The sequence below is a fragment of the Nocardia anaemiae NBRC 100462 genome, assembly GCF_001612725.1.
GTDB classification, from domain to species: domain Bacteria; phylum Actinomycetota; class Actinomycetes; order Mycobacteriales; family Mycobacteriaceae; genus Nocardia; species Nocardia anaemiae.
In genome coordinates, this window is the sequence record NZ_BDAZ01000001.1 from 173,015 (window position 1) to 230,685 (window position 57,671).

49 protein-coding genes, 1 tRNA gene and 1 other RNA gene (2 of these 51 running past the window's edge) are annotated in these 57,671 nt (G+C 65.5%); 25 read left to right on the forward strand and 26 right to left on the reverse strand.

Annotated elements, in window-relative coordinates:
• Positions 1–575: the 5' portion of a LysR family transcriptional regulator gene (locus NA5_RS00770; RefSeq protein WP_062981246.1), read on the reverse strand. The gene continues 322 nt to the left of window position 1, outside the view; the window shows 575 of its 897 coding nt (coding positions 1–575); its start codon is at positions 573–575; the stop codon falls past the left edge of the window.
• 210 nt (positions 576–785) lie between these two features.
• Between NA5_RS00770 and NA5_RS00775 the strand changes: the two genes are divergently transcribed.
• From NA5_RS00775 to NA5_RS00805, 7 genes are all read left to right on the forward strand, one after another.
• Positions 786–1,754 carry an EamA family transporter gene (locus tag NA5_RS00775; protein WP_062980752.1) on the forward strand — a complete coding sequence of 323 codons (969 nt, stop codon included), beginning with the start codon at positions 786–788 and terminating at the stop codon, positions 1,752–1,754.
• A 702-nt stretch (positions 1,755–2,456) separates the two neighbouring features.
• Entirely contained in the window at positions 2,457–4,232 is a 1,776-nt protein-coding gene (locus NA5_RS00780) for a hydroxysqualene dehydroxylase (RefSeq protein WP_245672019.1), read from the forward strand.
• 66 nt (positions 4,233–4,298) lie between these two features.
• Positions 4,299–4,940, forward strand: a complete 642-nt coding sequence (locus NA5_RS00785) for a pyridoxamine 5'-phosphate oxidase family protein (protein ID WP_062980754.1) — start codon at positions 4,299–4,301, stop codon at positions 4,938–4,940.
• Between the two features lie 71 nt (positions 4,941–5,011).
• Positions 5,012–6,247 (forward strand): Mur ligase family protein, encoded by a 1,236-nt coding sequence (locus NA5_RS00790; RefSeq protein ID WP_062980756.1) that lies wholly within the window; start codon positions 5,012–5,014, stop codon positions 6,245–6,247.
• Positions 6,247–6,990 (forward strand): type 1 glutamine amidotransferase, encoded by a 744-nt coding sequence (locus NA5_RS00795; protein WP_245672020.1) that lies wholly within the window; start codon positions 6,247–6,249, stop codon positions 6,988–6,990. Before NA5_RS00790 ends, NA5_RS00795 begins: the two co-directional genes overlap by 1 nt.
• Positions 6,991–7,101: 111 nt before the next feature.
• Positions 7,102–7,932, forward strand: a complete 831-nt coding sequence (locus NA5_RS00800) for a DUF2637 domain-containing protein (protein WP_062980758.1) — start codon at positions 7,102–7,104, stop codon at positions 7,930–7,932.
• A gap of 46 nt (positions 7,933–7,978) precedes the next feature.
• Positions 7,979–8,404 carry a hypothetical protein gene (locus tag NA5_RS00805; protein ID WP_062980760.1) on the forward strand — a complete coding sequence of 142 codons (426 nt, stop codon included), beginning with the start codon at positions 7,979–7,981 and terminating at the stop codon, positions 8,402–8,404.
• 321 nt (positions 8,405–8,725) lie between these two features.
• Here NA5_RS00805 and NA5_RS00810 read toward each other — a convergent pair whose 3' ends face one another.
• Entirely contained in the window at positions 8,726–9,640 is a 915-nt protein-coding gene (locus tag NA5_RS00810; protein ID WP_062980762.1) for a transglutaminase family protein, read from the reverse strand.
• Positions 9,637–12,546, reverse strand: coding sequence for a circularly permuted type 2 ATP-grasp protein (locus NA5_RS00815; protein ID WP_062981252.1), 2,910 nt, complete (start codon positions 12,544–12,546; stop codon positions 9,637–9,639). Before NA5_RS00815 ends, NA5_RS00810 begins: the two co-directional genes overlap by 4 nt.
• Positions 12,547–12,951: 405 nt before the next feature.
• Between NA5_RS00815 and NA5_RS38980 the strand changes: the two genes are divergently transcribed.
• Entirely contained in the window at positions 12,952–13,170 is a 219-nt protein-coding gene (locus NA5_RS38980; RefSeq protein ID WP_084483781.1) for a hypothetical protein, read from the forward strand.
• Here the strand turns inward: NA5_RS38980 and NA5_RS00825 are convergent.
• Positions 13,148–13,753, reverse strand: coding sequence for a hypothetical protein (locus tag NA5_RS00825; RefSeq protein WP_062980766.1), 606 nt, complete (start codon positions 13,751–13,753; stop codon positions 13,148–13,150). The genes NA5_RS38980 and NA5_RS00825 overlap by 23 nt on opposite strands.
• A gap of 175 nt (positions 13,754–13,928) precedes the next feature.
• Here NA5_RS00825 and NA5_RS00830 point away from each other — a divergent pair, with 175 nt between their 5' ends.
• Genes NA5_RS00830 through NA5_RS00840 form a run of 3 tightly spaced genes read left to right on the forward strand, consistent with a single transcriptional unit; the run spans position 13,929 to position 15,534 of the window.
• On the forward strand, positions 13,929–14,261 hold the full coding sequence (locus tag NA5_RS00830; protein ID WP_062980768.1) for a YbaB/EbfC family nucleoid-associated protein: 333 nt from the start codon (positions 13,929–13,931) through the stop codon (positions 14,259–14,261).
• Between the two features lie 13 nt (positions 14,262–14,274).
• Complete coding sequence (recR, locus tag NA5_RS00835; protein WP_062980770.1) at positions 14,275–14,883, forward strand: recombination mediator RecR; 609 nt, start codon at positions 14,275–14,277, stop codon at positions 14,881–14,883.
• Positions 14,884–14,919: 36 nt separating this feature from the next.
• Positions 14,920–15,534 (forward strand): LysE family translocator, encoded by a 615-nt coding sequence (locus tag NA5_RS00840; RefSeq protein ID WP_062980772.1) that lies wholly within the window; start codon positions 14,920–14,922, stop codon positions 15,532–15,534.
• A 3-nt stretch (positions 15,535–15,537) separates the two neighbouring features.
• On the opposite strand, the gene NA5_RS00845 is transcribed toward NA5_RS00840, so the two are convergent.
• Positions 15,538–16,143: a hypothetical protein gene (locus tag NA5_RS00845; RefSeq protein ID WP_245672021.1), complete on the reverse strand. Its 606-nt coding sequence runs from the start codon at positions 16,141–16,143 to the stop codon at positions 15,538–15,540.
• Positions 16,144–16,327: 184 nt separating this feature from the next.
• On the opposite strand from NA5_RS00845, the gene NA5_RS00850 reads away from it, so the two are divergent.
• Both NA5_RS00850 and NA5_RS00855 read left to right on the forward strand, forming a co-directional pair.
• The gene (locus NA5_RS00850) at positions 16,328–17,143 is read left to right on the forward strand and encodes a MerR family transcriptional regulator (protein WP_062980776.1); all 816 of its coding nucleotides are present in this window, start codon (positions 16,328–16,330) and stop codon (positions 17,141–17,143) included.
• A gap of 17 nt (positions 17,144–17,160) precedes the next feature.
• The gene (locus NA5_RS00855) at positions 17,161–17,517 is read left to right on the forward strand and encodes a VOC family protein (protein ID WP_062980780.1); all 357 of its coding nucleotides are present in this window, start codon (positions 17,161–17,163) and stop codon (positions 17,515–17,517) included.
• A 7-nt stretch (positions 17,518–17,524) separates the two neighbouring features.
• Here NA5_RS00855 and NA5_RS00860 read toward each other — a convergent pair whose 3' ends face one another.
• Positions 17,525–19,129, reverse strand: coding sequence for a GMC oxidoreductase (locus NA5_RS00860; RefSeq protein WP_503826370.1), 1,605 nt, complete (start codon positions 19,127–19,129; stop codon positions 17,525–17,527).
• 260 nt (positions 19,130–19,389) lie between these two features.
• On the opposite strand from NA5_RS00860, the gene NA5_RS00865 reads away from it, so the two are divergent.
• A complete protein-coding gene (locus NA5_RS00865) occupies positions 19,390–20,643 on the forward strand; it encodes a cytochrome P450 (RefSeq protein WP_062980784.1) in 1,254 nt (417 codons plus the stop codon).
• 58 nt (positions 20,644–20,701) lie between these two features.
• On the opposite strand, the gene NA5_RS00870 is transcribed toward NA5_RS00865, so the two are convergent.
• The gene (locus tag NA5_RS00870) at positions 20,702–21,136 is read right to left on the reverse strand and encodes an SRPBCC family protein (RefSeq protein WP_062981254.1); all 435 of its coding nucleotides are present in this window, start codon (positions 21,134–21,136) and stop codon (positions 20,702–20,704) included.
• 358 nt (positions 21,137–21,494) lie between these two features.
• Between NA5_RS00870 and NA5_RS00875 the strand changes: the two genes are divergently transcribed.
• Together NA5_RS00875 and NA5_RS00880 are read left to right on the forward strand one after the other, a co-directional pair.
• Positions 21,495–22,931, forward strand: coding sequence for an FAD-binding oxidoreductase (locus NA5_RS00875; RefSeq protein WP_062980786.1), 1,437 nt, complete (start codon positions 21,495–21,497; stop codon positions 22,929–22,931).
• Positions 22,928–24,244, forward strand: a complete 1,317-nt coding sequence (locus NA5_RS00880) for a class I SAM-dependent methyltransferase (RefSeq protein WP_062980788.1) — start codon at positions 22,928–22,930, stop codon at positions 24,242–24,244. The genes NA5_RS00875 and NA5_RS00880 overlap by 4 nt, the downstream gene beginning before the upstream one ends.
• A 22-nt stretch (positions 24,245–24,266) precedes the next feature.
• On the opposite strand, the gene NA5_RS00885 is transcribed toward NA5_RS00880, so the two are convergent.
• Both NA5_RS00885 and NA5_RS00890 read right to left on the reverse strand, forming a co-directional pair.
• Positions 24,267–27,848, reverse strand: a complete 3,582-nt coding sequence (locus tag NA5_RS00885) for a serine/threonine-protein kinase (protein WP_062980790.1) — start codon at positions 27,846–27,848, stop codon at positions 24,267–24,269.
• 168 nt (positions 27,849–28,016) lie between these two features.
• Entirely contained in the window at positions 28,017–28,457 is a 441-nt protein-coding gene (locus NA5_RS00890; protein WP_062981256.1) for an SgcJ/EcaC family oxidoreductase, read from the reverse strand.
• 91 nt (positions 28,458–28,548) lie between these two features.
• Here NA5_RS00890 and NA5_RS00895 point away from each other — a divergent pair, with 91 nt between their 5' ends.
• Positions 28,549–29,001 (forward strand): MarR family winged helix-turn-helix transcriptional regulator, encoded by a 453-nt coding sequence (locus tag NA5_RS00895; RefSeq protein ID WP_218020028.1) that lies wholly within the window; start codon positions 28,549–28,551, stop codon positions 28,999–29,001.
• A 111-nt stretch (positions 29,002–29,112) separates the two neighbouring features.
• Here NA5_RS00895 and NA5_RS00900 read toward each other — a convergent pair whose 3' ends face one another.
• The 3 genes from NA5_RS00900 to NA5_RS00910 all read right to left on the reverse strand — a co-directional run bounded on the left by NA5_RS00900 (position 29,113) and on the right by NA5_RS00910 (position 35,539).
• Complete coding sequence (locus NA5_RS00900; protein ID WP_062980794.1) at positions 29,113–31,263, reverse strand: 3-hydroxyacyl-CoA dehydrogenase NAD-binding domain-containing protein; 2,151 nt, start codon at positions 31,261–31,263, stop codon at positions 29,113–29,115.
• A gap of 38 nt (positions 31,264–31,301) precedes the next feature.
• Complete coding sequence (locus NA5_RS00905; protein ID WP_062980795.1) at positions 31,302–32,516, reverse strand: acetyl-CoA C-acetyltransferase; 1,215 nt, start codon at positions 32,514–32,516, stop codon at positions 31,302–31,304.
• 254 nt (positions 32,517–32,770) lie between these two features.
• A complete protein-coding gene (locus tag NA5_RS00910) occupies positions 32,771–35,539 on the reverse strand; it encodes a DNA polymerase III subunit gamma and tau (protein ID WP_063813113.1) in 2,769 nt (922 codons plus the stop codon).
• A 467-nt stretch (positions 35,540–36,006) separates the two neighbouring features.
• On the opposite strand from NA5_RS00910, the gene NA5_RS00915 reads away from it, so the two are divergent.
• Positions 36,007–36,831: a hypothetical protein gene (locus NA5_RS00915; RefSeq protein WP_062980797.1), complete on the forward strand. Its 825-nt coding sequence runs from the start codon at positions 36,007–36,009 to the stop codon at positions 36,829–36,831.
• Positions 36,832–36,913: 82 nt separating this feature from the next.
• Positions 36,914–38,209, forward strand: coding sequence for an ammonium transporter (locus NA5_RS00920; RefSeq protein ID WP_062980799.1), 1,296 nt, complete (start codon positions 36,914–36,916; stop codon positions 38,207–38,209).
• A 5-nt stretch (positions 38,210–38,214) separates the two neighbouring features.
• On the opposite strand, the gene NA5_RS00925 is transcribed toward NA5_RS00920, so the two are convergent.
• Positions 38,215–39,246, reverse strand: coding sequence for a neutral zinc metallopeptidase (locus NA5_RS00925; protein WP_084483819.1), 1,032 nt, complete (start codon positions 39,244–39,246; stop codon positions 38,215–38,217).
• A gap of 301 nt (positions 39,247–39,547) precedes the next feature.
• A complete protein-coding gene (locus tag NA5_RS00930) occupies positions 39,548–40,456 on the reverse strand; it encodes a neutral zinc metallopeptidase (RefSeq protein ID WP_062980803.1) in 909 nt (302 codons plus the stop codon).
• A gap of 397 nt (positions 40,457–40,853) precedes the next feature.
• Between NA5_RS00930 and NA5_RS00935 the strand changes: the two genes are divergently transcribed.
• Positions 40,854–42,464, forward strand: a complete 1,611-nt coding sequence (locus NA5_RS00935) for a DUF2207 family protein (protein WP_084483783.1) — start codon at positions 40,854–40,856, stop codon at positions 42,462–42,464.
• Between the two features lie 107 nt (positions 42,465–42,571).
• Here NA5_RS00935 and NA5_RS00940 read toward each other — a convergent pair whose 3' ends face one another.
• The 3 genes from NA5_RS00940 to NA5_RS00950 form a co-directional block, all read right to left on the reverse strand.
• The gene (locus NA5_RS00940; RefSeq protein ID WP_062980805.1) at positions 42,572–43,840 is read right to left on the reverse strand and encodes an ROK family transcriptional regulator; all 1,269 of its coding nucleotides are present in this window, start codon (positions 43,838–43,840) and stop codon (positions 42,572–42,574) included.
• A 403-nt stretch (positions 43,841–44,243) separates the two neighbouring features.
• Positions 44,244–45,677: an MFS transporter gene (locus tag NA5_RS00945; RefSeq protein ID WP_062980807.1), complete on the reverse strand. Its 1,434-nt coding sequence runs from the start codon at positions 45,675–45,677 to the stop codon at positions 44,244–44,246.
• Positions 45,678–45,829: 152 nt separating this feature from the next.
• Positions 45,830–46,219, reverse strand: a complete 390-nt coding sequence (locus NA5_RS00950) for a hypothetical protein (RefSeq protein WP_062980809.1) — start codon at positions 46,217–46,219, stop codon at positions 45,830–45,832.
• Positions 46,220–46,310: 91 nt separating this feature from the next.
• Between NA5_RS00950 and NA5_RS00955 the strand changes: the two genes are divergently transcribed.
• Positions 46,311–46,721: a hypothetical protein gene (locus tag NA5_RS00955; protein WP_062980811.1), complete on the forward strand. Its 411-nt coding sequence runs from the start codon at positions 46,311–46,313 to the stop codon at positions 46,719–46,721.
• On the opposite strand, the gene NA5_RS43440 is transcribed toward NA5_RS00955, so the two are convergent.
• From NA5_RS43440 to NA5_RS00980, 6 genes are all read right to left on the reverse strand, one after another.
• Positions 46,657–47,037 carry a DUF7873 family protein gene (locus NA5_RS43440; RefSeq protein WP_084483784.1) on the reverse strand — a complete coding sequence of 127 codons (381 nt, stop codon included), beginning with the start codon at positions 47,035–47,037 and terminating at the stop codon, positions 46,657–46,659. The two genes, NA5_RS00955 and NA5_RS43440, sit on opposite strands and share 65 nt — an antisense overlap.
• Positions 47,007–47,204, reverse strand: coding sequence for a hypothetical protein (locus NA5_RS40060; RefSeq protein ID WP_062980813.1), 198 nt, complete (start codon positions 47,202–47,204; stop codon positions 47,007–47,009). The genes NA5_RS43440 and NA5_RS40060 overlap by 31 nt, the downstream gene beginning before the upstream one ends.
• Positions 47,201–48,112, reverse strand: coding sequence for a hypothetical protein (locus tag NA5_RS40065; protein WP_157110166.1), 912 nt, complete (start codon positions 48,110–48,112; stop codon positions 47,201–47,203). The genes NA5_RS40060 and NA5_RS40065 overlap by 4 nt, the downstream gene beginning before the upstream one ends.
• Positions 48,113–48,243: 131 nt before the next feature.
• Positions 48,244–49,920 carry a WXG100-like domain-containing protein gene (locus NA5_RS00970; RefSeq protein WP_062980817.1) on the reverse strand — a complete coding sequence of 559 codons (1,677 nt, stop codon included), beginning with the start codon at positions 49,918–49,920 and terminating at the stop codon, positions 48,244–48,246.
• A gap of 544 nt (positions 49,921–50,464) precedes the next feature.
• Positions 50,465–51,178: a DUF8020 domain-containing protein gene (locus tag NA5_RS00975; RefSeq protein WP_062981264.1), complete on the reverse strand. Its 714-nt coding sequence runs from the start codon at positions 51,176–51,178 to the stop codon at positions 50,465–50,467.
• A 113-nt stretch (positions 51,179–51,291) separates the two neighbouring features.
• Positions 51,292–51,885, reverse strand: a complete 594-nt coding sequence (locus NA5_RS00980; RefSeq protein ID WP_062980818.1) for an HhH-GPD-type base excision DNA repair protein — start codon at positions 51,883–51,885, stop codon at positions 51,292–51,294.
• Positions 51,886–52,080: 195 nt separating this feature from the next.
• Here NA5_RS00980 and NA5_RS00985 point away from each other — a divergent pair, with 195 nt between their 5' ends.
• Positions 52,081–52,887, forward strand: coding sequence for a methyltransferase domain-containing protein (locus NA5_RS00985; RefSeq protein ID WP_063813115.1), 807 nt, complete (start codon positions 52,081–52,083; stop codon positions 52,885–52,887).
• Between the two features lie 2 nt (positions 52,888–52,889).
• Entirely contained in the window at positions 52,890–53,096 is a 207-nt protein-coding gene (locus NA5_RS00990) for an SRPBCC family protein (RefSeq protein WP_062980820.1), read from the forward strand.
• Positions 53,097–53,146: 50 nt separating this feature from the next.
• Here NA5_RS00990 and NA5_RS00995 read toward each other — a convergent pair whose 3' ends face one another.
• Together NA5_RS00995 and ffs are read right to left on the reverse strand one after the other, a co-directional pair.
• A complete protein-coding gene (locus tag NA5_RS00995) occupies positions 53,147–54,436 on the reverse strand; it encodes an aspartate aminotransferase type Ic (protein WP_062981266.1) in 1,290 nt (429 codons plus the stop codon).
• Positions 54,437–54,579: 143 nt separating this feature from the next.
• An RNA gene (gene ffs / locus NA5_RS01000) (signal recognition particle sRNA small type) lies at positions 54,580–54,674 on the reverse strand.
• Between the two features lie 162 nt (positions 54,675–54,836).
• Here ffs and NA5_RS01005 point away from each other — a divergent pair.
• Positions 54,837–54,924, forward strand: a tRNA-Ser gene (locus NA5_RS01005).
• A 455-nt stretch (positions 54,925–55,379) separates the two neighbouring features.
• On the forward strand, positions 55,380–56,189 hold the full coding sequence (locus NA5_RS01010; RefSeq protein WP_084483785.1) for an SDR family NAD(P)-dependent oxidoreductase: 810 nt from the start codon (positions 55,380–55,382) through the stop codon (positions 56,187–56,189).
• Between the two features lie 190 nt (positions 56,190–56,379).
• Here NA5_RS01010 and NA5_RS01015 read toward each other — a convergent pair whose 3' ends face one another.
• Positions 56,380–57,671 carry the 3' portion of a wax ester/triacylglycerol synthase domain-containing protein gene (locus NA5_RS01015; protein ID WP_169811243.1) on the reverse strand. 271 nt of this gene lie beyond the right edge of the window, so 1,292 of the gene's 1,563 nt are visible here — the last part of the coding sequence; the start codon falls outside the window, past its right edge; the stop codon is at positions 56,380–56,382.

Sequence of the window (57,671 nt, forward strand, 5' to 3'; positions counted from 1 at the left end):
TCCTCGGCGAGCTCGGCCGGGGTTACCTCGGTGCGAGTCGCGAGCGGATGGGTCGGTGCGACAACGACATCGGTGGGTTCACGCATGATGACGGTGGTGCTGACGCGAGGGCCCGCGATACCCGGCGAGCGCTCGTCGCGGTGGGTGAGGACGATGTCATAGTCGGCGAGCAGGCGCGGCACTTCACTCGGCGGCAGATCCTCGTCACGGGCGACGACCTCGACACCACTGTCGGCCAGCGCGAGCAGCACCCGCGGCAGCAGCAGCGCCGCGCCGGACGGGAACAGCGCGACCCGGACGCGACCCCGCGCGGACCCGCGGTAGTGCGCCATCTCCGCCACCGCCCGGTCCATCGCGGCAAGCACCTCATCGGCACGCACAACAAGCGCCTGCCCCGCGTCGGTCAGCCGGACTCGGCGGCCGTCCGGTTCCAGCAGCGGTACGCCCGCCTCCTTGGCAAGCACCTTGAGCTGCTGCGATACCGCGGACGGAGTCATCGAAAGAGCGTCGGCGACAGCAGCGATCGTCCCGCGATCGGCGAATTCACGCAGTACACGCAGCCGCTCGACCGCCATCGGCGGCCCAACCCGCACGTTCTCCGGCGCCGCTACCTGGGCGGTCGGAGGTACTGATGTCGACGCCGGGACGACATCACGGTTGCCGGTGTTGCGCACCGATCGCGGGGTGGGTGGGTACGGACCGCCGAAAACCATTAAGCGATGCTACATCGATAGTGCATATTTATTCGATTGTTCTTATTGGTTTTATTACCCAAGATAAGGAACGTGACCAATCGTGACCGCATGCTCGGGCTTACCGTTGTGCTGCTCTGGGGGCTGAACTTCATCGCTATTCGGGTCGGGCTGGATCACTTTCCGGCGTTCTTTTTCGCTGCGCTGCGGTTCGCGGTGATCGCGGTGCCGGTATTGATGTTCGTACCGCGTCCGCAGGTGCCGCTGCGGTGGTTGCTGCTGTATGGGATCGGCTTCGGGATTCTGCAATTCGCGTTCCTGTTCACCGCGATGCGCACGGGCATGCCGACCGGGTTGTCCTCGCTGGTGCTGCAATCCTCCGCGCCGTTCACAGTCGTACTGGGTGCGCTGTTCCTGCGCGAGCGGCTGCGCTGGACGCAGCTGTTCGGCATCGGCGTCGCGGTGGCGGGCATTGTGGTGATCGGGCTCGATCGCGCACAGCATGCAGCGCTGCTGCCGGTGGTGCTGACGCTGGCGGGCGGTCTCGGTTGGGCATTCGGCAATATCGGCTCGCGCTTGGCCACGGCGTCCGGCGATGTCAATCCACTGCACCTGACGCTGTGGATGACAGTCGTGCCGCCCATCCCGATGTTCGCGCTGTCGGCATTCATCGAAGGACCGACGACCGGCCTGCAGGCGTTGACCGACGTCACGTCCCCCGGTGGCTGGCACGCCTTGCTCGGCCTCGCCTACATCGTCGCGCTCGGCACCATCGCGGGCTCTGGCCTGTGGACCTACCTGATGAGCCGATACCCGGCCAGCACGGTCGCGCCCATGTCCCTGCTGGTCCCGGTGGTCGGCATCCTCGCCGCCTGGGCTGCGTTCGGCGAGGACCCGACACCGCTGTCGCTGCTCGGCGGGGCCATCGTGATCGCAGGTGCGTTCGCGGCAACGAAGTCGGGTCGCCGCGATGCGAATACCGAAGCAGCAGCGCAGATTTCGCCCTCGCCACCGGTGTCGGAGTCGCCCCTCGGCAAGCAATACCGATTGGTGGAGGCCTGAGCCAACCACCATGCGGTCAGTGATGGAACCGACTTCGACCCACCCGGAGCCGGAACCGCCCTCGGCAGACACCCCCGCTTGATGGAAGCCCGAGCCAACCACCATGCGGTCAGCGATGGAACCGACTTCGACCGCGCCCTGGAACCGGACCCCTCGCCAGACAACCCCACTCGATCGAAGCCCGAGCCAACCACCATGCCGTCAGCGATGGAACCGACTTCGACCGCGCCCTGGAACCGGACCCCTCGCCAGACAACCCCACTCGATCGAAGCCCGAGCCAACCACCATGCCGTCAGCGATGGAACCGACTTCGTCCCCGGGAGCCGCAGCCGCCCCTCGGCAGGACCCCTGTCAGTACCGGCCACAGTCATCGCGCGGCCATTTCCGCCTCGCCAACACAGCCTGCGATAGACAGCTCATCCCAGCCGCACGCGATTTACCTGCCACCTTCCGCCGACACCGCCACAACTACGCCCTGACCTGCGAAGTTTGCGTACAACCCCCGGTTCCAGAAACCAACTCGGCCTGGTCGCACCGCCCGGTAATGTCTGCCCCGCCGTAATCGTGACCTGGTCGAATGCGAGGCCGACCAGGTCCAAGCGGCGGCGGCAGGGGTGGGTCGGACCACCCATAAGCAGTCGCTTTACAGTGTTTGGCGGCGGTAGAGATCGGTCCAAAGGCTTAGGGCAGCAAAGAAGCGCATGGCACATCAACAGTGGACCGTTTCGCGAAGAACGATGCTTCGCGGCACGGTCGCAGCGGGGGTAGCGACGGCTGGGGCGCTGACGGTTGGCGGGCTCAGACCGGCGCATGCCGCGGGCAGTCCCGGCGGCGGGCGGGTCGCGGTGCTCGGCGGTGGGGTCGCGGGGTTGACCGCGGCGCACGAGTTGGCCGAGCGTGGATTCCAGGTCACCGTATTCGAAAGACGTGCACTCGGCGGCAAAGCGCGCAGCATTCCGGTGCCGGGCAGCGGGTCGGGCGGACGGCCGGATCTGCCCGGTGAGCACGGCTTCCGCTTCTTTCCCGGCTTCTACCAACACATTCCGGACACCATGCGGCGAATTCCGTTCGCGGGCAATCCGGATGGCGTCTGGAATAATCTGATCGGCGTGCCGGAGGCACGTTTCGCCCGCCGCGGCGGCGATGATTTCCGACTTCCCTTGGGCCCCAAGGCCCGCACCAATTTCAGCCCGGACGCATTCCGCGAAACCATGGGCGCGGCAATCGCGACGGCCCTGAGAATGCCCGCCGACGAGGGCGCCTACTTCGCCGATCGGCTGCTGGTCTTCAACTCCAGTTGCGACGCCCGGCGGCTGGGGCAGTGGGAATTCACCTCATGGCGTGATTTCGTCGGCGGCCACCAGCGCTCGCACGAATTCCGTGCCCTGCTCTCGCGCACGCTGACCAGCATCATGGTCGCCGCGAAGGAGGATGTGGCCAGCGTCCGCACCATCGGCACCATGGGCGAACAGTTCCTTGGCAACCCTTTCGAAATCGGCAATGACGGCGCACTGGATCGGGTGCTGAACGGTCCGACCAATTCGGTGTGGATCGACCCATGGGTGCAGCGACTGCGCGACCTCGGTGTGGAATTCGCACTCGGGGCCGAGGTGCGCGGGCTGCAGGTGCGCGATCGGCGGATCGCCGCGGCCCGCATCGTCGATGAAAACGGCGCTCAGCGCAGCATCGACGCCGACTATTTCGTGGTCGCGCTGCCCGCCGAACAGGCCCGCATGCTGTGGTCGCCCGATGTGCTCGAGGTGCGCCCGGAATTGGCGGCGATGGATCGGCTCTTCGTCGACTGGATGAACGGAATCCAGTTCTATCTGCGTAGGCCGATGGATATTTCACACGGTCACACGGCCTATATCGATGCCCCGTGGTCACTCACCTCGATCACCCAGAATCAGCTGTGGACGCGCAAACTCACCGAATTCGGTGACGGCACGGTGCAGGACTGCCTTTCGGTCGATATCTCCGATTGGAACTCCCCCGGCATGCTCTACGGCAAGCCCGCCAAGGAGTGCACCCGCGAGGAAATCGCGCGCGAGGTGTGGGCGCAGCTGCGGGCGCATCTGAACGATCGCGACGACCTGTTGCGCGATGCCGATCTGCATTCCTGGTTCCTCGATCCGGGTATCAGCTGGCAGGAGTCCCAGCGGCGCAATGCCAATGCCGATCCGCTGCTGATCAATACCGCCGGGTCATGGGAGTGCCGACCGGAAACCCACGGCGCGCTCGAAAACCTGTTCCTGGCAGGCGATTACGTGCGCACCAATGTCGATCTGGCAACCATGGAGGGCGCCAACGAATCCGCGCGCGACGCGGTCAACGCCATTCTCGACGTTTCGGGTTCGAATGCCGAACGCTGCCGCAAATTCACCCTCTACCGGGCCACCGAATTGGAGCCACTGCGCCGCATCGATGCCGACCGCTATGCCGCGGGCCAGCCCAACCTGTTCGATGTCCGACTGTGATCGATCTCCCCTCGTAGGAACGTAATTCGATCGTCGCCGACACCGTGCCGGTGCTTTGATCGAACTATGGGCGAGCGCACCGACACCAATCAGATCACCGACCCGGCCGAGCTGCGGCAGTTGCTCGGGGAGGTCATGCCGCGAGCCGCGACGAAGGAGCGCGTCGCACTGCATCCCCGCGATCGCGACTGGATCGCGGCGACCCCGTTCATTGTCCTGAGTACCAGCGATGCCGACGGCAATTGCGATACCTCACCGAAGGGCGATCCGCCCGGCTTCGTCAAGGTGCTCGACGACACCACCGTCGCCATTCCGGAGCGGCCGGGTAACCGCAGGGCCGACGGCTATCTGAATATCCTCAGCAATCCGCACGTCGGGCTGCTGTTCATGATTCCGGGCCGCCGCGAGACGCTGCGCGTCAACGGCCGGGCCCGGCTGGTTCGCGACGCACCGTATTTCGACGACATGGTGGTCAAGGGCCATCGGCCGATCCTGGCGATCGAGGTCGATATCGAGCAGATCTTCTTCCACTGCGCCAAGGCGTTCATCCGCAGTCACCTGTGGGAACCGGAGCAGTGGCCGGTCGACAATCTGCCCAGTGCGGCCCGGCTCGTCAAGGAGGTCCAGACCAATGTGACGGAGTCGGTGGAGGAGCTGGAGCGCTACTACTCGCCGGAAAACTATAACGCCAAGCTGTACCACGAGTGAGTACGGTCACTGCGGCCGAGCGGGCGGGCCGCAGCGAATGCGCCGCCGAGCAGAACACATAGACTCGCGGCGTGGCAGACATAACGGTACGCGGGCGTCTCGCGCTGCGAGCGGCGGCGGCAGCGTCGTGGGCCTCGCAGAAGGCGGGCCGCGGCAAGGGCTCGATGATCGGCGGGCTGATCGCCCTGCAGATCGATAAGACGATCATGGATCAGCTTGGCCGTGGACGGCGCACCGTCCTGGTGACCGGCACCAACGGAAAGTCGACCACCACAAGGATGACCACCGCCGCACTGAGCACCCTCGGCAAGGTCGCCACGCAGGCCGACGGCGCGAATATGGACGCGGGCATCGTGGCCGCGCTGAGCGCGCATCGCGGAACGCCGCTGGCCGCGATCGAGGTGGATGAACTGCATCTGCCGCACGTCACCGATTCGCTGAATCCGTCCGTGGTTGTGCTGCTCAATCTCAGCCGCGATCAGCTGGATCGGGTCGGCGAGATCAATATGATCGAGCGCAAGCTGCGCGCCGGACTGGCCAGGCATCCGCAGACCGTGGTGATCGCCAACTGCGACGACGTGCTGGTGACCTCCATCGCCTACGACCATCCGAATGTGGTGTGGGTCGCGGCGGGCAGCGGGTGGTCGATGGATGCGACGAGTTGCCCGCGCAGCGGTGAGCCGATCGTCTGGGAGGGCGCGCACTGGCGCAGCACCGGCACGGATTTCGAACGGCCCGAACCGAATTGGTGGATCGACGGCGCGGAATTGGTGGGGCCAGACGGTATTCGGCTGCCACTGAAGTTGGCGCTGCCCGGACGGGCCAATAAGGGCAATGCCGCGCAGGCGGTCGCCGCGGCGGTCGCACTCGGTGCGGATCCGGCGGCGGCGGCGACCGCGGCGGGTACGGTGCGCGAGATCGCCGGTCGCTACCGGACGGTGCAGGTCGGCGAGCACGCCGCCCGGCTGCTGCTGGCGAAGAATCCGGCGGGCTGGCAGGAGGCGCTGTCGATGATCGAGCCCGATTCGGCCGGGCTGGTGATCGCGGTGAACGGGCAGGTGCCCGACGGCGAGGATCTGTCCTGGCTGTGGGACGTGCGGTTCGAGCATTTCGAGGGCGTGCAGGTGGTGGCCGCCGGTGAGCGCGCGACCGATCTCGCGGTGCGGCTGACCTATGCCGGAGTCGAGCACACCACGGTTCCGGATCCATTGCGCGCCATCGCATCCTGCCCGGCGGGACGGGTCGAGGTGCTGGCGAACTACACCGCGTTCCGCGATCTCAACCGCGATCTGGAGGAGCAGAGATAATGGCAGCATCGCGTAGCGATTCGATGAGCGGCGGGCGCGAATCGACCGTGCGAATCGGGCTGGTGCTGCCCGATGTGATGGGCACCTATGGCGACGGCGGCAATGCGTTGGTGCTGCGGCAGCGACTGCGCATGCGCGGACACGACGCGGAGATCGTCGAAATCACCCTGTCCGACCCCGTTCCCGAGTCGCTCGATATCTACACCCTAGGCGGAGCCGAGGATTCGGCACAGCGCCTGGCCACCCGGCACCTACAGCGCTACCCGGGGCTGCAGCGGGCCGCCGCGAAAGGCGCTCCGGTACTTGCCATCTGCGCGGCCATCCAGGTGCTCGGCCACTGGTACGAGACGTCCACCGGCGAGCGCGTCGACGGCGTCGGCCTCATCGATGTCACCACCTCCCCGCAGGCCAAGCGCGCCATCGGCGAGGTGACGACCACGCCGCTGCTCCCCGGTCTCACCGCCGCCCTCACCGGCTTCGAAAACCACCGTGGCGGAACCAAACTCGGCGGCGATGCCACCGGTCTGGCGCACGTCACCCGCGGCGTGGGCAACGGTGTCGGCGACGGGTTGGAGGGCGTTGTCCAGGGCTCGACCATCGGAACCTACATGCACGGCCCCGCCCTCGCGCGCAATCCGGAACTCGCCGACTTGCTGCTCGCGCGCGTGCTCGGCGTGGATGAACTGCCCCCACTGCACCTGCCCGAAGTAGACCAACTCCGCCGAGAACGTTTGCGCGCCTGAGCACTGAATCGGCTGATCCCGTAGCGGGCGCGATGTCCGGTATGCACAACGCGCCGCGCTTTCGCCGGGTGCTTCGGCGGATTACGCGGTGATGCACGATACGCTCCCGCTATGGCGACGATCACATCAGCGGAATCGGAACTGCTCGAGGAACAATCGACACCGGCCGATGGTCGGCCGTCGCTGATCAGTCGACTACGGGCATGGCGGCCGCGCCCGCTACATGCTTCGGCGATCGTCACCGGTGTCGTCGCACTCACGTCATTCGAAATGTCGTTTGCCGCACTGCACGACCTGTCCGTGCGAAACCTGGTGGCCCCGGCACTGGCCGCGAATGTGCCGATCGCCATCGACGGACTGGTCATCGGTTCGATCATTGCCACCGCCACCTTCAAGCGGCATAGTTCGGCCTGGTGGTACGCCACGGCGCTGTTCGTCTTCTGGACCCTGGTGTCGGTGGCCGGAAATATCGAGTACGCGCGCGAAATCGGGGGTAGCCCCGTGTCTTTGTCGCTGTACGCCGGTATGCCGTTGACCATGCTGTTCGCGGTGCATCTCACCCTGATGCTGTTCGGGCGCGGACGCGACCGTGCACGTGCGGCGGAGTCCGCCGCAGCGCCGCAGGAGAATCACGCACCGGCAACACAAGAGAACCGCGCACCGGAGACGCAGGAGGCCCGCGACCAAGCGGCAGAGCGGGATTGGGCCACCGCGGTGGAAGAGGATTGGGACGACGCGGCAGGGGATTGGGATTCGGCACCGCACGAAGAGCGTGTCGTAACGCCGCGCGGTGCCGCGATCCTGGAGAATACCGACCCGCTGCCCGTCGCTCCGAAGAAGCTGCTGACCAGCACCCTGCCTGGAACAGCGGCATTGCCACGGATCACACCGACATACGCGACCACCGGCGTGGGCGGCAAGACGAAGATCAACCCCCTCTGACTCGAAACTGCTTCAGCCACAATCGGACACGTCGATGGAGTAAGCGATGGCTTTTACCGTTTGGCAAGACCAGGGCGTAGAACAATTCCGGGAGGTCGCGGGGCGGCTCGCGTCGGTGATCCAGAGCGGCATCGATCGCTCGGGCGCGCTGAACCAATTCGCCGAATCGATCAGCAGCGGTGAGACATTCACCGATCTGATGATCGAATACTCGTCCCGATGGTTCACCGAAACCGGTGGACGCTCGACCTTGATCGGCCCGGAGTTGTTCTGGTTACTGTCCGAGCCGAGCCCGCGCCGGGTATCCGGCACCGGCATGCGAGTCCAAGAGTCTTATCTGGATACCGAATTGACGGCCGGACAGCGTGCCCGGATTTTACTGCTGATCTGCGTATACGAGGCGCTGGCACAGAATCAGTGGGGACCGGAGGGGATAGCGGACCACGTGATCGCGACCAACGGCGTGGGCTAGGTCAGCGGTCGAAACCGGCGCGGCCGAGTTGGTAACGGTCGAGGGTCGCGCCGGGGGCCGGGCCGAAGCGGCGGTATCGAGGGTGTCGCGGATGTGCAGGTAGTGCGCGGCACCAGCCAATTGCATTGCGCTACATGCAAGTTGTCGCAGAGCCGGAACGGTTGGCGATCGACGACCCCACTCGACGGATCCACCGACCGCATCCCCCGGTGGATCACCGATCTCCACCAGTGCGCGATTCAGCGAGGCTGAAACCCGGTGGGCTGAAATATGACAGGCACACCGAATTCTCGCTCGCCGCAGCCGAAATCGCGCATATCGCTACGTCTGCACCGGCACAACGTCGACGGATACGGTGATCGAGCTCTCCCTGGCGTCGGTGTAGATGATGCCACGCAGCGGCGGCACGTCGGCGTAGTCGCGGCCCCACGCGACGGTTATGTACCGCTCGTCGGCGAATTGGTCGTTGGTCGGGTCGAAGCCGATCCAGTGGCCGGTTCGGTCGTGTGCGGTGTCACCGGGGACCCACACCGCGGACCAGGCGTGGGTGGCGTCCGCGCCGACCATGCGTTCCTTGCCCGGCGGCGGATCGGTTGCCAGGTAACCGGATACATAACGCGAGGCCAGCCCGTGTGAGCGCAGGCAGGCGGCGCCGATTCTGGCGAAGTCCTGGCAGACGCCCGCGCGCGCTGCGAAGACGTCGGCGACCTTGGTGGATACCGTCGTCGAGCCGGATTTGTAGGTGAAGTCGTCGTGGATGCGGGTGTTGAGTTCGGTCACGGCTTCCAGCAGTGCCCGGTCTGGCCGCAAAGATTCGGCGGCGTATGCGGTGATCTCGGGGGTGATCTCCGGGGGATGCAGGTCGAGGGTGAATTCCACCGCGAGCGGACCATTGGCGGTGCTCGGCCGGGACTGCTCCCACGGCTTGCTGGTCGCGCTCACCGCCTCGGCGTCGGGTACCTCGACCTCGACCACGGATTCACCGGTTACCACGAGTTTCGTATGTTCGGCCGTGACATGGAAATACGAGGTGGTGTTGCCGTATACATCGGTGCCGATCGAATGGTCCGATGGCGTCGGATCGATATAGATCTCGTGTGCGAGCAGACGCTGTCCGGGAAACTCGCGCGGCGTGAGATAGGCGCGCCCATAGGAACTGGTGACCTCGTCGGAATAGTTGTAGATGGTGCGGTGCTCGACCCGATAGCGTCGGGCGGCGGCGGTGCGCGCGCTCATCCAACGACCCTCGTGCTACCCCACAGCGGCTGGATACCGACCGGCAGGGCCAGTTTCGTGGTTTCGAACGATTCGGAGATCTTGCGCAACCGCAAATGCACGCCCTCCGACAACTCGGCCAGTTCGGTACGCCGCCCGTCCGCGTCGGTGACATCGAGCTCGTCCGGGTCCACCCGGCGCAGCATGCGTTGGGCATCGGCCAGCAGCCGTTGCGGGCGGGAGGATCCCGAATTGCCCGGCAGCGCCTGGAAGTCGGCGTCGAGCTGATCCAGCTGATAGGCCAGCGAGCGTGGGTTCCCGGCATCGAAGAGCAGCAGTCCGGCCACCGCCGATACCCGCACCGAATCCCGATGTCGCCGACGGTAACTCACCGACGACTCGGTCGCCTTCAGCACCGTTTCGATGATCACCCGCTCGGTTTCCGGCGGATAGGCATTAGTCAGCGCGGCCCCGAGCAACGCGGTCAACGACAGCCCCCGTTCGATGCGTTTGCCGATATCCATGACATACCAACCGGTATCGCGCACCAGCGATTCGGCACCGATTCCGGACAGCGAAAGCAGCGCAGCCAACGACAGCGAATGCAGCGCCGACAATGCCGTTTCCTGATCGTCACCGGTGAACCGGTACTCCGCCAGCGCCCGATCCACCGCGCCCAGAATCATCCAGGTATCCGCCGACAACTGATCGCGCACCGCCCGCGCCGCCGAACCGTACCGATTGATCGCGAACGCCATCGACCCCGGCATATCCGGATCAACCGTCAACGCCACCAAATAGTCATGGCCCTCCCGCCCGGTCCCGGGCACCACCGTCCGCGCGGTAATCGCCGCCACCGCCTTCGATGCCGTATCCCCCTCGGCAGCATCAACTTTCGGTGCACCGGTGCTGGACTCGGCACTGTGCGACTCCGGCCCACCCGAGGCCGAGTCCGGCTCAGCCGAAGGTAGCTTCTGTGCGGAGGTCGCTCCCGCCGCCTGCGGTCCTTGCCCGACCGACTGCGACTGCGTTTGTGATCCGGGCGGTTCCGCTCCGGCCGAACCCGATGCCGCCGCATGCGAACCGGGGCCTGCCGAAGGTGGCGGCACGACACCAGCACCATCGGGAAGCACACTCAGCGGAGCCATGGTCCCGGTGGTGCTGGACAACGCGGCCATGAGTGCGGGTAGTGCGTCGGCGCCTTCCAGCCAGGGGCGGTAGCGGTAGTCCTGGTAGCAGTCGTGGGTTGCGATCAGCTGTCGCACAACGGCTTCCGCGCGTTCGCTGTAGCGGCCCATCCAGAACAGGTCGTTGAGTACGCGCGGGGAGCTGACCGGTTCGAGGGTGGGGGCTCGGCGTTCGCGTTCTTCGTAGGCTGGCTCGGTGCCGACGGCGGCGACGGTGGCCGGGGCGGCGCGGACCCAAATGTCTTTGGCGGCAAACTTTATGGCTGTGCGCTCGGGCTGCAGGCGCTGGCGCAATTGCCCGAGCCCGCCTTCCATCGCCGTATAGCCGCCGCGTCGGGCGAGCGAGAAAAGCCGCATACCGACAGGTGCCGAGGCGAGCCCGCCGTAACCCTGGACGGCGGGTGCGACCGAGAACTGCGCGGGCTCCTGCCCGACCCACTGCCAGCCGCAGTCCTCGATCCGTGCGGCGAGTTCCGCGCGTTGCGCATCGGCCAGTTCCGGACCGAACAGGGTCGCACCGTCGACCGTCGAACGAATGATCAGCCGATCCAGATTGGCGATCAGATGCGAGCGCTCGCTGTCATTGCCACCCCAGTACGTCGGCGCGCTCTCCAGCGCCAACTCCTCGCCGAGCAGCGCCCGCGAGATCCGCGGCAGGAACGCGGCCAGTGCCGGATTCTCCAGCAGCCCACTGCCGATCGTATTCACCACGGTCACCGCACCGCGACGCAACACCTCGACCAGCCCGACCACGCCGAGCCGCGAATCCGGCCGCAGGTCGAGCGGATCGGAGAATTCGGCGTCCACTCGCCGCAGCACCACATCGACCCGCTTCAACGTGCCGAGCGAACGCATCCACAGCGCACCTTCGCGCACCACCAGATCCGCGCTCTCCACCAGCGGAAACCCCAGCGTCGAGGCGAGATAGGCCTGGTCGAAAGCGGTTTCGGAATGCACACCCGGACTCAGCACCACGACAACCGGATCATCGTCATCGGCCATCGGCGCGGATTCGATCAACATCAACCGCATGGCCCGCGCGAATGGCGAGAGCGGCCGCGGATTGGAATGTTCGAAGGCCTCGGGAATCGCCGTCGCCACCACCCGCCGGTCCGCCAGCGCGTATCCGGCACCCGACGGCGCCTGCGCCCAGTCGGCGATCACCCGGAACTGTCCATCGCTCCACCGGCTGAGATCGCAGGCGTGCAGGAACAACTGGTGTCGGCCGGGAATCGTGATGCCGTGCGCGGCCCGCACATATCCGCTATTGCCGAACACCACCTCCGGCGGCAGCAGACCCGTGGTGATCGTGCGACGCGGGCCGTAGATATCGGTGAGCACCTCGTCGAGCACCCGCGAGCGCTGCACCAGCCCGGCCTCCAGCCGAGTCCAGTCGTCGGCGGAGACCAGCAGTGGAATGGGATCCAGCCGCCAAGCAGTCGGCGTCGGCGGTTCACCTACCGCACCCAGTTCGGTGTAGTAGATGCCGTCGTCATCGATGAGCCTGCGCACCCGGCTGTCCAGCCGCCCGAGTCCGGTCGTGCCCAGTTCCACGAAATCGGCGGACAGCTCCGACCACATGCGCCGAACACCACCCGTGGGATCGACCAACTCATCGTAATACCCACCCATCGGCCGACCGCATTCGTCGTAGGCGGCGGTGTCGGCCCCCTCGGCGCGATATCTGGCGAACTGTTCCGCGACCTGCTCGCGGATACTCAGCGGTCCGGCATTCAGCAGCGTCGTCTCGGATTCCCGAGCACCCGAGCCGCCGCGCGCTTCGTCGTGCACAGTCACCGCGCCGACCTCGCTTCCCCTGCCAGACGTTGCCTGGAGCGTGAATATATGTCCGCCCCACGCTTACCGATCGCTGACCAGTCTCCACACCGTGCGTGCCCGGCGCAGATCGAGGATGCCCGGCGCGCCGATGTCGACGGACTGTACTGCCATCTTCGCACGTAGTTCCCGGGATCGAGCCGGACCGTGGTGTGCCCCGCCGCCGCGAACCGCCGGTTGCTGCGCGATTGCGCGGCCACCGCATTCACCAGGCACGTCGAGATTGCGCGACACGCGAAGCGATCTCCCACCACCTGTCGGGGGCTGATGCTATGACCGATTCACGAACCGATCTCGTCTGGAGGCCATATGCGCGCGCCGACGTGTCCGTCCTGCGAATCCGCCATCGACCACTGTCACGGCACCCTCATCGTCCACCTCGGCCGTACCGTCGAATGCACCGACACCGACTGCATCGATCTCGACCACGCCCGGCACGCCTTCGTCGTCGACTGCGGTGACATTGCCGGTGGCTGCGCCTGCGCGGCAAGGGATGTCACGCGCACTAGTAGGTCAGCGCGAAAGTGAGCAGCAAGGTGGTCTGGAAGTAGCCGCGCCACCAGGAGTACCCGAACCAGACATTGGGCGTGACCTCGCGGATCTCGTCGTAGACCTGCGGCGTCGGTGACGGGGCGTAGTTCAACGCCCAGGTCGGCGCGCCATCCACCAGCGCGGGTGCGCTGTAGACATCGGCCTTCCAACCCTCGATGCCCGCGCCGGTGATCCGGTTCATCAGATAGCCGCCGTCGGGTCCGGTGTAGAAGGTCTTACCGATCCACAATGGCGGGGCCAACGTCTCCATGATCGGCGGCCTGGTCACCCAACCGTTCGTGACGCCCCTTGGCACCTCGCCGCGCGGGGCATCGCGGAAGATCGCGTCCTGCTGTTCGGCCGAGCAGCGTAGGCGCAGCGAATCGATGGTCGCGGCCGGATTGTCGGGATAGAGCACACATCCGCCGCCATAGTCGGCCGCCGCGTCGACGACCTCGGATTCGACGATCTCGGGGTCGACGATGCCGGAATCGGCGGCAGCGGGCCCGGCGGCCCCGAGGAACAGACTGCCCAGTGTGAGCACCACAGTGCCCATGAAAAGAACGCGGTTTGCGCGCATTGCTGTCTCCAGAACTCACCACACCCGGTCCCGACCCTGCGTCGATCGTATGACGGTGGCAGCGCGAACATCTGGTTAAAAATCGAACTGTTATCTGGCGGCTCGGGGCTGCGGACGCGGCTGTTGCCGCGCCCAGTAGGCTGAACGATGACACTTTCCGCAGAGAGGACAAGCCGTGCAGCCCGGTGGTCAGTTCGATATGCAGCAGTTACTCGCCCAGGCGCAGCAGATGCAGCAGGCGGTGATGCAGGCCCAGGCCGAGATCGCGGCGACCGAGGTGCAGGGTCAGGCCGGTGGCGGGCTGGTCCGGGTCACCATCAAGGCGACCGGTGAGGTCGTCGCGCTGAGCATCGATCCGAAGATCGTCGACCCAGATGATGTCGAGGGACTGCAGGATCTGGTGATCGGCGCGGTCAACGACGCCATGTCCAACGCACAGCAGCTGGCTGCCGAACGGCTCGGCCCGCTGGCCGGTGGCGGGTCGCTGCCGGGTCTGCCCGACTTCTGATCCGGGGACGTCTTTGTACGAGGGCCCGGTCCAGGATCTGATCGACGAGTTGGGCAAACTGCCCGGCGTCGGTCCGAAAAGCGCGCAGCGCATCGCATTTCATCTACTCCAGGTCGAGCCGCCCGAAATCGACCGGCTGCAGGCGGCTTTGCAGAAGGTGCGCGACGGCGTGCAGTTCTGCATTGTCTGCGGCACGGTCTCGGATAACGAAAAGTGCCGCATCTGTTCGGATCCGCGCCGCGACCGCACCATGATCTGTGTGGTCGAGGAGCCGAAGGATGTGCAGGCCATCGAACGCACCCGCGAATTCCGCGGGCGCTATCACGTGCTCGGCGGTGCGCTCGATCCACTCAGCGGCATCGGACCGGATCAGCTGCGCATTCGAGAACTGTTGGCGCGCATCGGCAATCAGGAGGACGGCGTCGATGTCAGCGAGGTGATCATCGCGACCGACCCGAATACCGAGGGCGAGGCGACGGCCACCTATCTCGTGCGGATGCTTCGCGATTTCCCCGGACTATCGGTGACGCGATTGGCATCCGGTCTGCCGATGGGCGGCGATCTGGAATTCGCCGACGAGCTCACCCTCGGCCGCGCGCTGTCGGGTCGGCGAGCACTGTAGCTTGCGTTCGGCCGGGCACGGGTTACTGTGTCGGGGATGAGCATCGAGTTCCTGCTGACCACGCTCGTCATCGTCGCCACACCCGGAACCGGCGTGCTGTTCACGCTCGCGGCCGGACTCTCCCGAGGGACCAGGGCCAGCGTGATCGCGGCCTTCGGCTGCACGCTCGGCATCATTCCGCACATGATCGCGGCCGTCACCGGACTGGCCGCACTGCTCAATGCGAGCGCCGTCGCCTTCCAGACGCTGAAGTATCTCGGTGTCGCCTACCTGCTGTACATGGCGTGGAATACCTTCCGGGACAAGGGCGCACTGGCCGTACCGAAGGCCGAGACCGGAACGCCGTCGGCCCGACAGGTGATCACCTCGGCGGTACTGCTCAATATCCTCAACCCGAAGCTGACGATCTTCTTCTTCGCCTTCCTGCCCCAGTTCGTGCCGACCGGCGCGCCGAACGCGTTGGCGCGCATGCTCGAACTGAGCGGACTGTTCATGCTCGCCACATTCGTGGTGTTCGCGATCTACGGCGCGTGCGCGGCCGCCGTGCGCATCCAGGTGATTTCCCGGCCCGCCGTGGTCACCTGGATGCGCCGGGTATTCGGTGCCTCGTTCATCGCCTTGGCAGGTCGGCTCGCGGTGCAGAACCAGTAAGCGTCAGACGGTGATTCGACTCCAGGGCAGGGCCTGGAGTCGGGTGCGGTCGTCGATCGCCCAGTCCCAGATCAGGTCCGCGACGGTCTGCGGGTCGGTGACGGTGATGCCGAAGTGCTGCTCCGGGGCGCCATCTCGATATTCGAGGGTGAAGGTCCCGGACTTGTCCCGGTAGGTCTGAATGTAGATCTGCTCGTCACGCTCGACGACCAGATACGGATTCGGCGGGGCGAGTTCGGTTACCCACTGGTCGGCAAGGGCTTTCGTCAGATAAGGGAATTCGCCCGCGCCGCCGTGGGTGACCAGCGCGGGCACGTGTCCGGCCGGATCGATGAGCCAGGCCAGCTGCGGATCGTAGACCGCGTAGTCCAGCGGTGTCGCGATCTCGAACAGCAGCTGCCGGACGAACCCGATCGCGTCGTACGGGCACGGCACGTGCAGCACCGCACCGGTCGCCGCGCCGCCGATCGGCACGGTACTGAGGAACCCGTCCTGCTCGGGTAGTTCGGCATTGCGCTTGTTCAACTCCGCCGCCATCGCCGCGACCAGTTCCGTCTCCGCGAGCCCCTGCTGACTCCCCAGATACGCGTCGACCTGCGCGGTCGTCACAGCAACACCAGACGGCAACAAAATGTGCTCGTAGCTCACCAGAACAGCGTACGGGGGAGTAAGAACTGGACAGATGATCACCATGCGCTGGGGTTATTGCCCTCTCGACCGATGCCGCCATCAGCGCCTGGTGATCAACCGACCAGGTTGACTCTCCGGTGGGGGGAGGGTGTTCGCTGGCGGTATGGGAGCGGTGGTTTCGATTGGGGAGTTCGCCAGGTTGACTTATCTCAGCGTGAAGACGCTGCGGTATTACCACGAGGTGGGGTTGTTGGAGCCGGTGGCGGTCGATGTGGGGTCGGGGTATCGGCGATATTCGGTCGATCAGGTGGCGCGGGCACATCTGATCCGTCGGCTGCGTGGGCTGGATATGCCGCTGCCGGAGATCAAGGCGGTGTTGGCGGCCCCGGATACCGACTCCAGGAATGCCGCGTTGCGCGCGCACCTGGAACGCATGGAGGCGGAGTTGCGGCGCACGCAGTCGGTGGTTGCTTCGCTGCGCTCGCTGCTCTCCCCGGCCGCACCGCTCACCGTCGAATACCGGTCGATCCCGGCCTTCCCGGCACTCGCGTACGTCGATTCGGTGCACAGGGAGGCGCTCGGCGATTGGTGCGCGGCCGCGTATCCGCTGCTGCACGAGACGCTGGGCGCGATGAATATCGCGCCCGCCGGTGTCGACGGCGCCACCTATTCGATGGAATTCTTCGAGGACGAAGGTGGCGAGGTCGCCGCTTTCATCCCGATTCCGAACGTCGCGCGGATCGCGCTGCCGAGCGAGCTCTCGATCATCGAACTGCCGGCGCGCCGCTTCGCGATCGCCGTGCACTGCGGCCCGTTCGACGATTTCGACCGCACCTATGGCGCACTCGGCAGCCACGTCGCCGAACACGACACCTCGCTCGCCGAACCGGTGCGGGAGCTGTACGTCCTCGGTCCCGGCGAAATCGACGACCCTAACGCCTACCGCACCGAAGTCTGCTGGCCCATCGGTCGGCTCTGAAAACAGGGAGAACCGCAATGACACTCACGATCGGGCATATCACCTTCGACTGTGCCGATGCCGCGAAACTGGCCGGTTTCTGGTCCGAGCTGTTGAATCGCCCGCTGGATGAGAACGCGAGCCCGGAGTTCGCCACAGTCGGAATGGCCGAAGGTATCGCGCCGGTGCTGATGTTCATCCAGGTGCCGGACAAGAACCCCGGCAAGAATGTGATCCACCTCGACCTGGAGGCCGCGGACTGGCGCGAACAGATCGATCGCGCGATCGGCCTCGGCGCCGAGCACATCGGCGATTTCGACGAGTACGGCACACAATGGGCGACACTGGCCGATCCGGAGGGCAATCTCTTCGATATCGCGGCCGGATCACAATGACAGTCAACTACTCCCCAGATCGAATGATCTCTTCGATATTGCGCTCAGCCAGCGCGCAGATCGTCAACGACGGATTCACTGTTCCGGTGCTGCCGGGCACGGCCGCCCCGTCCATCACATACAAGCCTCGATAACCACGCACCCGGCCATACGGGTCGGTCGCGCGTCCGATCACTGTCCCGCCCAACGGATGTGGGGTGAATGAGGCGTCCGCGGCCCAGGGGGGTCGGTTGCTGGGTATGGGCGTGGCGGTCACCTGGTCGTTGACTTCGCGCGCTCGCGCCAGGTAGTCGGCAGCGCCGTTGTCCGGCCACTGCAGGTCGACGCGCCCGTCGGTCGGGTTGTAGACGAACCGACCGCGGGTGTCGTCGAGCACCATGCCCAGTGATCCGAGAATGCCGATATCGAGGGGTGTCACGCCGGGGACGTACCAGTTGTCCAGCGATACGGGTGCGCCCGACTCGTCCAGAATCCGGCTCGCGGACACCGTGCCCTGCGTGCCCGCCTGGAGCGAGCCTGCCGGCCGCGCCAAGGCGACATCGCCGTTGCTGCCCCAGCCTTCGCCGATGTGCTCGTTCAGATTCGGCAGCGCGCCGGTCGCCCGCGCGCGCACCAGCAGCTCGGAGGTACCGATGGAGCCCGCGGCGAGGAATAGCATGTCGCAGGTCAGCGTCCGGGTACGGAGCACCTCGCCGGTAGGTGCGAGTTTGGTGACGTAGACGGTATAGCGACCCGACGCTCCCGGTTCCTCGGCGATGGCGTCCACGCGATGGCCGGGATAAATCTGGGCACAGCCGGTGTCCTCGGCATAGCGCAGGTAGTTCTGGTTCAGATCGAATTTCGCGCCGTTGGAATTGCCGAGGTTCGAACGGCCGATTGTCGCCGACGGCAGTGATCGTCCGGCCAGCTCGTCGCGGATGACGTTCCAGTTCCAACTGCTGTCGATGCGCTGCGGCGTATACCCGGCGGCGCGGACCTGCTCGTCCCAGGTCCGCGAATGCGCGAACGCCAAAGATTCGTAGATGTCGTCCGGTATCGGGCTCAGCCGCAATATCTTTCGGACCTTGGGATAGTAGACCTCACGCATCTCGTGGTAGTCGACAACACCGCGGAACACATGGTCGAAGAACCGCTGCTCCGGCTCGATCATCACCCCGGTGAACACCACCGAGCCACCGCCCACACACGCACCGCGCCACACATCGATGCCCGGGTAACCGGAAACGTCGAGGACCCCGCCGAACGAATCGATTTGCACCGGGATCCTGGTCGCGCCGGTGAAGGTGGTGCGATGCCAGAAGCCGCGGCCGTCCGGAATCGTTTCGTCGGAGAAGATGTCGCGCCACGGATCATTCGGCCAGCGCGACCCACGCTCGAGCACCGCGACCTGGGTCCCGGACTCCGACAGGCGCAGCGCGGTGATCGCCCCACCGAACCCTGATCCGATGACGATCGCGGGCACATGATCGGCCGGATCCGGCAGCGGCGCGAAGATCTCCGGCACCAGCGTCCGGTACACCGCCGCTCTCGGGCTCGGGCTGTAATCTTGGGCCCTTGCCGCAGACGCCGCAAGCGTGCTGCCACCCGCAAGACCCAGCATCGTGGCGGTCAAGCCAGCGCCCTTAACGAAACCGCGCCTGTCCATGGTGCCCCTCACCTGATCTGAACGTCGCTGCCTCACCTCCGGCTCCCAAATCTATCCCTCATGACGAGTGTCCGGAAGGCACAGTTACCTGCGGGCAAATCGTCGAGATATCGCAACCGTGCTCATGCCGACAGAGGCGCGCTGGCATAGCGCCTATCTATCATTGGGGATAGATAGGCGTGGGAGGTGGCAACGTATTGATCCGCGTGTGGATTCGGTGGCTGATAATGCATGGCCTGCCACGGTTCTTTCTCCGATTGGCGGCGCGGCGGGGCAATCCCCTCGGGCTGATCGCGGTCGGCCCGGATCGTTTGCTCGGCTCGTCGCGGTACATCGAACAAATCCGGCAGCGGGGCCGGATCCCCACGATGTCGGCGGGGTTGCACGTGACCGCTGACTACGAACTGTGCCGACTCATCCTGCGGGACCGTCGCTTCGGCGTGCTCACACCCAACCATCGAGCCTTGCCGAAGCCGATCCGCTGGGTGATGACCAAAACGGATCCGGGGCTTCCCAACCTCGCGGAACCGCCCTCGATGCTGGTGACCGATCCGCCGGAACACACCCAGTACCGACGCCTGGTCGGGCGGGCATTCAGCTCGAAGGCGATCGCCAAACTGCGGGAGCGGGTAGTCGAAGTGACCGATGACCTGCTCGAACGCATGCAACCGAAGCCGCGACCGGATCTGATCGCCGACTTCTGCGCACAGTTGCCTGTCGCGATCATCGCCGAGATCCTCGGGTTGCCCGCCGAGATGCATTCGACCCTGCTGAAGTGGGGAGATACCGGTGCGCCACTGATCGAACGCGGCCTGAGCTGGACCACTTACCGCCACGCCATCGAAGACCTGGCCGAGGTCCGGCGATACTTCGACCAACACCTCGACAAGCTCACCGCCGAGCCGGGCGACGACGTGCTCAGCATGCTGGTAACAGGTGGCGAACTCACCCGCCGCGAACAGATGGCCAACGCGGCTCTGCTGCTGGACGCGGGATTCTTGACGACGGTGAATATGCTCGGCAACGGAATCGTCCTGCTGACCAGCCATCCTGATCAGCTGGAAATACTGGCGGCGCAGCCGGAGCTGTGGCCGCGCGCGGTCGAGGAAATCCTGCGCTACGACGGGCCGGTGCGGATGACCGGCCGCGTCTCGAGCTGTGACGTCGACATCGCCGATCAGCGCATCAAATCCGGTTCTCTGGTCCTGCTCTCGCTGGCGGGCGCCAACTACGACCCCGCCGTCTTCCCCGATCCCGAACGATTCGATGTGACCAGGGCCAACGCCGCGGATCATCTCTCGTTCGGCAGCGGGCTGCACGGCTGCCTCGGAGCCACACTCGGCCGACTGGAAGGCGCCATCGCGCTGCGCGCCCTGTTCGAGCGGTTCCCGGAGCTGTGCCTGGACGGCCCGCCGATTCCGCATCCGCTGCGGAATCTGCACGCCTACCGCTCCATGCCCGCCAAACTACATGCCGACTAGCAATGTCGAGTAGATCGAAAAGCCCGGCACGCGTGGCGTGCCGGGCTTTTCGGCTATCTCAGGCGAGTTCGCGCTGCAGGTTCGCGAGCACCTCGGCCTGAATCTTCTTCAGCCCCAATGGCGCGAAGATCCCCTCGAAGATTCCCGCGATACCGCCCGCACCCTTCCACGACGTGCGCAGCGTGACCTGCGAACCCGTGCCGTCCGGCGTCACGGTCCAGGTGTTCACCAGCGTCGAATTCGAATCACGTTCGGTCACAATGGAATCCGATACCGACACGACCGCGTGCACGTTGCGGGAACGCTTCTCGGTGGCCTGCAGGGTCCATTCCGCGACGGTACCCGCGCCCTGACCACCCTCGACCACCTTGTAGTCGCGGTAGTGCGCGGAGAGGATGCGCGGACGCACCTTCTCGTAATCGGCGATGGCCTCGAGTGCGCGCTGCGGATCCGCCGCGACGGCGATCGAACTGCTGGCGCTGACCTGTCCCACGATGAGCTCCTTGTCCGGCTGCTGACCTTTTCGAGCGACCTGCGAACAATCGCTACGGTTGCTTCCTATCCTGCCCTGTCCCCGCAGTCTCGTGGCGCCCAGGTCGGGTCCGCGCGCCGCGATGTTGATCACCGCACGCCGACCGGTCCACACTGTTAGGCTTCCGGATCAGATTGCGCCGGAGGGGATCCATGCAATACATCGTGCGAAACGGGTGTTCGAAACCGCCCGGACCACCGCCGGACTGACACGGCGAGTCCTGGGTATTCCCGATGCAACAGATGCGTGACATTTATCCCTCGTCGGTGACCTCGCAGTGGCTTGTGTTACCGGTGCGTACTAGCGTCGAGGAGTGGCAGTGAGTCTGTTGGGGAAGGCCGGACACGCATCGGCCGCACACGAATCAGGGTTCGCCGCGCACCGAGCGGGTGTGGACCGACTGTTGGCCAGTTACCGCGCAATACCCGCGAACGCCAACGTGCGACTGGCCAAGAAGACCTCGAATCTGTTCCGGGCCAGGGCCAAGAACACCGCCCCCGGACTGGATGTTTCCGGACTCGCGAAGGTCATCGCGGTGGACGCCGATGCCAAGACCGCCGACGTCGCCGGGATGACCACCTACGAGGATCTGGTAGCCGCGACCCTGCCCTACGGCCTGGCTCCGCTGGTGGTGCCGCAGCTCAAGACGATCACCCTCGGCGGCGCGGTCACCGGCCTCGGCATCGAATCGAGCTCGTTCCGCAACGGCCTGCCGCACGAGTCGGTGCTGGAGATGGATGTGCTGACCGGGGCGGGCGAGATCATCACCGCGACCCCGGACGGCGAGCACGCGGACCTGTTCCGCGGCTTCCCGAACTCCTACGGCACCCTTGGCTATTCGGTCCGCCTGAAGATCGAACTGGAGACCGTCCAGCCCTATGTGGCGCTGCGGCATATCCGCTTCCACGATCTGCGCGAATTGGAGTCCACGCTCGCCCGGATCGTCACGGACAAGAGCTATGACGGTGAGCGCGTCGACTACCTCGACGGCGTGGTCTTCACCGCCGACGAAAGCTATCTGACGCTTGGCCGTCAGACCGACGAACCGGGCCCGGTCAGCGACTACACCGGCATGGACATCTACTACCGGTCCATCCAGCATGATTCCGACCGGCCCAAACGCGACCGGCTGACCATTCACGACTATCTCTGGCGCTGGGACACCGACTGGTTCTGGTGCTCGCGCGCGTTCGGCGCCCAGAACCCCACGATCCGCCGGTTCTGGCCGAAGCGCTACCGGCGCAGCAGCTTCTATTGGAAGCTCATCGCACTCGATCACAAGTACGACATCGGCGACAAACTGGAAGCCCGCCAGGGCAATCCGCCGCGCGAGCGTGTGGTGCAGGACATCGAAGTTCCGGTCGAGCGGACCGCGGATTTCGTCGAATGGTTCCTGCGCGAAATTCCGATCGAACCGATCTGGCTGTGCCCGCTGCGACTGCGCGAAAACGGCGCATCGAACGCGGGACGGCCATGGCCGCTGTATCCGCTGCAACCGAACCGTACCTACGTCAATGTCGGATTCTGGTCCGCGGTGCCGACCGTCGCAGGTCAGCAGGAGGGTAAGGCCAACCGCGCGATCGAACAGACCGTCACCGAGTTCGACGGGCACAAATCCCTGTACTCGGATTCGTATTACGGCAAGGATGAATTCGCGGCCCTGTACGGCGGCGAGATCTACACCGATTTGAAGAAGCGCTACGACCCGGACCAGCGACTGCTGGATTTGTATTCGAAGGCGGTGCAACGCAAATGACTACATTCAAGGACCGTTCCGATGTCTTCGCGGACCTCGGGACAAAACTCAGCATTGCCGAGATCTTCGAGACGCTGATCGACGGCGAGATTCCGATTCGGCTCACCGCCTACGACGGCAGCACGACCGGGCCACAGGATTCGGAATACAGCCTGGAGATCAAGACCCCGCGCGGCATCAACTACCTCGCCACCGCACCGGGTGATCTCGGCATGGCCCGCGCCTACATCTCCGGCGATATGACCGCCACCGGCGTGCACCCCGGCGACCCGTACGACATCCTGAAGGCGATGGACGGCCTGAAGTTCCGTCGACCGTCGGCGCTGGCACTGGTCACCATCGCCCGCTCGCTCGGGTGGGAGCGGCTCAAGCCGATCGCACCGCCGCCGCAGGAGACGCTGCCGCGCTGGCGCCGGATCGCGCTGGAGGGCCTGCGGCACTCCAAGACTCGCGATGCCGAGGCCATCCACCACCACTACGACGTCTCCAACACCTTCTACGAATACGTCCTCGGCCCCTCGATGACCTACACCTGCGCGACCTACGGGGACGAGAACTGGACCCTTGAGCAGGCCCAGGAGAACAAGTACCGCTTGGTCTTCGACAAGCTGCGGCTGAAGGAAGGCGACCGACTGCTCGATATCGGCTGCGGCTGGGGCGGTATGGTGCGCTACGCGGCCAAGCGCGGCGTCAAGGTCATCGGCGCGACCCTATCCGCGGAGCAGGCGGAATGGGCCCAGCAGAAGATCGCCGAACAGGGGCTGTCCGATCTCGCCGAGGTGCGCCATTCCGATTACCGCGATATCCCGGAGGTCGGCTTCGACGCCGTCTCCTCGATCGGTCTGACCGAGCACATCGGCGTGCACAACTATCCGTTCTACTTCGAATACATCAAGAGCAAGCTGCGCGATGGCGGCCTGTTCCTGAACCACTGCATCACCAGGCCGGACAACACCCGGACCACCAAGGCCGGTGACTTCATCGACCGCTACGTCTTCCCGGACGGTGAGCTGATCGGCTCCGGCCGGATCATCTCCGAGATCCAGAATGTCGGCCTCGAGGTGATGCACGAGGAGAACCTGCGCGAGCACTACGCGCTCACCCTGCACGAATGGTGTAAGAATCTGGTCGCCAACTGGGATGCCTGCGTCGAAGAGGTCGGCGAGGGCACCGCGAAGGTGTGGGGCCTGTACATGGCCGGTTGCCGACTCGGCTTCCAGCGCAATGTGGTTCAGCTGCACCAGGTGCTCGGCGTCAAGCTCGGTCCGAACGGCGAATCGGGTCTGCCGCTGCGCCCGTGGTGGCAGCCGTAATCAGCGACCGATACTGCCCGTCCTAGCCCAGGAGTTCATCCAGGAACAGGGCGGGCAGCGTCGGCTCGCCGGGTTGTCCCGGCGTCGTACGCATTTCGGTGCGCAGCACGCGCAGGATGCCGAGCACGCCGGGTCCCGCATCCAGAAGCGGCATGGTCCAACCGTGTTCGGCGCAGGTGGCCGCCGCGGGCAGCAGCAGTCCGGTGGCCTCGCCGACCCAGCCGGAGGCGGCCAGACATTCCGCGAGCAGCAGCACAGTATCCAATTCCGCACGGGGACGGTGCTTTTCGACCATGCGAGCGTGTAGCGCGCGGGCCCGGCGCACCGCGCGATCATCGGCGTGCAGCTGACGTTCGGCCAGCAGCGCGCGGATCGCGGCGAGCTCCTCCGCCTCGGCGGCCAGCGCCGCCGCGCCCGTCATCCGATGGGCGTGGTGGATGGTTCCGGAGATATCCGATTCGTATCCGGTCGCGGCGTCGGCGACCCGCCGGGCCGCGGTATCGGTCAGCAATCCCAGGCGCAGCCGTTCGGCGCGGATATGCGCGGCGAGCCGGATCAGCCTGTTATCGGCGGCGATACGGTCACCCTCGTCGAGCCGGGCTGTGGCGGTGTACAGATCGCCGAGCGCGGCCTTGACCCTGGCACCGACCACGAAGGTGGAAATCAGAAAGTCCACCGGCCCTACCCGGGTGACCAGCTGATGGCTGTCGTCGAGCAGTCGATCGGCGGTATCCAGATCGCCGCGGCGGTAACTCAATTCGCCGAGTAGCGCCGCGGCGACCCGGACCGCATCGGAGCGCGGTCCCGACTTCTCCCGCGCGGTCTGCCACGCCTGCTGGAAACAACTTGTGGCAGTGGCGATATCGAGCTGTTCATAGGCCGCGGCACCCGTGCCGCACAATCCGAATACCTCGCCGAGCGGATCCTTGGACCGGGCGTGATACGGCTGCGCCCATTCCTGGATTTCGCGCGCACCGTCGAAATCGAATTCGCAAAGGCGCACGAACGACGTCAGATTCGCGGCGGTCGATACGGTCCAGGCGGGTAGTTCATCGGGTTTCTCCATGCATTCGGCCACCCGATCGAGCACGCCCTCAGTATGGTCACGCGCGATCTGATCCGCCGCCGCGAGCACCACGGCCTGGCAGCGCTGCCGATCCGCATCGTCATCGGTGGACGAGCCGCGCGCCAGCACATTGGACAGTCGGCCCAAGGCCGCGCGCGCCGCGGCGGGCTGCTGCAGATTCACATTCGCCCTGGCCACGGCCATCAGGAGTTTGGAACGCGAAGCCACCTGCTGCACCGGCAGTTTCGATACCGTCCCGAGCAGCGTGGCGAGGCGGGACTTATCGATCAGGTCCATGCCGCCGCTCTCGAGTAGATCCAGCGCCATCTTCAGATCCGTCGCCGCGAGGGCGTGATCGACCGACTTGCGCAGCAAATTATGTTCGGCATACCAGCGAGACGCCTTGCGGTGCAATGCCTTCAACCTGGCCGGATCGGCGCGCTCCAACCGCGCCCGCAGATGTTCGGCGAACAGCGGCTGCATCCGGAACCACTCGGGATCATGCGCGATCCGCCGGACGAACAACTCGCGCTGTTCGGCCTGCTCGAGCAGCGATTCCCCGTCCGGCTGCTCCGAAAGCGCCGAGGCCAGCGAACCGCTGACCCGCTCGGTGATCGAAATCGAGGTCAGGAAGTCGAGCATCTTGGGTTCGAGCGCGTCCAGGACGTTCTCGGCCAGATATTCGCGGATGCCGTGACTGCCCTCGGCGAGATTCGCGATCAAACGATCCGGATCGACATTGCCGCGCAACGACAAACTCACCAATTGCACCGCGGCAGGCCAGCCGTCGGTGGCCGTGTGGATCGCATCGATCTGGTTATCGGTGAGCGCGAAGCCATTGCGCTGCACCAGGATTTCCTCGGTCTCCGCGGTGGTCAGGCGCAAGGCCGAGGAGCCTATCTCGACCAGTTCGTCGTGCACCCGCATCCGGCTGGTCGGCAAACCCGACTGCTCCCGGCTGGTCACCACGAAGCGCAGATGGTGACATCCGTTGTCCAACAACCCATCCATCGCCCGCCGCGCACCCGAATCGGTGACCCGGTGCCAGTCGTCCACTATCACCACGACGGTGGTTCCGCTGGCGTGGATCTCATCGATCAGCGTGGCGATGACATAGGCGACCGCATCGGCGGGCCGTTCCTCGAGCACCTGATCCAAACCCTCGCCGATATCCGGGCGGACCCGGCGGATCGCCTGGATGAGATGGGCCAGGAACCAGATCTCGTTGTCGTCGTCCTGGTCCACACCGAGCCAGGCCACCGGGACCCCGCCATCGGCCAGCTCATTTCGCCATTGCGCGGCCACCGTGCTCTTGCCGAATCCGGCCGGTGCGTGGATCAGCGCGAGTCGGCGGCGGCCACCGGCGCGCAGCGTGTCGAGCAGGCGCGGGCGCGGCACCGGTTCGCGGGCGGGGGTCGGCGGACGAAATTTCGTCGCCGCTGTCGGGGGCAGGGTCGGCGCCGAGGTCGAGATGGCCGGGTGCTGGGATACCGCGGGACGCAATGTCAACGGCCAACTGCGGCGCGCGGTAACCGCCGGTCGCGTCACCGTCACGTCGGCCGCGTTCGGATGTTCGGTCTCCTCCGGCGCCACCACCGAGGTATCCAGCAGCGCCATCTCATCGGGCATCTGATCGTGCTCGCGCTGCACGGTGCGCAGCAGCTCGCCGAACTCGAAAGCCGAAGCAGGCCGGTTTGCCGGATCGGTGTCCATCGCATGCTGGATGGCTTCGGCGACATCGTCGGGGATGTCGGGGCCGTGCAGATCCGGCACCGGCTGGGTGGTGATCCGCAGGAATTGCGCGACGACCTTCTCCCCCGATTGCCGTTCGAAGGCGGCATGACCGGTCAGCAGGGCGAACAGCGTCGAGCCGAGTCCGTACACATCGGAGCGGACGGTGGGATCGTCGCCCTTGAGCACCTCGGGCGCGGTGAAGGCGGGCGAGCCGGTGATCAAACTGCTGGAAGTACGGAAACCGCCCGGAATCCTGGCGATTCCGAAATCCGTCAACTGCGGTTCGCCGTACGCGCTGAGCAGGACATTCGCCGGTTTGACGTCGCGATGCAGAATCTGGGCCCGATGCGCGCTCTCGATCGCGCCCGCCAGCTTCACCCCGGCCCGCAGGGAGTCCGCCCAAGTGAGCGGGCCCTGGTCCCGAATGAGCTTTTCGAGCGAGCCGCGGGTGCAGAAGGGCATCACGATGAACGGCTGACCGGTCGGGGTGACATCGACCTGCAGGATGTCGACGATATTCGGATGGCCGGACAACCGGCCCATCGCCTGCTCCTCGCGCAGGAATCGTTCCCGGCTCTCGGCATCGATCTCCGAGGAGAGCACCTTGACCGCGACGACCCGGTCCAATGCGTACTGGACACAGCGGTACACCACCCCGAACCCGCCCCGGCCGATCTCGACCGCATCCGACAGTCCCATCGCCTCCAACTCGTCGACGATATCGATGGGCGCATGTCGCTGTGTGTCCGATTCGGCCGGATTCGATCCGGCGTTTGCCTTGCCCGAACGCATCTGTGGATTCATGTGACCACCTCGAATTCACATCGAATCGGCGTCACCGGCGACCGAGAAACACACGGACATCGGGCATCGCGAAACGATCTCGCGATGCCCGATATGTCACGCATACTCCAACGTAGCGCGGTATCAACCCCAGTGGGTGGCTTTCCAAACAGCCTGGCTCCAGCGGCCTCAGCGCTCGGCAGCCGGGCGGGCGGCGGGGGTGGACAGGTAGGTGATGCGTTCCATGAGCTTGTTGCGCTTGGTGTTCTGGAACGCGGCGATCAGCCAGCGACCGTCGCGACGGACCATGGTGTAGGTCTGGGTCTTGGTGAGCTGCTTCGGCTTGCCCTTGTAGGTGTCGCCGTGGCTGTTGACCACCGCGGTGTCGGGGCCGTAGAAGCGGATGTCGACGATGTCGTCGGCCAGCCGGGTGCCCTTCAGGACGCTGCCGAACAGGGCGCGATGCGAGGCGACGATATCGGCGCGACCGCGGTAGAGGGTGCCGAGAAAGCTTGTGTAAGTGGCGTCTTCGGTAAAGACGGTGCCGTAGGCGTCGGCATCGCCGCGGCCCCAAGCGTCGACCAATTCCGCGAGTACGGCCTCGATCGCTTGGGTGTCATTGCTGTTCATTTCGTCCTCCATGCTAGATTTCTTCTTAGAAGAGCTTTCTTCGTTTAAGAAGTTTCTTCGTTGAAGAAGAGATTAGAAGATGGAGGTATCCGTGTCAACACCGCCGATGCGCAAGGACGCGAGCCAGGTCTACCGCCGCTACCTCAGCGCGGTCATGCTGCACGGACAGGCAGGCGCGCGCGCCGTCGACCTGGGCGCGACGGACCTCTACGCCCTGAACATCCTGGAACTCAACGGCGCCATGACGCCCGGCGAACTGGGCGCGCGCAGCGGTCTGACCACCGGTCCGACCACTCGTCTCATCGATCGTCTGGAAGACGCGGGCTATGTACGCCGCGTCCCGGTCCCCGGCGACCGCCGCAAGGTCATCGTCGAATTGATCGACAAGCCAGCCGATCTCGACGAGATCCTGGCCCCCGCCCGCCGCGCCATCGGCGAAATCATCGGCAGCTATTCACCCGAACAGCGCGAAGTGCTCTTCGACTACTTCACCCGCGCCGCCGACGCGTACTACCAGGCCGCCGAGGACCTGCGCCCCAGCTGAAACGCCGCGACCACTGGACAACCGGTGCCACGATCGCCGACGCCCGAAACGGCGAAAGCCCGCCACCGCGAAATGCGGTGACGGGCTTGCCGTCAGTGAGTTGCCGCGAGACTACTTGCGCAGCGAGGCTGGGACCTCGAAACGCTCGCCGTAGGTCTTGGCGAGGTAGTCGGCGCGCTCGACGAAGGCCGCCTGGCCGCCCGGGTAACCGACGATGAACTGGTGCACACCACCGGTCCAGGCCGGGAAGCCGATGCCGAAGATCGAGCCGATATTGGCGTCGGCGGTGGTGGTGAGCACACCCTCGTCGAAGCACTTCTGGGTCTCGATCGCCTCGATGAACAGCATGCGGTCGATCAGATCCTGCAGCGGCGCACCGAAACCGGCGGTGGTCTTGAAGTGCTCGCGTAGTCCGGGCCACAGGCCGAGGCGCTTGCCGTCCTCGTCGTACTCGTAGAAACCGGCCTTGCCCAGACGACCCGGGCGACCCTGCTCGACCAGGTAGTCGATGACATCCTGGGCCGGATGCCGCTTCACACCGAGGGTGTTGTCACCCTTCTCGGCGGCCTCGAGGGTCTCCTTGGCGATCTTCTGCATCAGCGTCAGGTTCAGCTCGTCCGACAGCTGCAGCGGCGCGGCCGGGTAGCCCGCCTGCAGACCGGCCTGCTCGATGGTCGCGGGCTCGATGCCCTCGTTCAGCATGGCGATCGCCTCGTTGACGAAGGTGCCGATCACGCGCGAGGTGAAGAAGCCGCGGCTGTCGTTGACGACGATCGGGGTCTTCTTGATCGCGAGGGTGTAGTCGAACACCCTGGCCAGCGCCTCATCGGAGGTCTTCTCACCCTTGATGATCTCCACCAGCGGCATCTTGTCGACCGGCGAGAAGAAGTGGATGCCGATGAAGTCCTCCTGGCGCTTCACACCGGTCGCCAGACCGGTGATCGGCAGAGTGGAGGTGTTGGAGCCGAGCAGCGCGTCCGGGGTGACGATGTCCTCGATCTCCTGGAACACCTTGTGCTTGAGCTCGGTGTTCTCGAAGACCGCCTCGATGACGAAGTCGACACCGGCGAAGTCGGCGGCGTCCGCGCTCGGGGTGATCCGGTCGAGCAGCGCCTTGGACTTCTCCTCGGTGGTCTTGCCGCGCGAGAGGGCCTTGGCCTCGATCTTCTCGGAGTAGTTCTTACCGCGCTCGGCCGCCTCGATGGTGACGTCCTTCAGCACGACCTCGTAGCCCGCCTTGGCCGAGACGTAGGCGATGCCCGCGCCCATCATGCCCGCGCCGAGCACGCCGACCTTGCGGATCTCCTTCTTCGGGACATCCTTTGGCCGCGAACCACCGTTGTTGATCGACTGCAGGTCGAAGAAGAACGCCTGGATCATGTTCTTCGCGACCGGGCCGGTCAGCAGCGAGACGAAGTAGCGCGATTCGATCAGCGACGCGTTGTCGATGTCGACCTGCGAACCCTCGACCGCGGCCGCCATGATGGCGCGCGGTGCGGGCATGTTGGTGCCCTTGAGCTGCTTGCGCAGGTTGGCCGGGAAGGCCGGGAGGTTGGCGGCGAAGGCCGGGCTGGACGGAGTGCCGCCCGGAATCTTGAAGCCCTTCTTGTCCCACGGCTGCACGCCGCCCTCGGGGTTGGCCTTGATCCACGCCTTGGCGGCGGGCACCAGCTCCTCGACCGAGCCGACGACCTCGTTGATCAGGCCGAGCTCCTTGGCCTTGGCCGGACGGTACTTGTTGCCCTGCAGCAGGAACTGCATGAGCGCGCCCTGCAGGCCGAACATGCGCACGGTGCGGATGACACCGCCACCGGCGGGCAACAGGCCCAGGGTCGCCTCGGGCAGGCCGAGCTGCACGCCCGGCACATCCGCGGCAATCCGGTAGTGGGTCGCCAGGGTGATCTCCAGGCCGCCACCGAGGGCGGCGCCGTTGATCGCCGAGACAACCGGCTTGCCCAGGGTCTCCAGCCGACGCAGCGCCGACTTGATGGTGCCGAGCTCCTCCATGAGGGCCTGGCCGTCTTCCGGGCCGACCTTCATCATGTTCTTCAGGTCGCCGCCCGCGAAGAAGGTCTTCTTCGCCGAGGTGATCACCACGCCGGTGATGCTGTCCTTCTCGGCCTCGAGCCGGTCGACGGTGGCGGTCATCGACTTCTTGTACAGCTCGTTCATCGTGTTGGCGCCCTGGTTCGGGTCGTCCATCGTCAAAACGACGATGCCGTCCGAATCCTGCTCCCAACCGATCATGTTGGTCTCACTCACAGCTCTGTGTCTCCTTGAATTCTCAGCTGTCGGTTGGGTTAGACGCGCTCGATGATCGTGGCGACGCCCATGCCGCCACCGATGCACAGGGTGATCAGCGCGTAGCGGCCGTTGCGGCGCTCCAGCTCGTCGACCATGGTGCCGGTGATCATCGCGCCGGTGGCGCCCAGCGGGTGGCCCATCGCGATGGCGCCACCGTTGACGTTCAGCTTCTCGTCCGGGATCTGCAAATCCTTCTGGAACTTCAGAACCACGGAGGCGAAGGCCTCGTTGATCTCGACCAGGTCGATGTCGTCGAGGGTCAGGCCCGCCTTGGCCAGCGCCTTCTTGGCGGCCGGGGTCGGACCGGTCAGCATGATGGTGGAGTCGGCGCCGCTGGTGGCGGTCGCGACGACGCGCGCACGCGGGGTCAGGCCGGAGGCCTTGCCCGCCTCTTCCGAGCCGACCAGCACCAGCGCGGCACCGTCGACGATGCCCGAGCTGTTGCCGCCGTGGTGCACGTGGTTGATCTTCTCGACGAAGTGGTACTTCTGCAGCGCCACGGCGTCGAAGCCGCCCATCTCGCCGATCACGGCGAACGAGGGGTTCAGCTTGGCCAGGTCCTCGGCGGTGGTGCCGGGACGCATGTGCTCGTCGTTGTCGAGCACGACGAGGCCGTTCTGGTCCTTGACCGGAACGATCGACTTGGCGAAGTAGCCGCCGGTGGTGGCCTTGGCGGCGAGCTCCTGCGAGCGCACGGCGTAGGCGTCCACGTCATCGCGGGAGAACCCCTCGATGGTGGCGATCAGGTCGGCGGAGATACCCTGCGGCACGAAGTAGGTGTCGTAGTTGGTGGCCGGGTCCAGTGCCCAGGCGCCGCCGTCGGAGCCCATCGGCACGCGGGACATCGACTCCACACCACCGGCGATGACCAGGTCGTCGAAGCCGGAGCGAACCTTCTGCGCGGCCAGGTTGACGGCCTCGAGGCCGGAGGCGCAGAAGCGGTTGAGCTGGAAGCCACCGACGGTGTCGGGCAGTCCGGCCACGGTCACGGCGGTGCGGGCGATATCGGCGCCCTGGTCACCGACCGGCGCGACGACACCAAGGATCAGGTCGGAGATCCGGTCCTCGTCGAGGTTCGGGAAACGGCCGCGCAGCTCCTGGATCAGACCAACAGTCAGATCGATCGGCTTGACCGAGTGCAGCGAACCGTTCTTCTTGCCGCGTCCGCGCGGGGTGCGGATGGCCTCGTAAATGTAGGCCTCTGTGGTCATATCGGAGTGTTCCTTCCTTAAGGGTGCGGCGGCCGAACATTCGTCCGTCCATGCGAGTGACCTCGCCGACCGGTCCGGGGACCGACCGTCCTGACGCTGTACAAAAGTCGACAAGCAGCGGCGATGACGAGCACTTTGTACACGCATGCCTGCGCATACCATAGAACTTCGCCATACTGCGGCTCGCGGCCACCCGTCCATACTACCGTCGAGTGCGAACTCCGGTTAACTTAACGTCCAGTGAACGAGGGTTGTCAACCGTCCAGACGTGTGGCACCCAGCTCACTTTTGAGCAACTCCAGGGCCACCTCATCCGGGTCGCGCCGATCCCCCGGCGCCACCGGGGTTTGCGATTCGGCCAGCATCTCCTGCTCCTCCTCCGGGGTGGAGGGCGGCGGGACGCCATCGATCGGGGGATAATCCATCGGGCCGGGGTCGTCCGGTAGATCCGGGAAATCGGGCGGCGGAATATCGTCGTCGCCGCGGAACGACCGCGTGTCAGCACTCGGCGCGGGCCGCTGACCAGCACCCGCCGTCGGATCGGCGGCCGCCCTGGCCTGACTCGGCCGCGAGAACCGCGGCGGCGCGGGCGCATCCGAACCGCGTCCGGCCGGATTGCCGGATTCACGCCCCGGCGCATTCGCGCCCTGTTGCCCGCCCTGACCACGCCCTCTCGCCTTCGGCGCGGCAGCCGCAGGCCGCGGCGCGGCCCCGCCCGCCTCCCAGCGCACCGGATGATCGCTGCCGAGCACGGCCCGCACCGCCGACCGCACCGCCTCCACATTCCGCGGATCCGACAGCCGCTGCGCCAACGGCGCATGCTGATGCGCGAATACGATCACCTCCCCCTCGATCCGCGCCACCGACGCCCCCGACAGCAACGCCTGCACCGTAGGCCCGAACTCCCGAACCTTCGCCCGAATCTCCCCCCAGGCCCCCTCCACCGCCCGCAACAAATCCGCATCCCCTTGCCCCCCAGCCTCGTCCCCGAGACCCTGCGCATCGCTCTTCTGCACGCTCCCGTGCTGCACGGCGGCTCGCTCGGACTGCTGAGCCGAAACCGACTGCGCGGCGTCCGCACCCCCCTGGTCGGCGATCCGAACTTCGGCAGTCGGGTCGGATGGTTGAGCCGAAATCGACTGCGCAGCTTCCGAATTCGACGGTATTGCCGAATCTTCGACCCCCGCGTAGTCGCGCTGCCGGGGTGTAGTTGCCTCCGAGACCGCCTGCGTCCCTTCGGTTTCCAGCAATCCGGCGGCATCCTGCGAACCCGCGGCACCAGCAAACTCGGTCTCACCCCGGCCGGGCGCGACGGTTCGATCCACTTCGACAGCAGCAGACGAGGTGGAGACCTCGCCCTGAGCGGCATCGACCGAAGCAGCGCCAGCACCCGGTGCAGCATCGAAGCGCGCTTGTCCCGAGGACGCCGCGTCGACGGGTGCGCCGCCTGTCCCGGCGGAGGCATCCACTCCGGTCGGCTCTATCGCGTCTAGTTGTCCAGTGCTCGAATCACGGTCGACAGGTGTGGGAATCTGAGCCGCAGCCGTCGGCGCCTCGCCGCGCTCCACTGTCGAATCGCCCGGCACGAAAGCGAATCCGGCCCCCGCGTCACCTTGCCCCGCGCTCTGCCCGGTAGCCGAATCCTGGCGCTCGACCGCGGTCTCCGCTGCCGAAGTCTGTGCATCGGGCTGGGCCGGACCAGTCGTTGGGCCGGAGTCCGCGCGGTTGGCGTCCTTCTCACGGCGGGCCGCGGCGAGGATTTCCGCGCCTCGGCGGCGTGGGGGTTCGTTGGCGGCGCGGGCCGACTGAGCCGTGGCGGGTGCCGAGTCGGAGGGCTGGGTGGGGGCGACAGTTGGGGTGATCGCTCCGGTGGCAATGCCGCGTTCGAGGCGCTCCAGGCGTTGCAGGGTTGCCGATTCGGCATCGGAGACCGATGGGAGGAGCATGCGGGCGCAGATGATTTCGAGTAGCAGCCGAGGGGCGGTGGCGCCGCGCATTTCGCCGAGGCCCTCGTGCAGGAGTTCGGCATGTCGGGCCAGGGTGGCCGGACCGGCGCGTTCGGCCTGTTCGCGCATGCGGTCCAGGACATCGCCGGGGCCGGAGACCAGGCCGCGGTCGGCGGCGTCGGGGACTGCCTGCAGCAGGATCAGGTCACGCAGGCGCTCGAGGAGGTCGACGGCGAAGCGGCGCGGATCGTGACCCGCCTCCATGACGCTATCGATGGTGCCGAAGAGAGCGGCGCCATCGCTGGCGGCGAGCGCGTCGATCGCGTCGTCGATCAGCGCGACATCGGTGACGCCGAGCAGCGAAACCGCCCGCGAATAGGTGACGCCCTCGGATCCGGCGCCCGCGAGCAGCTGGTCGAGCACACTCAGACTGTCGCGCGGTGACCCTCCGCCCGCGCGAATCACCAACGGGTACACCGCCTCCTCGACCGGCACCTGCTCCTGCTCGCAGATCTTGCCGAGCAGTCCGCGCATGGTGGCGGGTGGCAGCAGCCGGAACGGGTAGTGGTGCGTACGCGAGCGGATGGTGGGCAGCACCTTGTCCGGCTCGGTGGTGGCGAAGATGAAGATCAGGTGGGCGGGCGGCTCCTCGACGATCTTGAGCAGCGCGTTGAACCCGGCCGTGGTGACCATATGCGCCTCGTCGACGATGAACACCCGATACCGCGACTCCGCGGGCGCGTAGAAGGCCCGATCACGCAGTTCCCGGGTGTCGTCGACACCGCCGTGACTCGCGGCGTCCAGTTCGATCACATCGAGATTGCCCGGACCGCCCGGACCGAGCGCGACACAGGACGGGCAGACACCGCACGGTGTCGAAGTCGGACCCTGCACACAGTTCAACGAGCGCGCGAGGATGCGCGCCGAGGAGGTCTTGCCGCAGCCCCGGGGACCGGAGAACAGATAGGCATGACTGATGCGACCGGTGTCGAGCGCGGTACTCAGCGGGTCGGTGACGTGCTCCTGACCCACCACTTCAGCGAACGTTGCCGGTCGGTACTTCCGGTACAGAGCCACGGCCAGAGGTTACCGGCGCCCACCGACAAAGCCCATTCCCCTCGACCGACAGGCCGGGCGCGGCGTGCTACCGGGCGTTTCGCACAAGCTATGTGATGCAGATCACAGGATGCGCAAACCTTTGTTAGCCCCCACTGATCAGCCGCGAAGGCGGCAATGCCGGAGCAATCGAAGATCGAGAACGGACGAACGGCGAACTTTGGCGCCCGTCCAGTGCACTTCAGGCCGATTAGCTGTACTCACGCCCCGGTTCGAGAGCCATTTGCGGAGATAACGAATCAATCAACCAGCATGACATCGACGCAATCGCCTGGCTACCGTGGTTATCGGCAACTTCGGTAGCCAAACCTTCATCAGGTTGGTGGCCCCGGCCGGTCCCTCATCCCGACCGGGGCACAACCTGAAAGCCCACAATTCCCGGCGCTTTTCGCCGATTCACACCACTTTCACCGGAGGAAATTTCCACCGTGCCGTCGTGTGACGACATCGCCGCCGCCTGGCTTTCGAGCACCGATTTCGCCGACGACCATGCCGCCGTCGACCTGCTCAGCCGGGCGATCAGCCCCCAGGACTTCGCGATCAAACGCGATTCGCTACCGGTGGCCGCGGCCGCCGATCCGTCGACCGCCGCCGCCATCCTCGAACTACTGGAACGCGGTCAGGTGCCGACCATGGCGGCGATCCGCACCCTCACGGCGCAGAACGAGATGCGCCGGGAGGCCGAACGCATCGAACGCCTCGGCCGACGTGCTCAGCGCAGTATCGATGACTTCGGGCGGATACTGGCCCGGCTGGCCGAGGACCATTGGATCGCCCACGGCACCGGCCCCACCCGACGTGACGTGCTGCAATCCGAACCGGTGATGGCATTGATCCGGGACCGGATCGGCGATATCGCCCCGACCGCGGTGAAACACCTCTGGTTGATCGAACGCGCACAGCGCGCCGGTTGGATCGCCTCCAACGCCAATCCCGGATCCCTCTGCGCCGCAAGGCGTTTCTACTCCGCGAAGTACGGCAATCGGGTTTCGCTGCGACCGGTCAATACGATCGGCACGATCGTTGCGACCTACCTGCGCGACTATCTGGCCGAAAACGACCGTCCGCCGCGCTGGTCCACCCTCGCCCACGACCTGCGCGACGACCGCGGCCGCCGGATCTTCCACGACACCGCCGACGCGCGGATCCAGCGCCGGTGGCTCACCACCGCCGAATGGATGGCCGAGCAGGAGGACCTGCCCGTGCCAGGGCGACGCGGCCTGCGCGCATTGGCCAAGAAGGCTCGGGGCTGAACTGTCTGGGCCGATAATCAGCGGCGATGTGAGCATTCGGTAACTTCTTCGCAACGCATATACGCGTGGAAGGAGTTACCCCGTGTCCTCAACCATCGATCCCGCGGCCACCGCCTGGCTGCTCATCAGCACGGCCCTGGTGCTGCTGATGACGCCCGCGCTGGCCATTTTCTACGGCGGGATGGTGCGCTCGACCGGCGTACTCAACATGCTGATGATGAACTTCATCGCGATCCCGCTGGTAACCGTGGTGTGGCTGTTGGCCGGTTACAGCCTGGCATTCGGCAACGACGCGGGCGGCGGCCTGATCGGCAATCTCGATCACTTCGCAATGGCGGGCATCGATCCGAATTCCGTACGGGGCACGATTCCGGAGCTGCTGTACGCCACTTTCCAGCTGACCTTCGCGATCCTGACCGCGGCGCTGGTCAGCGGTGCGATCGCGGACCGCGCGAAATTCGCGGGCTGGATGGTCTTCGTGCCGCTGTGGGCGCTTACGGTCTATGTGCCGATCGCGCATTGGGTGTGGGGTCCGGACGGCTGGCTGGCCTCCTTCGGCGCGCTCGACTACGCGGGCGGCATGGTCGTGGAGATCGCCTCCGGCGCCTCCGCGCTGGCGTTGGCACTGGTGCTCGGCCCGCGCATCGGCTTCAAGACCGATGCGATGCGACCGCACAATCTGCCGTTCGTGCTGCTCGGCGCGGGTCTGCTGTGGTTCGGCTGGTTCGGCTTCAACGCCGGTTCGGCGCTGACCGCGAATGGGGTCGCGGCAGCGGTATTCCTCAACACTCTGGTGGCGGGCTGTCTGGGCATGCTCGGCTGGCTCGCGGTCGAGCAGATCCGCGACGGTCGGCCGACCACCTTCGGTGCGGCCTCGGGTGTGGTGGCCGGTCTGGTCGCGATAACGCCTTCGTGCGGTTCGGTGAATACGCTCGGCGCGCTCGTCGTCGGCCTGACGGCCGGTGTGGTGTGCTCGTTCGCGGTCGGCTGGAAATTCAAGGCGGGCTATGACGATTCGCTCGATGTGGTCGGCGTGCACTTCGTCGGCGGCATCGTCGGCACACTGCTGATCGGACTATTGGCCAACCAGGTGATGACCGGTGGTGTCGAGGGCCTGTTCTACGGCGGCGGACTCGCCCAGCTCGGCAAGCAGCTGGTCGGCGTGCTGGTGGTCGCGGTGTACGCGTTCGCGGTCTCCTTCGTGCTGGGTAAGGCCATCGACCTGTTCCTCGGATTCCGGGTCAGCAAGGAAGACGAGATCGCGGGCATCGACTCCGTGCTGCACGCGGAGACCGCGTATGCCGAAGGCGTGCACGGACACTCGCCGCGACGCTTTGGTGATGGGCACTTCGGGCAGCCGCACGGTGGCGATCACTGATCGAGCTAGGACACTTCGTTCGAAGGCGCCTTCCAGGTGTTGCACTGGAACGTGCGGTCGTACTTGTGCCCCTGCGTAAACCAGTTGACCTGGTTCTGCCCTGTGCCGTGATCGCGCGCGTCACCCTGCCGGTCGCCGCGACCGAGGTGGTCCTGGGTGGCGTGGGTCAACTGCGCCACCGTGAAGACGCCATCGAAGGTCGATGTGCCGACGTACATTCCGGAGAAGCAGTCCGCCTCCAGCTCCATGCGGCGCGACAGCTCCAGTCCCTGCGCACTGCGGGTGCCCGCCTCGTTGCGTTCGGTGTTCATCCGCTGCGATATCCCGGAGAGCGCCTGCACATGATGACCATATTCGTGCGCGAAAAGCGCCAGGTAGATCACCACATCGTCGCCATACTTCTCGACCTGGATCTTATCCAGGGGCAGGTAGATCGTGTGGTTCGTCGAACAATAGAACGCCGCGAAGTTGCTACTCGCCGAAGTACACGGGGTTACCGCGTCCGCCGCCCGCGCGGGCACGCTCAGACTCGGACTGGAGAACGGCAGATTCGCCCCCTCTAAGACGGGACGCCACTTCTTGTCCAGGCAGTCGGCAGCGGCCTGGAAGAACCGGGTGGCCGCATCGGATGTGGCGGCCCAGGCCGGGTAGACGCAATCGACGTTGATCAGACCCGATTCATCGTCGCTGAACAGCGGATTCTCGCCCAGTTTCGCGACCGGTTGCGGCCCAGCCGGTTTCGTCGTGGTCGGTGCCGCGGCGCGGCTGGTGGTGGCGGCCGCGGCACGCGATGTCGGGCTCGGTGCGGAGGTCGACGAAGTCGGCGGGGTGTAGGTGTAGCTCGGCGTCGGCGGGGTGTATGCCGACGGGCGGTTGCGCTTCTTCTCGTTGTCGGCCGAAATCGCCGATGCGACAAAGAGTCCGACGACCAAGACGATGACCGTCAACAGGCCGAAAAGGGCACTGAGCGCCGCACCCGAACTCCGCCGCCTGGGCGGGTACGGACGCGGCGGATAACCCTGCCGCCGGTACGGCATCGGCGGACCGTACGGGGCCGCGTTGGATGGGTAGCCGAGCGGATAACCCGGTGGCGGGGCGTGTCCCGCCTGATGCCCCGGCAACTGCGGGTATCCGGCTCCGGGTTGATCGGGCACCTGCCATACGGGTTGCGACTGCGCTTCCGACTGCGGCTGGTGCACCGGCGTTGCTTGATACCCGGGCCGATGAGGTCCCGGTGGCGGGTACCCCGGTACCGGCTGATATCCGTGCGGCGTAGATCCAGTCGGCGGCTGTGATCCGGGCGGCGAACCATAGCCGTGCGGCGGCTGCGTCATCTGCTCACGAAACCGAACTGGCCGATGCGGTGAACGTATTGCACTGTGCCGCACGGTCTTTATCCACGCCGATCTCGAACCACGTGCCACCGTTCGCCGCGGTCCCGTGATCGCGCATATCGCCGCGCTGGTCGCCGCGGCCGCGCGCATCGCGGCGCGCGACGGTGATCTGCGCCGTGGTCAGCGAACCGCCATTGGCCGAGGAGCCGAGGTACATGCCGTCGAAGCAGTTGGCCTGCAATTCGATTCGGCGGGAGAGCTCCAGACCTCTGTCGCTGCGCACGCCCGCGTCGACGCGATCGCTATTGGCCTTGCGCAGGATTCCGGCCATGGCCTGGACGTGGTGGCCGTATTCGTGAGCGAAGACCGACAGGTAGACGATCCAGTTGTCCTTGAACAGGTCGGTCTGCAGCTGACTGAGCGGCATGTAGATCGTCTTGTTCGCCGGGCAGTAGAACGCGGCGAAATTACTGGTGGACCCGGTGCACGGCGTGGTGATGCCGTCCGTGGTCGCGCTGACATTCAGCGTCGGCGACTGGAAGGGCAGATTCTTCTGTGCCAGTACGGGTTTCCACGCCGATTCCAGGCAGGACGCGGCGGTCTCGAAGAACTTGCGCGCGGTGTCCACCTGGGTGCTCCACGGCGAGTACGAGCACTTCGCCGGGACCAATGTGGTGTTCGGATCGGTCAGCAGCGGGTTGGTTCCGGTCTCCGATACGCCGCCGTTCGAATCCGGGGTGTAGGTCATGCTCGCACCGGGGCCCGACGAGGTGCTGCTGTGCCTGCCGTGCGAAATCGCGCCCCGCACAAGACCACCCGCGACGACGAACACAACGATCAACAGCAGCGCGATCCATCCGCCGCCGCCGCTCTTGCGCTTCTGCGGTGGACGTCCGGGCGGACCGTAGGGCATCGGCGCGCGCTGTCCGTATCCGGGCGCTGGATAACCGGGCTGGCCGTAGCCCTGCGGCGCACCATAACCGGGTTGGCCATAACCGGGTGGATAACCCTGCTGGTGACCATAGCCGGGCTGCCCATAATGTGGCTGCCCCGGCGCGGGACGATATACGGGCTGCCCATATGGCGAGCCGGGACGCGGCGGAACCGGTTGTCCACCAGGCGGAACCGGACCATAGCCGTACGGTGGTTGGGTCACGTCCCCCGTACCCCCTCGTCTCGATGGTCGCCGACCGTGTTGAATTCGCGGCGCTCCCGGGGCCCTTCGTGGTTACGCTGCGCTACCGCCTGCGGGCCCGTCGCTCGCGCTGGGCTGCTGACGCAGCTTAGCAACTTGTCTAGAGTAGGCAGCCATGCTGACTTTACGGGGGGGCGCCGCGAGCGCGCTGCTTCTCGCCGCCGCGGGAATGCTGGCCGCGGCACCGGTTGCCCACACGGAGCCCGCAGCCGATGGCGTCGATATTGTCGCGGATCTGAAACTGAGCCGCGAGGGTGTGCTCGAGGTCACCGAGAAGGTGACCGTCCCCGCCGACAGCGGCTTCAAAATGACTCTGCCGCTGCGCCTCAAGGTCGGCGACGATGTCGAACGCGTCTTCAAGGTCACCGATATCGACACCAAGGGCACCGGCACCGCGACTGTCGCCAACGATCTGTTCACCATCGACGCCAAACCGGGCGAATCGACCTTCACCTACGCGATCCACAACACGGTCAGCGACGCGCCGGGCACCCAGGTCTTCCGCTGGCTCGGCACCATCAATGCCGATGTCGCGTCGATCGACGCATCCCTGATCAGCCCGAGCTACGAAATGGGCGTGGTGGACTGCAAACTGGGCCCGCCCGGCAACCTGCGGCAGTGCTCGGATCTGCAGATCGAGGCCGACGGTGTGCTCTACTGGCACCAGACCGACCTGCGCAAGGGCGACAATATCGACCTGACATTGCAGATGCCGCCGGGCACGGTACCCGCCAACGCCGATATTCGCGATAACAGCGAGGCGGGCGCCTTCTCCTTCACGACTCCGGTGCTCGTCGCGTTCGGTGTGCTGCTGCTCGCGCTGGCCGCCATGGCGGCGTTCGTGTTCAAAATAAGACGGGAAAATGCCGCCGCCGCAACGGGTTCGGAGACGATCGACCCGCTGCTGCGCGACGGAAAGCAGGTCCAGTTCACCTCTCCGGACGGCATCCTGCCCGGCGAGGCGGGGGTATTGCTCGACGAACATGCCGATTCGAGCGATATCGCCGCAACGGTGATCGACCTTGCCGTGCGCCGCTACATCTGGATCACGCCCGTCAGCGATACCGACTGGCGCATCGACCGGCTGAACGCACCCGATGACCAACTCCGCGATTACGAGAAGGCGGTCTACCGCGCACTGCTGCCGGACGGCACCGATTCGGTGACCGTCGCTGAATTGCGCGCGCCGGGCCGGGTGCAATCCCATCCGGTGCGCAGCGCGATGCTCGCCGATGCGGTCCAGCGCGGCGCCTTCATCGATCGGGCCCGTATCGGCCTGCCGATCCTGTTGGGTGGGGCGCTGATCGTCGCCGGTATCGCGGCGACCATCGCCTTGGCGCTCACCTCGGGCAGCGCACTGGTCGGCGTCGCGATCCTGCTCGCCGGTGTCGCGACCGTGCTGCTTCCGCGTTTCCTACCGGTCCGCACGGCACACGGCCGCGAACTCGTCGGCCAGATCCGCGCACTGCAGCGCGGCCTCGACGCGACCACCCGCGACCAGATCCCGCCCGCCGACCAGGAATTGGTCTTCTCCAGAGCACTGCCGTTCATGGTGATCGGCGGCCGCGCCGACAACTGGATCCGCACCTTCCGCGACCTGAACCCGGCCGCCGACTCCCAACCCGGCCTCTACTGGTTCGGCACTTACGAACGCGACCGCAACCTGCAACGCTTCGCAGGCCATTTTCCCTACTTCATCACCGCCCTCGAAGCACTCTTCACCTGAGCCGGTGGCCGTGGCCACCGGGATCGGCCGAGCTGCGGAACTAGGGGCACAATGCGATCGACCGGCCACCAGAGGCAGATCAGTGGCCGGTCGATCGTGCGCGGCGATCAGTCGTTCAGTGCGGTGCGGCGGATGGCGGAGAGCGGGTCGGCGTAGATGGCGCTCAGTGAGGTGACCACGGCGGCGAATTCCTGCACCTTGCCGCCGAATCCGCTGATGCGGATATCGGTCGGTGGGAGTTGCGAGGATTGGGTGAAGGCCCGGGCGACGTGGGCGACGGCGGGGCGGTAGCCGGTGAAGGCCTGGCCGCCGAGGATCACCCGGTCCGGATTGAGCATGTCCCGGACCATCGCCACGGTGTGGCCGAGGATGGTAGCGCGCTCGGCGAGCAGTTCCTGCGCATCCGCCGCACCGGCCTCGGCGGCACGGTACAGGTCGGCGATGGTGGTGCCGCCGGTGCCCTTGTGCGCCGGAATGATCCCGCGCCCAACGGCTCTGGCGTGCAACGACCGATCACCGACGGTCACCTCGAGGCAACCGCGCCGTCCGCAGGTGCATTCCACATCGGAGCCGGTCGGGAAGTGCGCGATCGAACCGGGACCGCTGCTCGGCGTATGCACCCGGCCGTCCAAAGTCACTGCGATACCGGCGGTTTCGCGAACGTAGAAGTACAGGCTGCTGCCCGGACCACCGGTCCCACGCGGTTCACCGGTCGGCAACAGCAGCTCCGACGCGGCCATCGCCTCGACGTGCGGCGCCACCGAAACCGGCAGCTCGAGCACCTCGCCGAGCACCGAACCGACCTGCGCCCCTTGCCAAGCCAGCTTGGGGTGATCGACGATGCCGGTCGCGGGATCGACCCGGCCACCGATCGCCACACCGGCCCAGAGCGGTTTGCGCCGGTGCCAGCGCTGCAGGAAGGCCTTGGCACTGCGCGCGACGGTCGTGGTCGCGAAGTCCTGGCCGGTCTGCGGCGTCGCGATGGCCAGCCCGCCGAGAATGCGCCCCCGCAGATCGGCCGCGACGATCTTGGTGACCGCTGCGCCGATATGGATGCCCAGGGTCAGATAGGCCTCGTGGTCGATTTCGAACGGCACCCGCGGACGCCCGACCGCACCCGATGCGGTCAGGTCGGGGCGCTCCCGGAGCAAACCGGCGGCCAATAGTGCGGAAACCTGGCGGTTGACCGTCGCGATGCTCAGACCCGTTGTGCGCGCGGCATTGTCACGGGAGACCGGACCGCCGGTCGCGGCGCGCAGCACGGCCGCCGCCGGATTATCGGCGATGCGGAACTCCGGCGCGACGACCGGGCGCTGGACACGGACACGACCGGTGACGACCCTGGAGCCGGATCTATCAAGGGTGGGGAGGGACATATGAAGATTCCTTGCTGAAGTCCCGTACCACGGGACGTGCCTACACGTGCGGCGGCGGGGCAGCGCACGAGCCGAAAGAGCGGCTCAGCTGCAGCAGGAACAACACAGTTCGCGAGTCAACGGCAGTCGCAGACCCAGTGCGGCGGTCACATAGGTGACCCGCAGTGCGGTCGGACGGCTCGAAGACATGGGATCAAAGTTAACACCGAAATCGCCGCGCACCAAGCCCTATCGGCAAGGCGGGAACTCCTCGGATGCGTGGTTCGTTCCGAAATCCTTGGCACGCACCGGGTTCCGAGAAAATGTGGCCCAAAGCACGATTTGTCCGGAAAAGCCGAATGGGGGCCGCCACTTCGGCGACCCCCATGGGGTGACTGGCTCGCCCGATCCCCGGGCTAATCGGTTACGCCGCTTCCGCGACCAACTGACGACGGGCCAGCAGTGCGGTGGCCGAGGCGATCAGCCCGACCAGCGCGACCACGGTGACCAGGTACAGCCCCGGCCGGTACTGCGCGATGCTGGTGGCGGCGCCTCCACTGATCAGCCCGGTGACCACGGCGAGCACCACCGCGCCGCCGATCTGACCCGAAGTCTGCACCAGCCCCGAGGCCAATCCCTGCTCGTGGTCGGCGATGCCCTCGGTGGCCTGCACCATGACCGAGGAGAAGCCGAGTGCGAAACCGAGGCCGAGCAGCAGGAACGCGGGCAGGTAGTCCACGACGTAGGTCGGATCGACGCTACCGCCGAAGGAGATGAACCAGACGTACCCGATCACGAACGAGGTCATCGAGGCGATGATCATCGGCGTTGTGCCATAGCGGTCGATCAGCTTGCCCGCGACCGGCGAAAGGATCGCCACGATAATGCCCGTCGGAGCCAGGGCCAGCGCCATCTTCAGCGGCTCCCACCCCAGGGTGTTCTGCAGGTACAGCGACACGATCGTCTGGAAGCTGATGTAGGAGCCGAAGATGGCCAGCGCGGCCAGATTCGCCCGGACGATCGACTTCACCTTGAAGATGCTCAGCCGCACCAGCGGGTGCGCCACCTTGTTTTCCACCACGAAGAAGGCGCTCAGCAGCGCGATGGCGATTACCGCCGTCGCGACAACCGTTGCGGTGAGGCCTTTTTCGGGTGCGGTGACGATGGTGTAGACGGCGGCCAGCATGCCACCGGTGAGCAGTGCGGCACCGGCGAAGTCGACGCGACCCTGCTCCTTCTCGATATTGCGCGGAACCACGAAGTAAGCGGTGACCACCACGGCCGCGACGACCAGCACCGGGACGTAGAAGGTCAGTCGCCAGTCGATGCCGGTAAGCAGACCCGAGACGATCAGACCGGAGGCGTAACCAGTGGCGCCGAAGACCGTGAAGATCGACAGTGCCCGGTTGCGGTCGTGACCTTCCTTGAAGGTGGTGGTGATGATCGAGAGCGCGGCGGGCGCGGTGAATGCGGCGGCCACGCCCTTGATGATGCGGCTGGCGATCAGCAGCGCACCGTCATCGACCAGCCCGCCCGCGAGTGAGGCGAGTCCGAAAACCACCAGGGCCGTGAGGAATACCTGCCGACGGCCGAGCAGATCGGCGGCTCGGCCACCGAGCAGCAGCAGGCCGCCGTATCCGAGGATGTAGCCGTTGACGATCCATTGCAGGCTCTCGGTATTGAGGCCAAGTTCGGATCCGATGGACGGGAGGGCGACGCCGACCATCGAAACGTCGAGTGCGTCGAGGAACATCGCCAGACCGGCGACGAAGAGTACGGCCCACAACTTCGGGCTCCACCTGCCCGGAGTGTGCTCGGTGGGTGCGGCGGTCCGGGTATCGGATGCGGTAGCTGTCATAGTCACGTTCGGTAATTTAGATGCACACGCATTAAATGTCAACGCAAGTAATGCGGGGGCATGAAAGACCTGGTCATGATCTTGCGGGGAGCGCAACAAGGCCCCGCCCAGGTACTTGGGCAGGGCCTGTGGCGATGGCGACGGTGGTGAGATCAGCCGGGGTAGACGTAATGCTTGGGACCGAAGTGGCCGGTTCCGCTGGAGCCCGCGTACGGCAGGTCGAGCGGGGCGATGCCGAGCTTGTGCGGGTTGCCGTCGAGGTCCGCTTGCCAGCAATCCTGCTGCACACCATGGAAACTGGTGCAAACGATCCGGGTGTTGGTACCGAATGGTGAGGTCAACCGGTTCCGCTCGGAAAACGGATTCCAGTAGTCGGGATCGGATCGGACCGCGAAGTCCTTGGTCTCATAAACCTGGAATGCGCCGCCGCCGTCCGAGGGCCAGTCGTCGGCAGCGGCAGGACCCGCGCCGATCAGCAGGGTGGCACCGGCCATTGCGAACAGTGGGACGATCCGCAGAACACGCTCGAGCCCGAAGTACATCACTATCCCCTTCCGCTTCCAGAGTCTCTGACAGCCTGAGCATGCTAGCCGGATCGGCCCCGTCTTCCCGGATACAAGAAGGCCCCGCCCAGTGAAAAGACTGGCGCTGCAACCTCGCTCGGCAACGACGGTCAACACTGCCCTTGGCGACGCCATCGTCCGCCTGGGTCGCGAGGTCGACAACGACCCGGCTCCCGCCTTATGGTGCCTGCAACAAGATGTCGAACTTCTCGCCGATGGCGCGCTGCGCGCGGTCGCGATGCTGCGACTGGACTTCCCCGACACCGCGGTCGACGACGTCCTCGACTACGCCGAGGCCAATTTCCGCGATCTCAACCATAAGTACCTGCCGTACTGGCCGGCGGTCGCTGCAGCCGGTTGGTCCGGGCCCCGCGTGCGGGCGTTTCTGAGCCGATGCTCGCAAGACGGCCGCCAGATCATCGCCGCAGCCGCAACGGACGCCCTGAACGGTCGTTACGGAAACTACGTGAGCGTTCTGTAGCTGACGTGGAGCCCAATGCACGGCGATCTGGGCGGCGAGCGCGGTAATCGGCATAGAAAGAGGTTCTGCTGCCGTAGCCACGATCGGTCCGTAACAGATCTAGAACATGTTCTCGCAACGGATCAGCTGGTGTCGTTGGTCCACGACTGCTTCTACAGGACAGCAGGTACGAGACCGGAACGGCGGCCAGCAAGGCCTCCTCGTCCACCCGGACGTCGGCCTTGACCTCGCAGTTCGCCCAGTCCTTCGCCGCGGTCACGTCGAACAGCCTTGACGCTCGGGTTACTACGGCAGCTCTCGAGCCTTTCGCTTCCACTCCTCTATCAGTTCACGGTTGCGGACCTCGAATTCGCGGCGGTCGGCATCCGGCCAAGTATCCATATCCATGTCCAGTCCCCGAGCCGTCACGAACGCCATGAACGCGTCGGCCGTTGCCTTGCTTCGTGCGCGGAGGAATTCCTCTTCTTCGGACGTTATGTTCACAGGACCCTCAATCCGTGCCATGCTGTGCCTTTCATCAAAGTTCTCCCTAATTCGCGGTCTTCGCCCGTCAGGGCTGCCAGTTCACTCGGTGACGGATACTCGATTACTCGCCCCTGGAATCTGCGTAGAACATCATCGAGTAATGCGCGGTCCGCGGGCGTGCAGTCGGGGTAGATACTGTTGATCTTATTTGTAATGGAGGAAACAGACGATTTGAGAAGCTCGGGGGTCGGATCGAAATCGTATCCCGCACGCGCCATGGAATACGCGCCGGCATCGGTCGCCAAGACCGTCATCCTGTCGGCCCCGGATCGCCTACAGTAGCTCTCCATCGCATAATTGAATGCCGTTCCAAACCCCTTTCCGGTTGCATCCTCATCGAGATCCATCATCCGATTTTCGACGACGATCCGACTATGCTCGTCCCGATAGATCTTCCGCTCCAGAATTCCAATCATTCCCTTGTCCGGGTCCCAGACGGAAGCATGATATGTGAACCCTTCGGCATCGTGTAGATAGTTGGCCACCGAGACACGTACATCATAGGGTCCATATCGCCCATTGAAACCGGACAACGTTGCCAACAGGTTCTTGTCATCGGCAGCCGCCCCCCGGATGAAGTCACCAAGAGGCGGAATCGAAGACAAATCGGGAGTGGCAAATTTTCTGTCGGATACACTTGGCCGCGCTAACGAGGTCGATGGCGTTTCGGCTGTACTCCCGACACCATCTCCTATCGACTTCCTGACCCGACTGCTACCATCCACATCACGCGCGTCGACTTCATCGAGCAGCCTGCGAATCTTCCCCGTTTTGTCGGTTGTTAATTCCTTATTCTTCTCCGCGTACTCGAGGACACTTTTCACGATTCTTCCGGAACCATCGCGGAACAATCGAGAAATCCACACAGACCGATCCTCCGCAACGCCCTTCATCCCCAGCCATGTGATGCGGGAGTCCCATTGACGAACCTCGCCAGCTTACCTGCCGAAAGCACACGCAGACTTGCCGAGAGGACCCCACCCCCACCAGTGTGCGCTCAGGTGGGCGGTTCGGAGGCGCGATCGGCCGCCTTGTTCGGTCGCTTCTCTGCGGTCGCGAGGTTGTCGGCCGGGAGCACAGGCGCCGGACCCGCGTTGTCCGGCGTGAAGACCTTGGGGTCGGTGACCAGGGTGGGCTCGGTCTTCGTCGACCACGGCGTCCTGATCGGTTTCTCGGTTGCCGGATCGGTGGCGCGCTGCTTGCCAACGCTGCTCGCAGCAGAAGTCGTGGCTGCTTTTGCTCGTTTGCCCGGCAGTACGGAACGCTTCCACGGAGTCGACGACGAAATACCCTGCTGCGTACCCTGCTCAGGGGAAGCACCCGACTGGCCATCGGTCGTGTTCGCGTGACTGTTCGCGACGGAGTCGAGCCCGGGCGGCAGGATGTTTTCGGGTATGTCGGCTCCCAACGAGGCAGGCGGATGTTCGCCTGAACGGCCGGGCTGCGCAATGTTTTCGAAAGGCTGCGCAATGTTTTCCCAAGAATGTGGCGCGATCTCCGACAGCCGCTGGGTCGCCTCGCGCCAATTATGGGTTGCTTCGGCCGGCGTCGAGAGAGAACGGTTGGCGGCTGGCGTCGGTATCGCTGCGGCGCGGTCGGCGGCGGGATCGGTCGAGTTCACTCCGCCGCTATCGGTACGCTCTTGTGTGCTGGACACAGGACCAGTAGCGGTGTCCTTTTGCGCCTTGGGCCCAGCCGCTTGCTCAGGCCCGGTAGCAGAACGGCCGTCGGCGGGCGTCGCCGCTGTCCGGGAATCGGCACCTACTGCACCGACCGGAGCGGCTTCCATCAGCCGCGATCCGCTTTTTTCCTGCGCCGTCTCGGCCGAAGTCGTTGGAGTGGACGACAGTTCACGACCGGCGTCGGGATAAAACGACCCAGGCGTGGTGCTGGCAGTGTCCGGTCCGGGGCCGAACAGACCATGGCGCTCGCCGGAGGTGCGGAAATCCAACGCGGCAACGTTGTCGGCGAAGGTCACGGCATGCCGGAGAATGTCGTCGGCGTGATCGTCGAGTACTTTGGCGTACCGCATCACCTCATCTGGTTCGATGTGGAGCGGCAGTTCCGACGAGCTGCCGGGTGGTACATCCAGTAGCTGTTTCGCGGTGTCGTACACGACGCCGTTGATCATGCGCTCGATGGTGTGCTCGAGCGGTTCGATGGCCTTGCCGATCACCTCGGTGGCGAAATAGCCGATCACCATCTGCTCCATCGCGGTGACCAGCCTGGTCGCGGCCGCCCGGATAGCTGCGGTGAGTGCGGCCGATAAACCCATGGTGGGCACTGTGGCCGCCATGAGGGCCGTGTAACTCGCCGCCAGCGCAGCTAATCCGGCGAGCACAGCGACCTTCATCACGGTGATCACCTCCGCGGTGACGTCCAGGACCTTGGCCACCACATGGCAGGCCCGATCCAAGTCCGCCATGTGCGATGAGCTCATCTGCGCCCACGCCGTGACCAGCTGCTCGTAGGAATATCCTGAATAGACCGAGCCCATATCGTGGATCGTGCCGGTGGCCGACTCATGGGTGTCGCGCACGTTTGTGGCAAAATTCCGCACCTGACCAGCCAATTCACGTACCTGATCCTCATCGATGTCCGGATACGGGACGCCCATGTAATTCAGGAACAGAGCCACCTCGTGCGGTATTTCAATGGACACGCCGTGATTCACTCCACCACGAAAAAATAACCTCCAACACTAAAATCTATACCAAATAGGAACCCTGCGACGAGCTGACGCCGCCGATCGCGGAGATGACAGGTGCGCTCACCCAAACCGATCTATCGCTGTGAGGCATCGGCGTGGTCATCGGGTACTACAAACGGGAAGTTCCGGGGGCCCGGTGATCAAGGACCACGAGCATTGGGCGCGATCGGTGATCATCCGCCGATGCTCGCGGCGAATTCTGACGTGTGGCCGAGTTGAAGAGATCCCCCCGCTCGCGCCGCTGATCCACCGGTGGCAGTCGACCCGAACCACCCGTCCTAAGAACCCTATGACCAGTTGTGGGTCGCTCGCGCTGGAAATATCCGACATACGCCGTGACGCGGAACAACCGTGACGGACGAGCAAGGCCGGTGGCGTTTCCCTAAGAGCGAAGACCCCGATCTCGATCGAGCCACACGCTCATCGATACCGAAGGCCCCGCCCAGTCGAGAGGTACTGGGCGGGGCCTGTTTCCGTGGCGACGGTGGGGCCACGGATGTCGTTGGACCTACTTGGCCGGGTTGAGCGGCTGGTTGATGGTGGCGAAGTACTGGATCGCCGCACCGATCGCGACCGGAGCCGTGATCAGGATCTGACCGGCCAGGGTGCCCAGGGCACCGATGGCGATGATGCCCGCGACGCAGCCCACGGCCGCGGCCGGGATGAACGGACCGAACAGGCCGACGATGGTGGCCGAGGCGACCGTCGCACCGGCGATACCACCGAGGACGCAGCCTGCCGCACCGCCGAGGAGACCACCGACCAGGGTGCCGATGGTGGCTCCCGCCGAGATGGTGCTGGTCAGGCGGGTCCAGGCCGCGACCTCACGGTCGTATTCGGTCTTCCACGGCGCCTTGTCCTCATATGGCAGCGCGACCGGCTTGTAGACCGCGTGCTCGCGATCGATCTGCGGGGTCAGTGTCGCGGTGCGATCGGAAATCTGTGCGGCGATAGGGAATTCGAAGTCATCGATCTTGAACCGCAGCGGGGTGCCCGCGAGCACGGTGCCATCGGCCGCCTTGATCTTGAAGACATCGTCCTCGACTACCAGCGAACCCGCGTCGGTTTTGATGATCGATGAATCGTTAACCGCTTCGGCGGTGAAATTGATTGCGCTGTCGTCGCTTTCGGCGGCGGCCGGGGCCGCGCCGGAGGTGCCCGCGGCCACTCCGGTAGCCATGGTCACCAGCGCCGCGACGACGGCGAGCTTCCTCATCCTCATGTACTGCATTCCCTCATCTAGGTGTTGCTATCGAGGGAAAAGCATCGAGGAGAACCCAATCGGGCGCGAGGGAAAAATGCACACAGATTCGAATAGGCAAACCCCGAGCGATCTCAGGACTTCTTGGCCGCGGCCTTCATCTGCTTCTTGAAAGCCCTTACTTCCAAAAGGGATTCGCCGTCGACGATATCGGCGGCCGAGCGACGCGAGCCCGCTTCGGAGTAGGCACCGGCCGCCGCCTCCCATCCCTTCGGCCGCACACCGAGTTGCTTGCCGAGCAGTGCGAGGAAGATCCTGGCCTTCTGATCGCCGTAGCCGGGCAGGTCCTTCAAACGGCGCAGCACCTCTTTGCCGTCCGGATCGCCCTGGGTCCAGATCCGGTCGGTCTTGCCGTCGTAATGCTCGACCACATACCGCGCGAGTTCCTGGGTGCGGCGGGCCATGGACCGGCCGTAGCGATGAATGGCGGGCGGGGTCGCGCACAGTTCTTCGAATGCCTCGGCATCGGCGTCGGCGATCCGCTGGATATCGAAGCCGTCCATGCGGTCGGCGATCTTCTTCGGGCCGCGGAAGGCGTGTTCGAGGGGGAACTGCTGGTCGAGCAACATGCCTGTCAGCAGCGCGAAGGAATCCTCGGAAAGGAGTTTGTCCGCCTCCGGCTCCTGGGCGAGACACAGCTTGACAGTCGCGGACTTCGCTTTGGCCACGGGACTTCCTTTCGCTGGTACCGGACTTCTCCGATCATCTCATTCGGGACCGTCAGGTGGTCCGGCCCACCCGGATCGGTGGTATGCCCGAATCGTGACAGACCTCACAGACCTGCCGTGCGATGCGGTCTGCGCCGAAGTAGGCTCAGCGCCATGCCTCAGACGACGGCAATACCAAGAGACGGAATCGGGCCCATGAATATGCAGGGGTTGCGCCCGGATCGCTTCGACAGCGCGGGCCAGGATCAGTTGGTAGACGTGCGGGATCTGCAGGCGGCGCTGCCGGGCATCCGCCGACTGCGCACGTGGGCGCATGACGCGTTGGCGCTGCAGCCCGGCGAGAGTGCGGTCGATATCGGGTCGGGCACCGGCACGGAGGCCATCGCCTTCGCGGACGCGGTCGGCCCGACCGGCACCGCGATCGGCGTCGAACCCGATCCGCAGCTGCTCGCCTCCGCCGAACGCCGCGCGCTGCAGGCCGGTTCGACGGCGAAATTCCACTCCGGCGACGCCTACGGGCTGCCGTTCGGCGCGAACAGCTTCGACGTCGCCCTCTGCGAACGGGTGTTCCAGCACCTGACCGCACCGAATCGCGCCGCCAACGAGATCGCTCGGGTACTTCGGCCCGGCGGTCGCGTCGTGGTGGTGGACAGCGACTGGGGCACGGCGATCGTGCATCCCGGCGACCGGCAGGTGGTCCGCGAGGTCATCGACACCTTGATCGCGGCGACCACCAATCCCTTCTCCGGCCGCAGGCTGCCCGGGCTGCTGACCAAGGCGGGCCTGGTGATCGACGACGTGTGCTCGCACGCCCTGGTACAGGACCGGACCGTCGGCGCGGGCGCGCTGGTCAACCGCATCTCGGCGATGGCGGTCGCGCGCGGTTCCATCACCGAGGCACAGCGCGATCAGCTCATCGCGGATCTGGAACGGGGCGCCGAAACCGGCGACATCCACCTATCGGTGACCATGTTCGCCGTGCTGGCGCACAAACCCCGCTGATCGTGGCCGTCGACGTTTCGACGGAAACGGTGATCGAGCGTCCGCGCTATACCTGGACCGACGCCGGACCGGACCGCACCCGAATGACCCTGCGCAACACCGGAACACCCAGCGGATTCGGCAATGCGGCCGCACCGATCATGGAGGCCGCGATGCGGCGGGTCAATCGCGCCGATCCGGCCCGGTTGCGGGCACTGCTGGAGGCCTGAAATACGTTGGGCGCGTATCGTATCGATACGCGCCCAACGATTTTTGTCGACTATTTCTGCAGCAGCTTCTCGGTGGCCGCGAGCAGAACGCAGGTGGCCAGACCGTCCATTGCCTTCTCCAGTTCCGGCAGCTGCGGGAAGCTGGGGGCGATGCGGATGTTCTTGTCCTCCGGGTCATTTCGGTACGGGAAGGCCGAACCGGCGGCGGTCAGCGCGATGCCCGCATCCTTGGCCAGCGCGATCACCCTGGCCGCGGTGCCCTCCAGGACATCGAGGCTGATGAAGTAGCCGCCCTTCGGCTCGGTCCAGGACGCGACCTTGGACGCGCCGAGCCGATCCTCCAGAATCTTCAGCACCAGTGCGAATTTCGGTTCGAGGATGGCGCGATGCTTCTGCATATGCGCGCGCACACCATCGGCGTCCTTGAAGAATCGCAGGTGGCGCAGTTGGTTGATCTTGTCCGGGCCGATGCTCTTCTTCGCGGCGTGCTCGAGATACCAGTTCAGGTTCGGCGTCGACGCACCGAGGAAGCTCACCCCCGCACCGGCGAAGGTGATCTTCGAGGTGGAGGCGAAAACGATGGGGCGGTTGGGATTTCCGGCCGCTGCGGCCATACCGAGCACGTCGAGCACGGGTGCGGCGGTATCGGTCAGCGGGTGCACCGCGTAGGCGTTGTCCCAGAACAGGCGGAAATCCGGTGCCGCGGTCGGCATCGAAATCAACTCATGGACAACCTCTTCGGAGAATACGACACCGGTCGGGTTGGAGTAGTTCGGCACCGCCCACAGACCCTTGATCTGCGGATCATCGGCCACCAGTTCGGCAATGGCGTGCACATCCGGGCCGTCGTGACCGATCGGAATCGGAATCATCTCGAAGCCGAGCGCCTCGGTGATCGCGAAATGCCGGTCGTAGCCGGGGCTCGGACACAGGAACTTCAGTTTCGGCTCGGCTACCCAGCGGCGCTCGGAATCCGGTGTGCCGTACAGCAATGCGTAGCTGATCACATCGTGCATCAGCTCGAGGCTGGCATTATTGCCCGCGATCAGGTTCTCGACCGGAATGCCGAGCAGCTCGCCGAAGATCGCGCGCAACTCCGGGAGACCGTGCAGCCCACCATAGTTGCGGCAGTCGGTGCCGGTGCCGTCCTTGAAATCGCCGGGACCGGGCAGCGTGAGCAGTTCCGCGGAGAGGTCGAGTTGTTCCGGTGAAGGTTTACCCCTGGTCAGATCCAGCGTGAGCTTCTCGGTCTTGAGCGTCGCGTAATTCGCGGTCTGGGTCTCGTGTTCGGACACGAGCTCCGGGGGGCTCATCAAACCGATCTGCGTTTGCCGGGGCATCCTGGGCAGCCTTTCGAAGCAGCGAAGGGGCGGTTGATGTCCGAGCCGATGTACTGCGGTCGGACCATTGATCCAGCCGAGCGCGTTCGACGTCCGGCGGACCGTGTTCACGTTACCCGGCGGTTGCTCCGAATTGGAGTGAATATAGGGGACCCCGCGCACCCGGCAGAGCCCGTTGACCCTTGCTGCCTTCCGGCCCTGGGGGAGTTCACAGGATGCGCGCCGCGCGGGATCCGTTCGCAAGTGTAGCTGGGATCTCCGACAAAGATCACCACGGGGTGGGACCGAACGGGGTCAAAAGGGACCAACCAGGTTAAAAAGGGGGGCCGAACAGGCACTTTCATTCAGCCGACCAGCCCCATTTGGCAACCGGCCGGGGGCACCCGGTATGCTCCTGCACGGAGGATTCGCCTAGTGGCCTATGGCGCTCGCCTGGAACGCGGGTTGGGTTAACGCCCTCAGGGGTTCAAATCCCCTATCCTCCGCCACGGCAAACGCCCCTGATCAAGCCATATCGGCAGGTCAGGGGCGTTTCCTTTAAAGGCCTGTGCAGGGCGGTTTCGAGTCGCTTGCAATTGTTTTCGCAGATGGCGGGCGTGTCGACCGCGCCAACGAGCCTCGGGCCAAGGGTCACCTCCCCTGCGGGAATTGATCGTCGCGACGACCCACCGAGATCAGCGATGGCCGACTCGGGCCGCAACCCTGGCGCTCCCTTCGACACGCTGTGGCGGATGGGCGGCGAGATAGAGGTCCCGCACTGCGAGTCCGGCTCGACCGTCGGGGGGTGAAGGCGACGTAGTTGAAGCACGGAACCAACCCCGTTGCGGAATCAACCCACTTCTCTGGCGGCCACGGCCGATACGCAACCATAGGTTGCGCTTCGCCCGTGCCGCAGCTATGGTAATACGCAACCAATGGTTGCCTATCGGAGTGGAGAACATCTATGAGTGCATTGCTGCTCGAAGGCAAGAACGCTGTGATCTACGGGGGCGGAGGCGCTATCGGCGGCGCTGTCGCCCGGGTATTCGCCCGGGAAGGCGCACGAGTCTTCCTCGCCGGGCGGACGCAGGCGAAGCTCGACGCCGTCGCGCGTGACATCGCCGCAACGGGCGGAAAAGTCGAGACCGCACAGGTCGACGTTCTCGATCAGCAGGCGGTCGACAAGCACGTCGCCGCGATCGCGCAGATGGCAGGCGGCATCGACATCGCCCTCAACGCGGTGAGCGTCATGCATGACCAGGGGACGGTGCTGGCGGACCTCTCGCTGGAGGAGTTCATGCGGCCGATCGACGGTTTTCTGCGGGCGCTGTTCATCACCAGCAAGGCGGTGGCACCACACATGGGTCGCGAGCGTCCTGGCGTCATCCTGACTTTGTCCGAGCCGGGCGCCAAGCTGGCTACCGGCGGCATCTTGGGTCACGGCGTGAGCTCGGCAGGCAAGGAGGCATTCTCGCGGCTCCTGGCCGCGGAGCTGGCACCCAACAACATCCGGGTCATCGACCTTCGCCCACACGCCGTGGTCGATGCGCCGGCAGCGGGCTCCTACACCAAGCACCTCTTCAAGCGGCTCGCGGCAGCGGGCGGGCAATCGGTCCAGGAATTCCTCGAAGACGGGCTCGCGCAAGGAACGCTCCTGAAGAGGTTGCCCACCCTCGCTGAGATTGCCGAGACGGCCGCGTTCCTGGCCTCGGATCGTGCGGGAGCCATGACCGGAACGATCGCCAACCTGTCTGGCGGCGCATTGGTGGACTGAGTTTCGAAACTAAGGAGAACAGGTGTTGACAAGTTTTGACCGAGGAGCCCGCGAGTCGGTGAAGCCTGTATCGACGTCTACGATCCGCTCAGCCTCCTCGCCCTGCAACGTCTGTACCGTCAGCAGCGCCGAACAGCCTGAACTACAGCGAAACTGGCTGGCCGCAGAATATGTATGGACCGGTGCCGGGTCAGCTCGCGGATCGGGTGGCGCAGTCGAATACCTCGTTCAGCGCATCGCGTAGCAGGTTCGCGTAGATATCGATGTCCGGTAGCGCGGCGGTGTCGGCGTGGATCGAGACGGTGACGGTATCGCCGAGGCCGTGTACGCCGTGGGTGAGGTGCATGACCGACCCGATTGCGGGGAAGCCGCCGGTGAAGCGGACGGGTGCGCCGCCGAAGGTCAGGTCGGCGGGGCCGCGGTGGACGCTGGAGACCACGGTGTGTCCGGCGATGGAGTCGGGGACGATGTCGAGCGGGTAGCGCTCGATGTCGCGGCGTAGTAGTCGGGCGGGGGTGACGGCGGTGACGCGGTCCTGTGCGGTCAGCAGTGGATGCTGGGCGCGGGTTCGGCGATCGGCGAGCGCGGCGGCGATCTTGTTCGCACGGGTCAGTACCTCCGGTTCATCGATGAACAGGTCGACGCCGAGGCTGCGGTAGTTATTGCGAGCCGCTATCCCATTGTCGGACAACGCCATCGGTACCTGCGCGCCGAGACGGTTCACTCGTTCACCGCGCGCCGTGAGGTAGCGATCGAGTGCGATCGACACGGCGGTCAGTGCAACCACGGTCACGGTGTGGCCCGGGATGCGCAGCCGTTCGGCATCGCAAACGATCATCCGCACCTGATGAGCGTGCTGTTTTGTGGGATCACTCCGGTTCACCGGACTCGGCGTGAAGCTGGGACCCGGCCCCGGAAGCCTTCCCGCAGTCGTCGATTCGACCAACTCCTGCTGCGCCCGAAATGCCTGATACCCGCGAATCGCGGTGCGCGCGAACTGAATCGGCATCCGAAGCAGCGCCAGCATCGAATGCACATGTATGGGATCCACCGGCACCGCTTCGACAGCTGCCGCACCGAGACGGGCGGTTTGCGCAGCAACTCTGCGAGCAACCGATCGGCGCGGCGCAGCTATCGAATCGGCACCGACACCCGAGACGCCATCGCCATGCGCCGCGACATCGGCAATGGTCACAGCCTCGGCGACCCCTTCGGTCCGCTCGGCCCGAGCAACCGGCGACCGCCATGCCAGCGACTCACCCTCCGCAACCGGCTCGGCCGCACCGACTTCGGAAAACAACGCCCTGGCGATATCCGCACCCCGCCGCCCATCCGCCAAAGCATGCGACATCTGCAGCACGACCACCATCGCCGGTCCAGCACCCGCGGGCGCACCGAGTACTCCACGAAACACATGCAACCGCCATGGCCGCACCGCGGCATCCACTCCGGTGCCGAGCAGTTTGCCGAGCACCGCACACA

Coding starts and splice junctions, on each gene's coding strand:
- NA5_RS00780 (WP_245672019.1), top strand. CDS start 2,457: ATGGCACATCAACAGTGGACCGTTTCGCGAAGAACGATGCTTCGCGGC.
- NA5_RS00785 (WP_062980754.1), top strand. CDS start 4,299: ATGGGCGAGCGCACCGACACCAATCAGATCACCGACCCGGCCGAGCTG.
- NA5_RS00795 (WP_245672020.1), top strand. CDS start 6,247: ATGGCAGCATCGCGTAGCGATTCGATGAGCGGCGGGCGCGAATCGACC.
- NA5_RS00800 (WP_062980758.1), top strand. CDS start 7,102: ATGGCGACGATCACATCAGCGGAATCGGAACTGCTCGAGGAACAATCG.
- NA5_RS00805 (WP_062980760.1), top strand. CDS start 7,979: ATGGCTTTTACCGTTTGGCAAGACCAGGGCGTAGAACAATTCCGGGAG.
- NA5_RS00810 (WP_062980762.1), bottom strand. CDS start 9,640: ATGAGCGCGCGCACCGCCGCCGCCCGACGCTATCGGGTCGAGCACCGC.
- NA5_RS38980 (WP_084483781.1), top strand. CDS start 12,952: ATGCGCGCGCCGACGTGTCCGTCCTGCGAATCCGCCATCGACCACTGT.
- NA5_RS00825 (WP_062980766.1), bottom strand. CDS start 13,753: ATGCGCGCAAACCGCGTTCTTTTCATGGGCACTGTGGTGCTCACACTG.
- NA5_RS00840 (WP_062980772.1), top strand. CDS start 14,920: ATGAGCATCGAGTTCCTGCTGACCACGCTCGTCATCGTCGCCACACCC.
- NA5_RS00850 (WP_062980776.1), top strand. CDS start 16,328: ATGGGAGCGGTGGTTTCGATTGGGGAGTTCGCCAGGTTGACTTATCTC.
- NA5_RS00855 (WP_062980780.1), top strand. CDS start 17,161: ATGACACTCACGATCGGGCATATCACCTTCGACTGTGCCGATGCCGCG.
- NA5_RS00865 (WP_062980784.1), top strand. CDS start 19,390: ATGCATGGCCTGCCACGGTTCTTTCTCCGATTGGCGGCGCGGCGGGGC.
- NA5_RS00880 (WP_062980788.1), top strand. CDS start 22,928: ATGACTACATTCAAGGACCGTTCCGATGTCTTCGCGGACCTCGGGACA.
- NA5_RS00885 (WP_062980790.1), bottom strand. CDS start 27,848: ATGAATCCACAGATGCGTTCGGGCAAGGCAAACGCCGGATCGAATCCG.
- NA5_RS00890 (WP_062981256.1), bottom strand. CDS start 28,457: ATGAACAGCAATGACACCCAAGCGATCGAGGCCGTACTCGCGGAATTG.
- NA5_RS00905 (WP_062980795.1), bottom strand. CDS start 32,516: ATGACCACAGAGGCCTACATTTACGAGGCCATCCGCACCCCGCGCGGA.
- NA5_RS00925 (WP_084483819.1), bottom strand. CDS start 39,246: ATGCCGTACCGGCGGCAGGGTTATCCGCCGCGTCCGTACCCGCCCAGG.
- NA5_RS00930 (WP_062980803.1), bottom strand. CDS start 40,456: ATGCCCTACGGTCCGCCCGGACGTCCACCGCAGAAGCGCAAGAGCGGC.
- NA5_RS00935 (WP_084483783.1), top strand. CDS start 40,854: ATGCTGACTTTACGGGGGGGCGCCGCGAGCGCGCTGCTTCTCGCCGCC.
- NA5_RS00940 (WP_062980805.1), bottom strand. CDS start 43,840: ATGTCCCTCCCCACCCTTGATAGATCCGGCTCCAGGGTCGTCACCGGT.
- NA5_RS00945 (WP_062980807.1), bottom strand. CDS start 45,677: ATGACAGCTACCGCATCCGATACCCGGACCGCCGCACCCACCGAGCAC.
- NA5_RS00950 (WP_062980809.1), bottom strand. CDS start 46,219: ATGTACTTCGGGCTCGAGCGTGTTCTGCGGATCGTCCCACTGTTCGCA.
- NA5_RS00975 (WP_062981264.1), bottom strand. CDS start 51,178: ATGAGGATGAGGAAGCTCGCCGTCGTCGCGGCGCTGGTGACCATGGCT.
- NA5_RS00985 (WP_063813115.1), top strand. CDS start 52,081: ATGAATATGCAGGGGTTGCGCCCGGATCGCTTCGACAGCGCGGGCCAG.
- NA5_RS00995 (WP_062981266.1), bottom strand. CDS start 54,436: ATGCCCCGGCAAACGCAGATCGGTTTGATGAGCCCCCCGGAGCTCGTG.
- NA5_RS01010 (WP_084483785.1), top strand. CDS start 55,380: ATGAGTGCATTGCTGCTCGAAGGCAAGAACGCTGTGATCTACGGGGGC.